Origin of the sequence: Nocardia sp. NPDC051787 (assembly GCF_040681325.1) — a bacterium.
Taxonomy (GTDB): domain Bacteria; phylum Actinomycetota; class Actinomycetes; order Mycobacteriales; family Mycobacteriaceae; genus Nocardia.
Window position 1 is genome coordinate 1 of sequence record NZ_JBFAYO010000013.1, and the last position, 57290, is coordinate 57290.

Here is a 57290-nt window from a genome sequence, read left to right on the forward strand (position 1 = left end):
CCCCGAACCACTCACCACCACACCAGCAACCACCAAAGCCGAGACCGTCACCGGAGCAGAAACACGCATACGGCCACACCCAATCCCTCGACGTCACGGGAGCGGTTGTCCGGGACATCCCCTGCCCGGGTCGCTCAGGACAACGTTGTCCAGGTTACCCACCAGTCAGGTTGTTGTCGGGTATTTCCGGTCAATCATCGCTTATCGGCGGTGAAACCGGTGTCGCAGCGGACTTTCGGCCGGAGGTTTTCTTGCGCGCCGTCTTTCCCGTTCCTTCCGCGCGAATCTCGCGTTCCGCGGATTCCACGGACTCGATCCGGTCCAGAATTCCTTTTATTTCTTCCAATTCGCGGCGCAGGTAATCACGTGTGGCCACCTCACCGACGGCGAGGCGCAACGCCGCGAGTTCCCGGGCCAGAAACTCGGTGTCCGCCTTGGTCTGAGCGGCCCGCATCCGGTCCTCCTCCAAGGCGACCCGGTCCCGGTTGTCCTGCCGGTTCTGCGCGAGCAGGATCAGCGGCGCGGCGTACGCGGCCTGGGTGGAGAAGGCCAGATTCAGCAAAATGAACGGATACGGGTCCCACCGCAGCGTGACCACGAAGACGTTCAACAGGATCCAGACCACCACCAGGATCGTCTGAACCGCGAGATAGCGCCCGGTCCCGAGGAACCGCGCCACCCGCTCGCTGCTGCGGGCCATCGCTTCGGCGTCCCACTCCAGCCGGAACCGGCTTTCCAGCGGTGTCTCCAGGCGCTGACGTGCCCTGCTGTGGCCGATCCGCACGCCGGTGTCGCTCTCGGTCATACTGCGTCCTCCTCGGCATGCGCGGGGCCCTCCGTGGTCACGCTGCGCTGCCGCCTCCGGGCCTGACCGTTCATGCCCGGCCCCTTTCGTCGTTCGTTTCCTGATCGCGCCAGTCCTCGGGCAGGAGGTGGTCGAGCACGTCGTCGACGCTGACCGCGCCGAGCAGGTGATTCTCCTCGTCCACCACCGGCCCGCAGACCAGGTTGTAGGTCGCGAAGTAGCGGGTCACCGCGGCCAGCGGGAGTTCAGGGCGCAGCGGCGAGAGGTCGGTGTCGAGAATGCCGCCGACCAGATGGGCGGGTGGCTCACGCAGCAATTGCTGAATGTGCACCGAACCGAGATACCGACCGGTCGGCGTCGCGGTGGGCGGACGGACCACGAACACCATGGAGGCCAGCGCCGGGGTCAGGTCGGGATTGCGCACCCGCGCCAGTGCCTCGGCCACCGTCGTGGACGGCGTCAGGATGACCGGCTTCGGTGTCATCAAACCGCCCGCGCTGTAGGGGGAGTGCTCGAGCAGCCTGCGGACCGGCTCGGACTCCTGTGGATCCATCAGAGCCAGCAACGATTCGGCCTCGCCCTCGGGCAGTTCGCCCAGCAGGTCGGCGGCGTCGTCGGGGTCCATCGCCTCCAGCAGGTCGGCGGCTCTGCGCGTCTCCAGGTGGCTGAGCAGCTCGACCTGCTCGTCGTCTGGCAGTTCCTGCACCACGTCGGCGAGGCGTTCGTCGTCCAGCGCGACGGCCACTTCGACGCGCCGCTTCTCCGGCAGCTCGCGCAGCATATGCGCGACGTCGGCCGCGCGCATGCCCTCGAACTGTTCCAGCAGCACGGTGACGTCCTGCCCGCGCCTGCCGATCTCGTAGGGGGTCAGGCCGGACACCATGGTCCAGTCGACCACGTGCACGGTGCGCCTCCGTCCCAGCCTGCGGTGCCCGCGCACCGCCACCCGGCTGACCAGCCAGTCCCTGCTGCGGGTCTGCTCGATGCCGAGATCCACCACGTGCACGTCGACGCCGGCCAGATCCGGCAGGTCCGGGTCCTCCACCCGCACCACCGAATCGACGATCTGCGCCAAGGCGAGCATCTCGCCGGGTCGCTGGGTGAAGCGCCGCAGGCTGACCGTCCCGGTGTTCAGCGTGACCACACCGGGCTCGATCGCGGTGACCCGCAGGATCGGCACGAAAATGCGCCGCCGGGTGGGCAGTTCGACGACAAGTCCGTGCACGCGTGGTTGCTGCCGGTCGTAGCGGATGGCCACGACCACGTCACGGATCCGGCCGATAGACTCGCCGTCCGGTCCCAGCACCACCAGGCCGGCCAGCCTGGCGACGTACACCCTGGTTGCTGCCATGCTGCCAGGCTAGAGGTTCGCGGGCGGGTGTCCGCCTCCGCGCCACGATCGACGGGAGTGATCATGAAGCCGCGCCGTTCGGTGCTCGCCTGCCCGGGCAGCAACACGAAGATGATCGAGAAAGCCAAGACGCTGCCGGTCGACGAGGTGTTCCTCGATCTGGAGGACGCGGTCGCGCCGGTGGCCAAGGCCGAGGCGCGGGCGAATATCGTGGCGGCGCTGAACGACTCCGGCTGGGGATCGCAGTTGCGCGTGGTCCGGGTGAACGACTGGACCACCGAATGGACCTATACCGACGTCATTTCCGTGGTCGAGGGCGCCGGCGCGGCGCTGGACGCGATTCTGCTGCCCAAGGTGACCGACGCGGGTCAGGTGCGTGCCCTGGACTTGCTGCTGACCCAGCTGGAGAAGACCTGCGGCCTGGACGTCGGCCGGATCGGCATCGAGCCGCAGATCGAGAACGCGCTGGGTTTGCGCAATATCGATGCGATCGCCACCGCGAGCCCACGGGTGCAGACCCTGGTGTTCGGTCCGGCCGATTTCATGGCCAGTATCAACATGCGCACGCTGGTGGTGGGCGAACAGCCGGAGGGCTACGACACCGGCGACGCTTACCACCACATCCTGATGACCATCCTGCTCGCCGCCCGCGCGCACGGACTCCAGGCGATCGACGGCCCGTACCTGCAGATCCGGGATGTCGAAGGCTTCCGGCGGGCGGCCGCGCGCACCGCGGCGCTCGGGTTCGACGGCAAATGGGTGCTGCACCCCGGCCAGATCGAAGCGGCGAACGAGATTTTCAGCCCGCGCCAGTCCGACTACGACCGCGCCGAGGAGATCCTGGACGCGTACGCCTTCCACACCTCCGCCGCCGGTGGCGCCCGCGGCGCGGTCATGCTCGGCGACGAGATGATCGACGAGGCGAGCGCCAAGATGGCCCAGGTGATCGCGGAGAAGGGCCGGGCCGCCGGAATGACGCGCGCCACGCGTTTCACCCCGACGCCGGATCGTTAGCGATAGCAGAATAGAGACATGACGAATCCCTTGGGGAACTCGAACCGCGCGCGGCAGGGCCTTCCGACGCCCCCGTCGGGCTGGCCGGTCGGCTCCTACCCGACCTACGCCGAGGCGCAGAAGGCGGTCGACTATCTGGCCGACAACCAGTTCCCGGTGCAGGACGTGACCATCGTCGGCGTCGACCTGATGCAGGTCGAGCGGGTCCTCTATCGGCTGACCTGGGGCAAGGTGATCGGCGGCGGCGTGGTGTCGGGCGCCTGGCTCGGCCTGTTCCTCGGTCTGCTGCTGAGCCTGTTCACCACCAGCGGCGCGTTCGGGCCGCTGCTGGTCGGCCTGGTCGGCGGCATCATTTTCGGCGTCATCTCGACCTCGATCCCGTACGCGGCGACCAGGGGCCAGCGCGATTTCGCGTCCACCATGCAGCTGGTGGCGGGCCGTTACGACGTGCTGTGCGACCCGAAGTCGGCCGAGCAGGCGCGCGACATGCTCGCGCGGCTGGCGATCTGACGCATGGAAGTACTGGAGACGGTCCGCACCGCGGTGCTGGGCCATTTCGGTGTGGATGCCGCTGGCGTCGACGCGGCGTCGGTGACCTTCCTCGGCTTGGAGCCGATCGAGATCCTGCGCATCGTCGACGGCGATCTGGTGCACTACGCGACCCTGGGCGGCTCCAGGCACCCGATGGGCGATCCCACCGCGCTGCACGCGGACCCGGTGCGCGGGCCGCGCGCTGAGCTGGTGCTGACGCTGCGGTCCGGCGTCGGCGCGAGCTCGGGACTGGCCAAGTCGCTCGGCGTGCTTGCCGCCGCGCCCGTCGTGGAAGGCGTTGTGCTGCAAGCGGATGCGCTGATGGACCTGGGTGAGCCGATGTGGCGCGACGCGCCGTTCACCGCGGTTCTGCTCGGCGACAGCGAGATTCCCGACGTCGTGCTGCCCGAGCCGGCCGAACCGGTGCGGTACTTCGTGGTGACGCCCGTGACAGCCACCGAGGCGGCGTGGGTGCGGGTCCGCGGCGCGCAGGCATTGCGGGAGGCTTGGCAGGAGGCGGGGATCGACGTGCGCGATCCGGGGCGCGGCGCGGCCAGCCTGTGAGCCACGGCGCCGCTACAACCACTTGTTGCGGCGGAAGGTGATGAGCAACCCCGTGCAGATGGTGACGATGACCAGCCACACCGCCGGATAACCCCAGACCTGCTTCAACTCCGGCATGTGCTCGAAGTTCATGCCGTAGATACCGGCGATCATCGTCGGCACGGCCGCGATCGCGACCCACGCCGAGATCTTGCGCATGTCGGTGTTCTGCTGCACGGTGACCTTGGCCAGCGCGGCGCTGATCAGCGCGCTGAGCGCCTCGTCGAAGTCGTTGATCCGCTCCGCGATGCCGGTGTGGCGCTCGCTGACGTCGCGCAGATAGCGGCGAACCTCCTTGGGCACCGGCAGGTCCGGATTGTGGCTGAGCGACTCCAGCGGCGCGGCGAGTGGATTCACCGCGCGCCGCAGTTCCACCACTTCGCGTTTGAGCTGGTAGATGGATTCGACGGTGACCTTGCTACGTGGGGTGAAGGTCAGCTCTTCCATCTCGTCGATATCGTTCTCGACCGACTGGGCCACCTCGATGTACGAGTCGACCACCCGGTCGGTGATCGCGTGCAGTACGGCGCCCGGCCCGAGTGACAGCTGCGCGGGGTCCGCCTCCAACGCCTTGCGTACCTCCGCGAGCCCGGAGTGCTCGCCGTGCCGCACCGCGACGACGAAGTCCGGGCCGGTGAACACCACGATCTCGCCGGTCTCCACGATCTCGCTGACGGTGTTCATTTCGTGCTCGACGTAACTGACGGTGCGCAGCACCAGCAGGAGCAGGTCGTCGTAGCGCTCTAGCTTGGGCCGCTGGTGCTTTTGCAGCGCGTTGTCCACGGCCAATTGGTGCAGCCCGAATGTCGCCGCGATATCCGCCATCTGCGTCCGGTCCGGATCGTGCAGGCCTACCCAGACGAATCCGGTCGCCTCGTCGCGCACTCGCGCGAGCGCCTGCTTGTGGGTGAACCGGCCGGGTAGGCGTTTGCCCTCCACGTAGACCGCGCAGTCGACGATCGCCCGTTCGGTCGGCACCGGGATGAACCGCGGTTGCGGTGCCCGGCCGGGTCCGCGAAACGACGAGAGCGGGGAAAACGAAGGCACGGTCACGATGCTACGTCGCTCATGGGTGCCCCGAAGGCCGCCTGCGCGTGCGGGACGATGTCCACGCACGGTAAGACTGAGGGCGTGCGTATCGACTTGCATACCCATTCGACCGCGTCCGACGGTACCGACACTCCGGCCGAACTGGTGCGCAACGCCGCCGCCGCGGGCCTGGACGTCGTCGCGATCACCGATCACGACACCACGGCGGGATGGGCGCAGGCCGTCGACGCGCTACCGAGGGGGATCACGCTGGTCCGCGGCATGGAGATGTCCTGCGTGGGTTTGGGTGAGGACGGCTGGCCGGTTCCGGTGCATTTGCTGGCGTATCTGTTCGACCCGTCCGATCGCTGCTTCGCCGACGAGCGCGAGCGCCTGCGCGCCGAGCGGGTGGAGCGGCTGCGCGCCATGGCCGAGCGGATGGCCGCCGACGGTCTGCCCATCGATCCGGACGCCGTGCTCGCCTCGGCCGGGCCGTCAGCGGGCCGCCCGCATCTGGCGCGAGCGCTGGTCGAAGCGGGTGTGGTGCCGAGCGTGGGCGATGCGTTCACCGAGTTGCTCGCCCCGCACGGGCGTTACTACGCCGAGAAGGCCGACACCCCGCTGCACCGCGCGGTCGAGATGATCGCGACCGCGGGCGGGGTCAGCGTCCTGGCCCACACCAGGGCGCGCAAGCGAGGCAGGCTGCTCGCGCTCGACGACATTCGCGAGCTCGCCGGACTCGGACTCGGCGGCCTGGAGATCGCGCATCCCGACCACTCCGCGGCCGATCGCGCCCTGCTGACCGACCTGGCCGCCGAGCTGGGTCTTCTCACGACCGGTTCATCCGACTACCACGGCGCGAACAAATCCATCCGGCTCGGTGAATTCACCACCGACCCAGCCCAATTCGAGAAACTGGCGAGCAAGGCCACCGGAGTACCGGTGATCGCCTCGTGATACTGGTGCGTGGGCTCAGCGGCCTCGTCGCCGCGGGAACATTCGCGGGAATGCTCGTCGTGGTCGGCACCGCCGTCATCGCGGATCGCCGCGGGTTTCCCGGGCCTGGCGGCGAGTCGGTCGCCTGGCATGTGGTGGCCGCCGCCGTGGTACTGGCGGGGCAGATCTACGCGGACCGGCACCGGGGGATGGCCGCCTTGACCGGATCGGCGGTGGTTTTCCTCGCTGCTGGACTTTTGCTGTGGACACAGTGGTGGAGCTGAGCCCTCTGCTTTGGTTGCGGGCCGGTGAATTGTGCCCGAACATTTCTCTTTGTGAGTGAACTCGAGACGGACGTACTGGTTATCGGCGGTGGTCTCGCCGGTACCTGGGCGGCCGTTTCGGCCGCCGCGGCGGGCGCGACCGTCGTGCTCGTCGACAAGGCGAGATGCGGATCGAGCGGGCCGACCGCCTACGGCGCGATCTCGGTCTGGCACATTCCGCCTGGACCCGCTCGGGACGAGGCGGTGCGGCGCGGGTACGCACACGGCGGCGGGCTCGGCGATCCGGAGTGGATGCATCGCGTGCTCGAAGAGACCCATCAGCGGGTCGAGCAGCTGGCCCGGTGGGGCCATCGGATCTCCGCCGCTGCCGCGGCGGGCGCGCCGCCGCGGCGGGTACATCTCGACGGCGCCGGTTATCTGCGGCGGATGCGTCGCGGCGTGCGCGAAGCCGGGGTACGCGTCCTCGATCACCATCCCGTGCTGCAGTTGTTGGTCGACCGCGACGGGGTGGTGGCGGGTGCCACGGGGCTCCAGCATCGCAACGGGTTCCGGCGCTGGACCGTGCGCGCGGGTGCCGTCGCGGTCGCCACCGGTGGCTGTGCGTTCCTGTCCGGCGGCGCGGGCACCGACGTGGACACCGGAGACGGACTGCTGTTCGCTGCGGAGGCGGGCGCCGAGCTGTCCGGGATGGAGTTCTCCAGCGCCTACGGGCTGACCCCGGCAGGGCACACCGAACCGGCCCCGCAGCCGAATCTCGCGCTGCACTTCGCCACTCTCTACGACGAGTTCGGTAATGAGCTGCCGGGGCACGGTTCGGCCGCACTCGCGGTCATCGCCGATGGTCGCCGGGTATTCGCCACACTCGATGGCATGCCGGAAGCCGCGCGCGCTCGGCTGACGCGCGAGGGTGTGGCCGACCGGGCGCGGTGGGTGCCGATGCGTGCGGTCCTGCAGGGCACGGTGCGCGGCACCGGGGGACTGCGCATCACCGGAGCGGACTGCGCCACGTCCGTCGCGGGCCTGTTCGCCGCGGGTGACGTCGCCAGCCGCGAGTCGATCACCGGTGCGGTGAGCGGGTTCGGCGGGCTGGGCGGCGCGTGGGCGATCGCCTCCGGCGTCTGGGCGGGCGCGGGCGCGGCGAAGTTCGCCCGTGCCGCCGACCGGCGCGCCCCGGCGCACAAGGTGCCGGGAGCTGGGCTCGGCGCCGTGGCGCGGATCGACCCGAGGGCGGTGGTCGGGCTCGTGCAGGAACACACCCTGCCGCTGCGGCGCAGCTACTGGCGCAGCGCGGGCAGCCTGCGGCCGCCGCGCTGCTCGCGGTGGCGCGGTGGACGAAATACAGCGCGCTGATGCGTACCGAGAGCCGGGGCATGCACCGCCGCACCGATCACCCTGGTGTCACCGATCATTGGCGGGTGCGGCTGATGTCGGGCGGGGTGCGTAGCGTGTGGGTGCGTCCGGATGCGCCGACGACGCCGCCGGAGGAACCGGCGCGCGATATCGTCGCCTAGAGGCAGACGAGCGGAGTTCGCTCCGGGTCCGCGTCCGGTCGAGAGGGCGGCGGCAGCCGCATAATGGGCGCGGCCGGGCGTAGTTCGTCCGCGGTCCACGCCGGGCCGAGTGAAGGCCGGGGCAGCCGTCGAGGTCTCACATACTGGGGGCGCCGATCAGTGCGACAACTCACCGCGTCCTGGCCCTGAGGTGCGAGTTTCCGCTTACCTCAGGGTAATTCCCGCGACTTACCGTGAAATGATGACGCGCGACACAGGCCAGGGGGAACCGGTTTGGCAACTCGCCTACCGGACTGGCAGAATGTGTCGGATTCCTTACCTACGCCACCGCCGGGTAGGGGAGTTACGGAGATCTCCGCCTCGCGACGTACCGTCGCGGCCCGAGAGATCACACCGCATGTTCTGTCCGGACCCACCCGTCCGGTTCTTGCTTCGCGGATCAGTGCCGCGCCATGCCATCGAGATATCGGCAAGCCGTGTTCGCTCGCTCGTAGCCGCTCGAAACATCCCGGTCAGCGCACTCGATGAGCGTAGTGAAACGTCTTATACCCATTACCCGGTGGTAACCGTCCCCCGGTTTAGCCCGACCCGAGCAGGAGTGAAATCGTGTCACCTGTGACTGACGCACCGAATGCCACCGCAAGCCTTTCCGAAATCACCAACGACGAAATTTTCGCGGGACATCTCGGCGGCAAGCTCTCGGTCGAACTCAGCGCGCCGTTGGAGACCCAGCGCGATCTCTCCATTGCCTACACGCCCGGCGTCGCCCAGGTCAGCCGGGCGATCGCGGAGGACGCGACGCTGGCCAAGCGCTACACCTGGACCGATCGGCTCGTGGTCGTGGTCAGCGACGGCACCGCCGTGCTCGGACTCGGTGACATCGGCCCGCGCGCCTCGCTGCCGGTGATGGAGGGCAAGGCCGCGCTGTTCAAGAAGTTCGCCGGGCTGGACTCGATCCCGATCGTGCTGGACACCAAAGACGTCGACGAGATCGTCGAGACGCTGATCCGCCTGCGCCCGAGCTTCGGCGCGGTGAATCTGGAGGACATCTCCGCGCCCCGCTGCTTCGAGATCGAGAAGCGGGTCATCGAGGCGCTGGACTGCCCGGTGATGCACGACGACCAGCACGGCACCGCCATCGTGGTGCTCGCCGCCCTCAACGGCGCGGCCAAGGTGCAGGGCCGCGGCATCGAGGGCCTGAAGGTCGTAGTGTCCGGCGCGGGCGCCGCCGGTGTCGCGTGCACGAACATCCTGCTCGCCGCTGGTGTCGCGGACGTCACCGTGCTCGACTCCAAGGGCATCGTGAGTCGTGACCGCGGCGACCTCAACGAGGTGAAGGCCGAGCTGGCCACCCGCACCAACCCGCGCGGCCTCACCGGCGGCGCGGCCGAGGCGCTGGCGGGCGCCGACGTGTTCCTTGGCCTGTCCGCCGGTTTGATCGCCGAGGAGCTCATCGCGTCGATGGCGCCGGAGTCGATCGTGTTCGCCATGTCCAACCCGGACCCGGAGATCCACCCCGAGGTGGCGCGCAAGTACGCCTCGATCGTGGCCACCGGCCGCAGCGACTTCCCGAACCAGATCAACAACGTGCTGGCCTTCCCCGGCGTCTTCAAGGGCGCGCTGGACGCGGGCGCGCGCCGGATCACCGAGGGCATGAAGATCGCCGCGGCCGACGCGATCCTCAGTGTCGTCCTCGACGAGCTGGGCCCGGAGAAGATCGTTCCCAGCCCGCTGGACCCGCGGGTCGCCCCGGCCGTCGCCGAGGCGGTCGCGGCCGCGGCTCGCGCCGAGGGTGTCGCGTAGGGCGAGTCTTCCGCACAGAGACCGAGGGCGCCCCGTTCGTATCGAACGGGGCGCCCTTGTCGTCGGAGCGTCACGGACGGAATGCCCCGGAGCGAGCTCAGTCCGCGGTCCGCAAATCCGTGGCGGGAGCGATTGCCAGCCGCGGTGATCGGCGCAAACGGCCGGTCCCCGGCGTGCCGGCCCATACCGTGAAGGCGAGCAGACCGTCCAGCAGCATCGCGAGGACGGCGACCAGCAGCGCGCCCACCAGCACCCGGTCGTAGCGGTAGAGACTGATGCCGTCGAAGATGTAGCGGCCGAGTCCGCCGAGGTTGACGTAGGCGGCGATGGTCGCGGTGGCCACCACCTGGAGCGTGGCGCCGCGCAGCCCGGTGAGCATGATGGGTAGCGCATTGGGCACTTCCACCCGGAACAGGATCTGCCGCTCGGTCATACCCATGGCCCGCGAGGCGTCCACGACATCGGCCGGGACGTTGGCGATTCCGGCGTACGCGCCGGCCAGCAGCGGCGGGATGCCGACCGTGACCAGCGCCAGCAGCGGCGGGATCAGACCGAGTCCGAGCAGCAGCACCACGAACGTCAGCAGGCCCAGTGTCGGTAGCGCGCGCATCGCGTTGGCGAAGCCGACCACGACAGCCGCCCCGCGCCGGGTGTGGCCGATGACCAGGCCGAGCGGCACCGCGATCGCCGCCGAGACGGCGATGGTCAGGACGCTGTACCACAGGTGCTGGACGATGCGGGTTTCGATGCCCGATGGTCCACCCCAGTTGGCGCCGTTGCTGAAGTAGTGCCAGGCGTCGATGAAAAGGTTCATGCGGCACCGCCTTTCGCTTTCCCGAGCCTGGCGTCCGCACGCGCCCACGGTGTCGACCAACGGCCGAGGGCGTACACCACGCGGTCGGCGACCAGTGCGAGAGCCAGCGTCACGATGACGCCGGCGATGATCTCGTCCGGATAGTCACGCTGATAGCCCTGGGTGAACAGCTTGCCGAGCCCGCCGACGCCGATCAGCGCGCCGACCGACACCATCGCGATATTGGTCACCACCACCACGCGCAGGCTGGACACGAAGACCGGGACAGCCAGCGGCATATCGACGGTGAGCGTGCGGCGCAGCGGGCTGTAACCGACCGCGTCGGCCGCGTCGAGCACGGTGGCCGGCACCGAATCCAGGGCCGCGGGAACCGCGATCACCAGCAGCGCCGTGGAATACACGGTGAGCGCGATGATCACGTTCAGCGGATCGATGGCCGAAATCCCCACCAGCGGAGGAATGATCACGAGCAACGCCAGCGACGGAATGGTGTAGGCCAGGCTCGCGGCGGTCACCGTTACCCGCCGCAGCCACGACACCCGCCGCACCAGCGCGCCGATCGGGACCGCGATCACCAACGCCAGCAGCAGCGGCACCAGCGCGAGGTAGAGATGGGTCGCGGTGAACCCCATGATCTCCGCGAAGTTCTCGACGAGATATTTCATGTCGATTCGCCACTCACCGTGCGTGCTCTTCGAAGAAGTGCCGGTTGCGTTCGGCGTCCTCGTGCGCACGCTGGCCCGCCAGCTGCTCGAGCACCTCGGTGGCCAGCACGCCGCCGCGCACGGCACCGGAATCGTCCACGGCGACACCCAATCCGGACGGCGAGGAGATCGCGGCGTCCAGTGCCTGGCGCAGGTCACCGGACGGGGTGAACAGCGAACCGCCCGCCGACATGCTGTCGGTCAGCGCGCGCCCGGCGCGCACGCCCTCGACGCCGGTCACGTCCACCCAGCCGAGCGGCTTACCCGCCGCGTCGACCACCAGCACCCATTCGCCCGCGTCCAGCCGCAACGCGGTCACCTCGTCCGCGACTGCCGTCCGGATCTCGTGCAGCGAAACGTCACTCGCGGTGCGGAAGGACAGTCCGCGATAGCCGCGGTCGCGGCCGACGAAATCGGCGACGAAATCGGTGGCTGGCTGGGCGAGCAGATGTTGCGGCGGGTCGTATTGCTGGAGCACACCGCCACGGCCGAACACCGCCACGCGATCGCCGAGTGTGATCGCTTCGTCGATGTCGTGCGTGACGAAGACGATGGTCTTGCGCAATTCGGCCTGTAGTCGTTGCATTTCGACCTGCAATTCGGCGCGCACCACCGGGTCGACGGCGCTGAACGGCTCGTCCATCAGCAGAATCGGCGGGTCCGCGGCCAGCGCGCGGGCCACGCCGACGCGCTGCTGCTGCCCGCCGGACAGCTGCGCCGGGTAGCGATGGGCCAGCGACCGGTCCAGGCCGACCCGGTCCAGCACCTCGAGCGCGGCGGCGCGGGCGGCGCGGCGCGAGTCGCCGCGCAGCACCGGGACGGTCGCCACGTTGTCGACGACCGTCCGGTGCGGCAGCAGGCCGCCGCTCTGGATGACGTACCCGATGCCGAGACGCAGACGAACCGGGTCGAGGGTCGAAATATCCTGTCCGGCAACGCTGATCGTGCCGGAACTGGGAACGATCATGCGGTTGATCATCCGCATCGAGGTCGTCTTCCCGCAGCCGGAGGGACCGACGAACACGGTGAACGAACCGGATTCGATGCGCAGGTCGAGGTCGGCGACCGCGTGCGTGCCGTCCGGATAGGTCTTGCTGACACCGGAGAACTCGATATCGGACAACAGTTTCCCCTCCCTAGCCGACCGGCTTGTTCAGCCCCTGGGCGGCGACCCAGGCCGCGGCCGCGGCCTTCGGCTCGGTCTTGCCGGCACCGGAGACGGCCTCGTTCAGCGCGATCAGCTCCGCGGTGGTGAGCTTGGCCGACACCGCGTTCAGCGCGGCCAGCGCCTTGTCCGACTTCTTCGCCGCGTTGAACAGCGGGACGACGTTCTGCGCGGGAAAATTGTGCTTCGGGTCTTCCAGCACCACGAGATTGTTCTGCGCGATGGCGGGCGAGGTGGTGAAGATATTGGCCGCGGTCACCTGGCCCTCGACCAGCGCGCGCACCGTGGCCGGGCCGCCGCCGTCGGCGATCGGCACGAAGTTGTTCGCGGCGATGTCGAGGTTGTAGTTCTTCTTCAGGCCGGGCAGGCCGCCGGGACGCTCCTGGAATTCGGCGGGCGCGCCGAACTTCACCTCGGCCGAGTGAGCGGCCAGATCGCCGATGGTGCGCAGGTTCCAGCGTTCGGCGGTGGCGCGGGTGACCACGACGGCGTCGGAATCCTCGCCGGGCGCGGGCGTGCCGATGGCCAGGCCGTTGCCGAGCGCCGCGCCGAGCGCGTTGTCGATATCGGCGGCGCTGGTGGCGGTGGCGTTCTTGTCCAGGTACTGCAGCAGATTGCCGGTGTACTCGGGAATCACCGAAATGGCGCACTGGCGTACCGCCGGGATGTAGGCTTCGCGACTGCCGATGTTGAGCTTGGTATCGACGGCGAATCCATTGACGCGCAACACCTCCGCGTACACGTTGGCGACGGTTTCGGACTCCGGGAAGTTGGCCGACCCCACGATCAGCCCGTCCCCCGAACAGCTGCCGCTTGCGGCGAGCGGATCGGAATTGCCACACGCCGACAGCACCATCGCGGCGGCGAGGGCCGCGGCGGCGGCGAGGACGCAAGCGGCACGCAGCGCGACGCGCAGCGCGGTGCGCTGATGCCCGGCGGCATCGGGGGTGCGGGTGGTTTTCACGGGAGTCCTTCCGGCATGACGGCGGTGCGCGGTCTCGGTGCCGAGCGGCCGCCGGTACATTCTGGATGTCCATACTGCCCGCTTCCAGGTTTTCCCGTAGCCTGCGTCGAATCGTCGGAGAGTTGGTGTCGCCGGATGGTGTTGGCCGCGTCGCAGCGGGTGCTGGCTCGATTCCTGGTCCTCGCGTCCGTCGCGTTGGTCGTGTCCTGCGGGAACGACGAGCGCGGGCCGTCGATCACCGTTGGGGCGGGCGATTCGGCGGAGTCGGTGGTTCTCGCGGAAATTTATGCGGGCGCACTGGCGCGTACCGGTGCGCGTACCGCGGTCGCGTCTGGTCTGGGCGGTCGCGCGGACTACCTCGCCGCGCTCGACGCCGATCGGGTCCAAGTGGTCGGCGAGCACACCGGCGCGCTGCTGGCCCATCTCGACGAAAACACCACCGCTCGCCCGCCGAAAAAAGTGGCGGAGGCGTTGAGCGCCGCGCTACCCGAGGGATTGGTGGTCTCCGACATCGCCGACGGCACCGACCTGCGGCCGCGGGTCGTGGTCACCGCGGAGGCGGCGGGGCGCGACGAACTGAAGTCCGTCGGTGATCTCGCACCCCGTTGCGGGCGGCTGACCGTCGGAGTGGCGTCGGCGCCGGGCTTGCTGCCGCGTCCGGCCGCGCTCGATCGGGTCACCGGGTGCGACTTCGCGTCCACCGTGGCCTTCCCCGATCCGGGCGCGCTGCGAAAGGCGTTGCTGGACGGGCAGATCGATGCCGGTATGCTGACCGGTCCACCGGAGCTCGCGCCGGGCGCGACCGATGGGCTGACCGTGCTGTCCGACGGCGACTACGCCGTGCGCGCCGAGAACGTGTTGCCGCTGTTTCGTAAGGGCCTGCTCGACCAGCGGCAGATCAAGAAGCTGAACTACGTCGCGGGTGAGCTGACGACCGACGAGCTGGCCGCCATGATCCGGCGGGTCCGGGATGAGGGCGTCGCGCCGGTAGACCTGGCCCGCGGTTGGTTGGACGCGCACGCGTTGTAGGGGACATCTCGTCCTGATGTCGCCTGCGCGGAACGCCGACACCGACTCCGTGTGACTACCTGAAGATAGATGTCGGAAATCGTACGAAAAATGTCGCGTCCGACACTGCCCCGGCAGCGGCGATCGACCTAGTGTTCTTGTAGGGGCCGGGTCGGCCGGCCTGACGAATACGACTAGAGCAGTCCCGCATCCAGCAATGGCGCTGGAGAGGCCGCCAACGACGTCGGCCGGGTCGAGGGGTGCTGAATCGAGAGGCCATCGAGAACGTGTTCTCGGTGGCCTCTCGTCGCGCGTAGCGCTGGTGCGTATCGTGCGGGCAATGTGTGGCCGATCACTCGTCTCTTGTCGACCAGCTGTTCCGCGCCGTATATTCCGCGTGGAATATTTAGTGTGGAGCATGTCGGTTCCCGGGGCTAGCGTGCGAGACCCGGACTCGGCTGCGGTCGGAACGAACGCCCAGGAGGTAAACGAAGCATGGGGCAGGCGCATCCACCGGTGACACCGCTGGCGATCGCCGTGCTCGCGCTGCTCGAGGAGCGGCCGATGCATCCGTACGAGATGTATCAGACGCTGATCTCCCGGCGGGAAGACAAGCTGGTCAAAGTGCGGCCGGGCTCGCTGTATCACACTGTGTCCCGGCTGGCCGACCAGGAATTGGTCCGTGCCGAGGGTGTCGACCGGGCGGGCAACCGGCCCGAGCGCACCACCTACCGGATCACCGCGCGCGGCAGGGACGCGCTGCGCAACCGGATCGCCGAGATCGTGCGGCGACCCATCCCGGAGTATCCGGTCTTCCCCTTGGCCCTGGGAGAGCTGCACAACCTGCCCAAGCCGGACGTGCTCGCGCTGCTGCGCGAACGGATCCGTGAGCTGGAAACCGCACTGGCCGACACCGACATGCTGATCGCGTGGGCCGAAGAGCGCGAGGTCCCGCGCCGCTACTGGATCGCCCTGCCGTTCGGGCGGGCCACCCTCGCCGCCGAAGCGGCCTGGGTCAAGGAGTTCGTCGCCCAATTGGACAGCGGCGCAATCGAATGGGACGACTTCGATCCCTCGACCGGCGCACGCTCCGAACCCTGTGCGTCGGCCGCCGATGCCGCACGGCCACCGCTGCCGGGTGCTGCCGTGGCGAACTCCGCCCCAAGTCTTTCGGATAATCCGAGTTAGGAACGAAATACGTGCCCACCGAACGCAATCCGTGGCTGGCGCTGCTCGCGCTGGTCGTCGGCTTCTTCATGATCCTGCTGGACATGACGATCGTCGCGGTCGCCAATCCCGCGATCATGACCGACCTGCACGCCGACATCGCCCAGGTGATCTGGGTGACCAGCGCCTACCTGCTCACCTACGCGGTGCCGCTGCTGGTCACCGGCAGGCTGGGTGATCGCTTCGGCCCCAAGAACATCTATCTGATCGGCCTGGCGGTGTTCACCGCCGCGTCGCTGTGGTGCGGACTGTCCGGGAGCGTCGGGATGCTGATCGCGGCCCGCGCCGCGCAGGGCGTCGGCGCCGCACTGATGACGCCGCAGACCATGGCCGTGATCACCAGGACGTTCCCGCCGGACCGGCGCGGCGCGGCCATGGGGCTGTGGGGCGGCGTCGCGGGGCTGGCCACGCTGGTCGGCCCGATCCTCGGCGGCGTGCTGGTGGACGGTCTCGGCTGGGAGTGGATCTTCATCGTGAACGTGCCGGTCGGTGTGGTCGCCTTCGCGCTGGCGGTGTGGCTGGTGCCCGCGCTGCCGACGCACGAGCACAAGTTCGACATCACCGGCGTGCTGCTCAGCGGCGTCGGCATGTTCCTGCTGGTTTTCGGCATCCAGGAGGGCAACAGCTACGACTGGTCGCCGCGGATCTGGCTGATGATCGGCGCGGGCCTGCTGGTGCTCGCGGCGTTCGTGGTCAACCAGGCGCGCAACACCGGTGAGCCACTGCTGCCGCTGAGCCTGTTCCGCGACCGCAACTTCGCGCTGTCGAATATCGCCATCGCTGCGATGGGCGCGGCGGTGACCTCGCTGATGGTGCCCGGCTACTTCTACCTGCAAGCCGTGCAGGAATTGTCGCCGACCAAGTCCGCGCTGGTCTTCGCACCCATGGCGATCGTGACCGGCATCGCGGCTCCGCTGATCGGCAAATTCGCCGACAAACTGCACCCGCGAACGGTACCCACGGTCGGCTTCAGCCTGTTCGCGGTGTCGGTGTTCTGGTTCGCGGCGCTGACGGAGCCCGGCTCGTCGCTGTTCTGGTACATGGTCGCCGCGGGTCTGGGTGGTTTCGCCAACGCCTGCATCTGGGCGCCGCTGGCATCGACCGCCACGCACAACTTGCCGGTGCAGCAGGCCGGTGCGGGCGCGGGCGTCTACAACACCACCCGCCAGGTGGGTTCGGTGCTCGGCAGTGCGGCGATCAGCGCTCTCATCGCGGACAGGCTGACGGCGAACAGCCTGGGCGGCGGTCCGGTCGCCGAGGGCGGCGCGGGCCAAGGCCCTATCCCGGAGTTCGTGAAGGACGCCTTCAGCACCGCGCTGAGCCAGTCCACCTTGCTCCCCGCGGGCATCCTGCTGATCGGCGTCATCGCGTCGGTGCTGTTCATCCGCCACGCCCAGTCCGCTTCCGCCGCCGCACCGGCCCCGGCGGAACCGGCCAAGGCCGATCTCAGCTGAACCCTCGGTGATGCCCGTCCCGGAGAGTGCTTCCGGGCGGGCGCCAGCGTGCCAGCACGCCGAGTCGAGTCCAGTCGACACAGCGTTCATTGCCTGCCGCTATGCAACCATTCGAAATTCAGCCCACGCTGACCGTGACCGAGGGGTGGCCGGTGGCTCCGTCGGGGATCACGTCGCGGCGCTCGGCGGTCTGGGCTTCGCCGGTGCCGTCGGTGGCGCGGGCGCGGATGGTGTGCGGGCCCGCGGTGGCGTCCCAGTCGAAGACCCACTGGCGCCAGGTGTCGATGGATTGTTCGTCGGATAGGCGGGCCTGTTGCCATGGGCCATCGTCTATCTGGACTTCCACGGCGCGGATGCCGCGATGTTGTGCCCACGCGACGCCTGCGATGGGGATTGGGCCCGGCGCGAGGCGCTTGCGGCCGCGTGGGGTGTCGATGCGGGTGCCGGTCTTGATCGGGCCGAGCGCCGACCAGCCGCGGCGGGTCCAGTAGGCGCTGGCGCGGTCGAAGCGGGTGACTTCGAGTTCGGTCACCCATTTGGTGGCCGAGACGTAGCCGTAGAGGCCCGGTACGACCAGCCGGGCCGGGTAACCGTGTCGCACCGGAAGGGGTTCGCCGTTCATGCCGACCGCGAGCAAGGCGTCGCGTCCGTCGGTGAGTACCGCGAGCGGAGTTCCCGCGGTCCAACCATCGGTGCTGTACGACAGCACCATGTCGGCGTCCGGATGCGGGCCCGCCTCGGCGAGTAGCTGGTCCAGGCGATAGCCGAGCCAGCGTGCGTTGCCGATCAGGTCGCCGCCGACCGGATTCGACACGCAGGCCAGGGTGATCAGGCGTTCCTCCACCGGCCGATGCGCCAAATCCGCCCAGCCCAGCCGGATTTCGCGGTCGACCATGCCGTGGATGCGCAGCGACCAGTCGTCCTTGGACACCTGCGGCACGATCAGCGCGGTGTCGATCCGGTAGAAGTCGTCGTTCGGGGTCAAGTACGGCGTCAGTCCGGGTATCCGCAAGTCCGCACCGGGCGCAACGGGCGCGGCGGCCGCGGTCGGCTCCGGCAGCTGCACCGCCGCTCGCTCACCCGATACGTCCCGCCGCCGCAGGCCGAGCAGCCGTCCACCGACACCCGTGACCACAGCCAGACCACCTGCCACCAACAGCCCTTGCAAGACCTGCCGCCGCTCCGCGCTGGAGCCGCTGCGCTCCGTGGCGGCGGATTCGCCGGCGCGCTGACTACCGGGAGTACTGTTCGCCGCCGGTGCGGTCTGCGATGGGGATGTCGTGGCAGAAGGTGCCGCATCGGCCTGCGCGTCGGAGGATTCGGCGGCTCGGTCGATGCGGTGAGTCAGCACGCGCAGCGCGTAAATGCCAGCGGCGACACCGATGACCGTCGGCAATGCACTGCCGACTCCCGTCCGCACCACGACTATGGCCGCAGCTATTAGTCCGAATGCGGCGAACAACCACGATCCGGCAGCGCGCGTGCCGCGCTCGACCGCTCCCGCCAGCCCGGCCACGACCACGGCGACGACGCCCATGATCAGATACAGCACGGCCTTGTCATTCGTGCCGAACGTGGTGATGGCCCACTCGCGCAGATCGTCGGGCGTGTGGTCGACCACCGCCGAGCCGAGCGCATTGAGCGGCGCGCTGTCCGGGCCGAAGAACGCCGCGAGCAGTTCGGCGATTCCCAGCGCTAGTCCCGCCGAGACCATCCCGGCCACCATCCGCAGTCGCGCCTCGGCCATGGCATCGAGACTACTGCCGGTGTGCTCGCGGCATGGTGACCATTCGTTGACGTGCGGACCGATCGGGGCTACCCGGCGAATTCATCGGCGAGGCTGTTCCAGAACATCAGTTCGTAGCTCTGAAAAAGCTGCGCGTACATTCGGGCTTCGTCCGGGTCGAGCCGCTCGGAATCGAGACCCGCCTGTACCGCGGCGAGCGCTTTCTCCTCGATCTCGGGATTGTCGGCGGTATAGAAGTCGAAGAACGCGCACGCGGCGTCGTCGAAGCCATAGTGCGTGCGCATCCCGGTGGCGACCGCCCCGCAATACCGGCCGAAGGCGGCGAGATTCGTCGATAACGCGGCGATGACCGCGGCCGGCGCGCCGTTGAGCGCCAACCACGCCATGAAGGCCGGATACGCCTGGCAGCCCGGCCGCGGTTGCTGGGCGCCGGTGTCCGGACCGGCCGCCGCCACCAGATCGTCCAGCAAGTGGTGCGCCTGTTCCTCGCCCGGCGCGAGCGCGCTGAACAAGGCGCGGGCGTGTGGCTCGTCGGCCCGCGCGGCCAGCGTATGGACGCTGCGCCAGTCGCTGTCGGTGATGCGTAGTTCCTCGGCGGCGATGGCCGCGAACACCGCCCGGGGCGCCGTGCCTGCCGCGATGCGCGGGACAAGGCGGTTGTCGTCGTCGTGTGGCGCCAGCTCTGCTCGGATCCGGTCGAGCAGTGCACGCGCGGGCTGTGTCCGTTCCGATCTCGTCATCGCAAACCTCCGGTGTCCTCGACGATGTCGGCTCCGATTGGGTCGACGAGCCTGTCTCCGTGCCCCGGAACACGAAAGGCGCTCTCCGCGACGGATCTTCGCGGACAGCGCCTTCCGGAACCAGCTCAGTGGTAGATACTCGCCACGTCGTCGGCGTGCTGCTTCATCACGACCGCGCGCTTGAGCGACATCTTCGGCGTGAGTTCGCCGGTCTCCTGCGTCCAGTCGATGGTGAGCAGACGGATCTTCTTGATCTGCTCGGCATGCGAGACCTTCTTGTTGGTCTCGGCCACCGCGGCGTCCACCTCGGCGATCAGCTCCGGGTTCTCGATCAGCTTCTCGATCGGAGTGTCGGCGGGCAGGGCGTGGCGTTCCTTCCAGCCGGGCAGCGTCTCCGGGTCCAGCGTGATCAGCGCGCCGATGAACGGCTGGCCGTCGCCGACCACCATCACCTGACTGATCAGCGGATGCGCCCGCAGCGAGTCCTCCAGCAGCGCGGGGGAGACGTTCTTGCCACCGGCGGTGACGATGATCTCCTTCTTGCGGCCGGTGATGGTGATGAAGCCGTCCGCGTCGATGGCGCCGAGGTCACCGGTCTTGAACCAGCCGTCCTCGAAGGCGTCCTCGGTGGCTTCGGCGTTGCCCCAGTAGCCGTCGAACACGACCGAGCCGCGCAACAGCAGCTCGCCGTCCTCGGCGATCTTGGCGGCGTGGCCCTCGATCGGCCGTCCGACCGAGCCGACCCGGATGTGCTCCGGGGTGTTCACGGAGATGGCGGCGGTGGTCTCGGTGAGGCCGTAGCCCTCGTAGATGGTCACGCCCACGCCGCGGAAGAAGTGGCCCAGCCGCGCGCCGAGCGGGCCGCCGCCGGACACGGCCGCCTCGCACTGGCCGCCGAGCGCCGCCCGCAGTTTGGCGTAGACCAGCTTGTCGAACAGCGCGTGCTTCAGCTCGAGCACGACGCCAGGTCCGCCGTTGTCGAGCGCCTCGCTCCACGCGATCGCGGTGGCCGCGGCGGCGTCGAAGATCTTGCCCTTGCCGCCGTCGTGCGCCTTCTGCTTGGCGCTGTTGAACACCTTCTCGAATACGCGGGGCACCGAGAGGATGAAGTGCGGCCGGTAGCTGCCGAATTGATCGACCAGGGTGGACCAGTCGGCGGTGTGCGCGACGATCACCTTCGCGTCGAACGCGGCCAGCGCGACGGCGCGGGCGAAGACGTGCGCCAGCGGCAGGAACATGAGGGTCTTCTTGCCCTCGGTGACGTACTTGTGCAGCGCGATCCGGTCGGACCTGGACTCCGCGTAGAGGTTCGCGTGGGTGAGCATGACGCCCTTCGGGCGGCCCGTGGTGCCCGAGGTGTAGATCAGGGTGGCCGGCGACTGCGCGCCGACCTGAGCGCGACGGTCGTGCACGGCCTGGTCGTCCAGGTCGGCGCCGCGGGTGATCAGCTCGTCCAGCGCGCCCTTGTCGATCTGCAGCATCTCGCGCAGATCCGGCAGCGATCCGGACTCGATCTCGTCGATCACGTTGCGGTGCTTGTCGCTGTCCACGATCAGCAGCTTGGTGGCCGAGTCCTGCAGGATCCACTTGGCCTGCTCGGCGGCGGAGCTGTCGTAGATCGCGACGGTGCAGCCGCCCGCGGCCCAGATCGCGAAATCGAGGACGGCCCACTCGTACCGTGTGGGGGCCATGATGGCGACTCGATCGCCGAAGTCGAGGCCCGAGGCGATCAGGCCTTTCGCCACGCCGGTAACGGTCGTCGCGAACTCCGCGGCCGTGACGTCCCGCCAGCCGCCACTGCCGTTCGGCACGTTGAACAGCACCGCGTTCGGCGTCTGCTCGGCATGGCGGAAGACGTTGTCGGAATTGTTCGCGTCATCCGGGATGGTGTAAGAAGCCGGGACTTCGAACTCTCGCATCAGTGCCCTTCCACGTGGGTTTACTCGCCAGTAATCTACGACACCTGCGCCAGGGCCGTGAGGTCGACCACCGAAACGGGTTCCGCACATTACCGCCCGGTACGGAACCCCTCCGTTGCTCATCCTAGTTCGCGCAGGTCCGCGGGTTGGAGCGCTTCGCGCAGGAATCCGGCGAGCTCACCCAACGCGGCCGCCGCGGGCGCCGCCAGCGCGGCCTGCAGCTGTGCGACGTGCCACAAGCCCTTGCTCTCGCTGAACTGCACGTGCACGCCCGCCGCTCGCAGCGCGGCGACCAGATCCAGGCACTGCGTGTGCAGCAGCTCGCTGACGTCGACCTGCACATAGGTTGGCGGCAGACCGCGCAGCTCGCCGGTCAGGGGCGCGTAAACCGGGTCGGCCGGGTCCCCGTCGCCCAGATAGGCCGCCGCGCAGGTGCGCGACCATGGCTTGCTGATCACCAAGTCGCGTTCGCGATCCGGGATCTGGTTGGGATCCGACCACGGTGCGATCAGGCCGAGCGCGGCCGGAGTGCAGCCGTGCCGCGCGATCAGGCGTTGCGCGAGCGCCAGCGAGAGGCCGCCGCCCGCGGAATCACCGGAGATGGCGATCTGCCCCGCGTGGTAGCCCGCGCTCGCCATCAGCTCCAGGAACGCGGCCTCGGCGTCGTCCAGGGCCGCGGGGAACGGATGCTCCGGCGCCAGTCGGTAGTCCAGAACGTAGACCGCGCAGCCGGTGCCGCGCGCCAGCCGGGCCGCCAGTGAGCGGTGCGTCGCCATCGAGCCGACCGCGTACCCGCCGCCGTGCAAGTAGAGGATGGCGCCAGGGCCGGAAGTGTCCGCGAAGCTGATCCGCTCGGCGGGCCTGCCACCCAGGCGCAGCCGTTGCACGATGCTGCCCTCGGGCAGCAGCTGCGCCCGCGAACCGATGTCGAGCAGCCTGCGCTGCACCGGAAACGGCAACCGCTTGTTGAGCGTGACCCGGAAGATGGGATTCAGCACCGCCCGCGCGACGGGCAGCGGAAGGTTGATGTCCCGCATGGTCGTTCCTCGAAATCCGGGGTCAGGGCAGGAAGCGGCGTTCGACGTTGGCCGCGATGCGCTGGTAACCCGACGCGGTCACCCGCACGAACAGGTCCAGCAGCTTGGCCTCCCAGCCGATCAGCACGCGGCCGTGCCCCCTGCGCACGCCCTCGGTGATGGTCTGCGCCGCCATGTCGGCGGTGTGGATGGCCAGCTTCTTGTCGAACATCGACGCGGCCGACTTGGGGTCGATGCCCTCGGCGTAGGTGGCGTTGCGCGCGACCGCGGTCTTGATGCCACCGGGATGAACACAGGTGACCTTGACCGGATGCCGCGCGACCAGCATCTCCTGCCGCAGCGACTCGGTAAAGCCGCGCACCGCGAACTTCGCCGCGTTGTAAGCACTCTGGCCGGGGATCGCGATCAGCCCGAACAGGCTGGACACGTTGACGATGTGACCGTCGCCGGACTCGATGATCATCGGCAGGAACGCCTTCGTGCCGTTGACCACGCCCCAGAAATCGACGTCCATGACGCGCTCGAAGTCCTTGAACTCCGAGCGGATCACCTCGCCGTGATGGGCGATGCCCGCGTTGTTGTAGACCTGGTGCACCGTGCCGAAGTGTGCCTTGACCGCGTCGGCGTAGAGCAGCACCGCCTCGCGTTCGACCACGTTCAGCCGGTCGGACTTGACCTCGGCGCCCAGCTGCGCACAGCGGCGCGTGGTCTCGGCCAAGCCGTCGACGTCGATATCGGACAGCGCCAGTTTGGCGCCGCGCCTGGCCAGATTCTCCGCCAGCGCGCGGCCGATCCCGGAGCCCGCCCCGGTGATCACACACACTTTGTTCTTGAAGTAAGCGTCCTTGCTCACCGTGCCACTGCTTTCAGATCGGATCGGGAAATGGAGATGTCGTACGCCGACACGTCGAATGTCCTGGTCTGCCGACGGAATTCGAAGGTGAAGTCCGGCCACAGCGTGGTGTTGTTGCCGTGCTTGTCCAGATACCAGCTCGAGCACCCGCCGGTCAGCCAGACGCTGCTTGCCAGCTTCGCCTGCAGGCCGGCGTTGTAGGCATCCTGCACGTCGCGGCGCACTTCCACGGTACGCAGGTCCAGCCGATCGACGGTGGCCAGCGCGTCGGCGATGTAGTTGATCTGCGATTCGATCATGTACACCATCGACGTGTGCCCGAGGCCGACGTTCGGGCCGAGCAGGAAGAACATATTGGGGAAGTTGGCGACGGAGGCGCCCTTGTAGCCCTGCTGGCCGATCTCGTCGAACACTTCCGACAGGGTGCGGCCGTCGCGGCCGGCGATCGTGTCGTAGGTCGGCGAGTCGGTGACGTGGAAGCCGGTCGCCACGATCAGCGCGTCGATCTCGCGCTCGGTGCCGTCCTTGGTGACGATCGAGTTGCGGCGTACCTCGGCGATGCCGTCGGTGACCACGTCGACGTTGGGACGCGACAGCGCCGGGTAGTAGTCGTTGGAGATCAGCATGCGCTTGCAGCCGATCCGGAAGTTCGGCGTGACTTTGGCGCGCAGCTTCGGATCGCGAATCTCGTAGCGCAACTTGGCTTTCGCGATCATCTCGAACAGCTGCATCAGGGCAGGCGCCTTGGCCAGGCCGACCACCTGGGTCTCGCGGGCGGCGTAGATGGCCGCGCGGGACAGCCGCTGGAAGCCCGGCAGGTGCTTGAAGGCGAGCCGCTCGGCCATGGTGTAGGGGCGGTCGAAGCGCGGCAGCAGCCACGGCGCGGTGCGCTGGTAGACGTCCAGGTGGGCGACCTTCGGGGCGATCGCGGGCACGATCTGGATGGCCGACGCGCCGGTGCCGATGATGGCGACCCGCTTGCCGGTGAGGTCGACGTCGTGGTTCCAGCGGGCGGAGTGGAAGATCTCGCCCTCGAACTGGCTGATGCCTTTGATGTCGGGCAGCGCGGGTTCGCACAGTGCGCCGACCGCCGAGACCACGGTGTTCGCGGTGAACCTGCCCTGGGTCGACTCGATCTCCCAGAGCGCGGTGTCGTCGTTCCAGTGGGCGCCGGTGACGTCGCAATCGAAGATGTGCTTGTCGCGCACGTCGAAGCGCTGGGACACGTCCTGGATGTACTGCTGGATCTCGCGCTGGCGGGAGTACGACCGAGACCAGTTCGGATTCAGCGCGAACGAGTACGAGTACAGGTGCGAAGGCACGTCGCAGGCCGCGCCAGGGTAGGTGTTGTCGCGCCAGGTACCGCCGACATCGCTGCCGCGCTCCAGCACGAGGAAGTCGTTGCGACCCTCCTTCACGAGGCGGATGGCCAGACCCAGACCCGAGAACCCGCTGCCGATAATGATCGTCCTGGCGTGGCGCGTGGGTCGGCCGGCGACAGCATTGTCTGTGACCTTGCGACTCATATAATGAAGACTACGGTGCTATTGAGCACGAGTCAACAGTATATTGAGCAGCGTTCAGTAGGATGATCCGGTGACCATCAGCCGAGACGAGACCGCCAAGCGCACCCGGCTCAGCCCGGACGAGCGCCGTGAGCAGCTGATCACCCTGGGCGCGAAGATGCTCGCCGAGCGCGCCATCGAAGACATCTCCGTCAGCGAGATCGCGGCGCAGGCCGGCATCTCCCGCGGCCTGCTGTTCCACTACTTCCCGACCAAGCAGGATTTCCTGCTGGCGATCGCGCGCCACGCCAACGCCGAACTGCTCGTGCGCGTCGCCCCGGACCGGGCGCTGGGCGTTTCCGGGATGCTGCGCGACTCGATGGAGCGCTACATCGACTACGTCAGCGAGAACCGCACCTCATACCTGGCGTTGCTGCGTGGCCCCACCAGCGTCAGCCCCGACCTGGCGGCCCTGGTCGACCTGACCCGCGACGCCATCATCGGCATCATCCTCGCCGAAGTCCCGGTCCCGATCTCCGACGCCGACCATCCGCGCCTCATGCTCGCCATGCGCGGGTGGATCGCGTTCGTGGAGGAAACCACCCTCACCTGGTTGCGGACGGAACCCATCTCCCGCGAACAACACATCGACCTACTGGTCGAATCCCTTATCGCCATAGCGTATTCCGTGGACCCGGCTTTGTCCGCTGCCCTGCGCAGCTGAGGCGCGCAGGCACGTATCGCGGCTCACCCTGTACACCACGTCGCCTGTTGCCGAGGTCTACCCGAGTCGGAGAGGAGCCGCTCGGCTCAGGTTGTCCGGTTGACCGGGGATCGTGATCGTCACCGAGCCTTGTCGGCATGCCCCCCGCGGCATGCCGTTCTGCCGCCAATAGCATGCTCTTACAGTGCCTTTCGAATTTCCGCGGGATGACGTGGCGAATACCGTTGAGCAGTCGATTGTGTGGGACGCTTGTGGAGGTGTCCGCTGATGCTGGTCATCAACGAACGAACGACGGCACCGCGATCCGAGCAGCGCGTGCTCGACTGGATGCGGAGCTGGACCGGACAGTACGTCATAGTCGGACTGGCGATCTCGGGATGCTACCTACCCGTCCGCAATCGCACGGACGAGGCGCAGGGAGCCGATCTGGTCGTGATCACGCCCCGGGCCGCGATCGTGATCGAGGTCAAGGGGACCGTGCCGGAAGCCATGACCGGCGTCCTCTCGGTGCAGGCCAACGGTCGCTGGCGGCTGTCCGGGTTCGATGGCGACCCGATCGACGACCGCGACCACGATGGCAGCCCGTTCGACCACGTGACGAACAACGTCTTCAATCTGAAGGAACTGGTGCGCAAGCATCATCCTGACGCCTACGTCGACGGCCTGATCGTCGTGGTGCCGCCTAGGGAATCGACGGTCACGTTGAACATCGAGTCTCGGCGCAAGGGTTGCGGGGTGGTGCTCGGGAACACGCCCGTCGAGCTGCGTGCCTGGTTCCACCGCACGGCGAGCCGAAAGCTCATCTGGACCGCCGAGCGCGTGCACACGCTGCTCGGCGATTTGAACCTGGCCGATCAGGTCAGCATTGAAGACCTTGTGGCGGACGGTTTTCCGCTCGAGCGGACGGTGGGTGGCGAGTCGGGCGCGGTGGTACTCGAAGAACCGAGCGAAGGGCTGCCCTCCGCGGACAACTCGGACGCGGTAGGTGTGCCGACTGACGTGGACGTACCGTCGTCGTCCACGCTCGAGCAGCCGAAGGTGGTGCCGACAGCAATCGACGGCGCGCCTTCCGCCGAAGACTCGGACGCGGTCGGTGTCGCTGATGATGCGGATGCGCCGTCGTCGGAGTCCACACTCGAGCGGTTGGGCATAGTGCCAATAGCACCGGAACTCAACGCATCCGGCTCGATGCAACTGCCCGAGAGCGGTGAGCTGGAAAACGAGGCGGCGGTCGCGTCGGACCGGCCGACACCGCCGCTCGCCGCAGCACACATGCGGGCACGGTCCGACGTCTCGGAATCTGTGGCCTCAGGCGCGACAGCCGATGCCAGCCTGGAAGACCGTCACCATGGACACAGTTCGCCGTCGATCGAGGAGCGGCAGTCGCCCGATATCGCGGACGAACAGGAAGATTATGAGGCGAAACCGATATCGAGGCCGCATCATTTCGACGGTCTGCTCGCCCAAAAGTACGCACAGACGCAACGTGCCGAGCCGGATTCCTATGCGCCAGAACCCGTTGCATCGGAACCTATAGCACCGGAACCCCCGCCGTCGGACGCGACGCCCGATGCCGCAGCGCAATCAACAGCCCCGTTGTCGTCACCATTCACGGACCGGTGGTCGTCGTGGATCGAGTCCGACGCCCAGCCATTGCGCCCGCGCTCCACACCGTCACCTCTGCCGGACCAGCCGCAATGGTTGTCCGACGAGGAGACCGAAGCGCGTCCACCGCGGCGGCCCACCGCACCGCGCCTCGTCGAACGCCGACCACGCATCGCCGATCTCCGGCAAATGATCACCGTGCCTCCACGCACGCGCCCGACCGCCCAACCGCGTCCGATCCGCCATCGTCCCCAGCAGATCGCGGCCGTGGCCTTGATCGCCCTCGTCATCGGCACCATCTGGGTGCTGGCCGCCGCCTGCTCCACCCCGAGTGGCGACGCAGTACCGCAGAGCCCACTGACCGCGTCGACCACCGAGCCCCCACCAACCACCGGGGTGGTTTCCCCACCCCCGACCGTCACCGAAACTCCGGCTCGATTCGACCTGCTGCCGCTGTGCCTCCCGTTCCGCTCCGAATGCTGACACCGTCGGCTGCCGGAGACCGCGGAGCGGTGCTGCTTCATGCCTGGCTTTCGATTTATTCGAAAGGAGGGCATACTGGGGTCTCCGAGGAGGTGCGATGACCGAGACGTTGAACGAGCGCACGCTGCTGCCGGAGCATCCTGATCAACTCGCTGAGGTGCGCCGGTTCCTGTCCTCTACGCCTGCGTCTTCCGGGGCGGCGGTCCTTCGTTCGGCTGAGGGTGAGGTAGTGACTTTGCCTGCTGAAGTGTTCGAGGGCCTTCGTCTCGTGGCGCTGGCACTCGCTGAGGGTAAGGCGGTCACGGTAGCGCCGTTGCACACCACGTTGACGACGCAGGAAGCTGCCGAATTGCTCGGCATGAGCAGGCCGACGTTGGTGAAGCTGCTGGATGCGGGGGAAATTCCGTTCACCCGACCGGGACGGCATCGTCGTGTTCGTCTGACCGACGTGTTGGCGTTCCGGGAGTACCGCCGTGCCGAACGTGCCGCTGGGTTGTCCGAGCTCACGAGGATTTCCGAAGAATTGGGTCTTTACGACGATGTTTCCTCGGAACCGCTCAGGCGACATGACTGATGCAGCGGGTATTCCTCGACACTTGCGTCTTGTATCCGGCCCACCTGCGTGACACCGTGCTGCGTCTGGCAGAGGCGAATCTGATCCAGCCGTTGTGGTCGGCAGAGATCTTGGCCGAGCTGCACCGCAATCTCTGTGCCAGGCGCGAGGGTGACGATTCGGCGGAAGAGTAACGCGGATGGGCTGCTGACGTTCAATCTCAAAGACTTCAAGGTCAGGCCCATCGGCGACGGTTTTCCGGAGTTGTCGCACCCTGATGCATTTCTGCTGGACATGCTGGATCTGGCACCCGGGCAAGTAACCAGGCTGCTGTACAAGCAAGTAGCCGAGCACAAGCGCCCTCCGAAACACATCCAGGGTCTACTCGACGTGCTCGACCGGTCTGGGGTACCCGGCTTCGCCGCCGAGGTACGCCGGCGTCTCGACTGATGGAGCGTCTGGATATCGGCTGGTCAGCGGCATTTGGCCGGCCGTTACGGGTTCGGCTCGGCCGTTCGCAGCAATTGCAGGAGTCCGGTGACCGCGGCGAACTTCTCTTCCGACAATGGATCGGTCGCGAAGTGCATCAAGTCGTTGCGCACATGCCGGACTCTCTCCAGTAGATCGATGACCTGAGCCCTGTCGAGTCGCCAGCCGAGCTTGCGCCAGCGGTCGGCGTCCCGCAGGAGGTAGACGTAGTTGCCGAAGGTGAGATCGGACGCGTCCTTGATCCGGGATTTCTGATGGTTGGCTACCGAGTCCGTCAGATCCTCGAGATCGAAATGTTCGTCGGCGGCGCGGCGCAAACGGTTCTCGGCTTCTTCGATGAGTACGAACGGCCTCGCGAGCGTGCCGAACTGACGGGTGAGATCCGAGGCGGTGAGGATGCCGGTGACTCGGACGCGGTCCTGATCGCGGACGAAGATGAATCCCCTGTCGTAGATCACGTCGATTTGATCGAGCAGAAGGGCGTCATGGTCGACCACGAGGGCCGGTACCGTAGCGTGCGCCAGAGTCGGATCGTCGCTGGCGATGTGCGCTTGCCCGATCGACTCCCAGGTGACCGCACCGTGATAGGTTCCGTCCTCGTCGATAACGGCGAGCTGAGAGAATTGATGTTGCAGCATCAGGGTTTTGGCGTACGTCAGGTCGACCGATGACGGCACGGACACCAGCCGCGCGGGTAGGCTGCCAAGTCGGCGAGACATCGGCTCGGGCTCGGTCACGTTCTCGATATCCTCGACCGCACCAGCTACCTCGGCGATTCCAGGCTCGGTTCCGAGCGGCACAAGCGCAACGATGTCGCTCAACGCGCCTTCGGTGAACGCGGGGCGGGTGGTCAGGCCGTTGCTCGCGAGATCCGCCTTGATCATGGAGATGACCGCGGCGGTGCGCCGCTCGACGCCCCAATGTTCGAGCAGGCTTCGAATCGTCAATTCACGTGGATTCGACGGGTCCCTGGACACGGCGTCGTCCAGCAGCTCGGTCGAGCTGGTGGCTTCCTCGTCGCCGTCGAAGCCGGGATCGGTACCGTAGAGCGCCAAATGCTCAATGCGTGCGGCGGCGTTGTGTCGGGTGAGGCCGCAAACTGTCAGTAGAGAGCCGAGACTGGCCTTCAGATCAGGCCGGACCGCATCCCACGATATGTCGGTGCGGAGCCAGTCGACTTTTCGTACTTGCCGAAAATCCTTCGGCTCGTCGTCTCGATACTCATACGGCCCGCTGACCCCGCCGACTGCCAGGTATCCCGGCCGCGTTTTGAGCGGCATGACCACTAGGTCGCCATACTGAATCTCGGTCTCGAACTTCCACAACTGCCCGGTCCAGTTGCCGATCACTGCGCGGCCGGCATCCGGGTATGCTTGTTGAAGAGCGAATTTGAGCTCATGCCACGTTCGGTACTGGCTGAGGTCGCCTACCTCGGCCCACCCCAGGATAGCGAGACCTTCCTGTAGTGCCCGGCTCTCGCGTTCTCCACTTCGTCCCGCGCGGATCAACCAAGCCTGTCGTTCCCTCACGCGCTGCGCGTCATCGGACATGAGCTCGCCTCTCCCTCCCAATGCAGCTCATCGAACCCGTCTGTCATACCGCAGATGTTGGCTCTGCGCTTTGCATTCGGCTGGGTCGATGGGCAAGATGTGATCGCGGCCGCGAGTACCGTGGGGCGGGGTGCGGTGGTACCCGCTGGCGGGTCGCGCTACAACCGAGATGCAGCAATGAACGTCCACGCCGGGGTTACGGCGCATCTGGCGGTCGCCGTCCGGGCGTGGACCCGAGTGCACCATCTACCGTAGGGTGTCGTGACATGAGTACTCCAGGGGGGATGCCTAGCTCTAGCCAGAGCCTCTCAGTTGCTCCCGATCAGGTTCGTGACGTCGGCAACTACGTGTACGGAATCGCGGATATGCTCAAGGGCGCTTTGGATTCCGTCGCTCGGGAGGTCGACGCGCTCACGACGAGCGGATGGACAGGCGATGCATCGGCTGGGTTCGCTGCGGGGTGGAGCGAAGTGCGCGACGGCGGATCGCAGATCATGACTGCACTGGCTGGCCTGGCCGAGAAGCTCGGGGTTACCGCCGACACGTACGAGCGCCGGGACCAGACGAACGCCGATGGTTTGTCGGGTTCCAGTTTGGATCTGCCGTGACTAGCCCTTTTGCAGTCGATTTGGGCCAGCTCGAGCAGATCATCACCCGCCTGACGGGTTTGGCTGGGTTCATCGCAGATCATCTCGACGAGATCGATGACCGCGTCGCGACGTTGCAGGGTTCAGGCTGGGAAGGTGTTGCTTCCCGGGGATATTCGGATGCACACCAGCAGTGGGTTACTGGGGCACGGGAGTTCGCCGAGGGCATTCGTGACATGAGTGATGCGGCGAAAGCCGCCCACGGCCACTACATTGCCGCTGTCGACACGAACCTGAAAATGATGCGGAGCTGAGGCCGTGGCCCCGCCTCAGCAGATCCGGGTAGATCCACAGGTCTACTACGACGCGGCCCGAAAGTGTCACGAACTCGCCCATGATGCCGAGACGACGGCGCAATCCTTGCGTGGCAAGCTTGCGGGGCTCGGAGGCATGGCCGGTCACTACGACGGGGTCGCCCAGTGGGCTGCTGACTACGACAAACATACAGGTGAGTTGGTCCGGGCGGCAGACACGTTCGCCGCGGCGATGTTCAAGTTCGGTGACGTCCTGAACGCCAGCGGATACAACCACGCACTCGCCAACTGGCGGGCGAATAAGGCTGCGGACAAAGGGCCGGCGCCAACGGCACCTGTGCCGGTGTCGCGGCCGGTGCAGACTGTGTTGCCCGTGATTCGGTCCGCCGGTAGCAACGGACCAGGTCTCGAGACGAACGTTCCCCGGCTGCTCGAGCAAGTTGGTATGAAACTTCCGGACGGGCACGCTGACAAACTTTCCACTGCCGCCACCGCCTGGAACACCTACGCCAACGATGCACACGTCACCGGCGCGGCTGGGCGAGTCAAGGCGATCTCGGCGTTGTTCGACCACCTGCAGTCGGACGAAATAACCGAAATGCAAGGGCACCTCCACACACTGCACACCGGCGCGATGCAACTCGCCGAGAACTCCACGGCAATCGCTCAACCAGTCGGTGCCCACCAGGTTGCGCTCGGTCAGGCTCGCAGTGACGTTGATACCAAACCGGGTGATCTCAAACGCGAACTCGCACTCACTGTCACCGTCACTGCGGTCGTCATCGGTATCACAATGGTCGCGACAGCAGGCCTCGCGTCTGCGGGTCCGGCTGAAGCCGAAGGAGCGGCCGGTGCCGCTGCATTCGCTGCTGCGGTCACCCGCGCTGCCCTCGCCATCCGCAACGCGATAACGGCGAGCCGCCTGTTCACCATTCTCGGTGTAACCGCGGCCTACGCGGCGTTCCAGGCGGTTCCACACGATCTAACAGTCATAACGGCGAAACTCGCCGCTATCATGCAGATGCGGGTTTTCGTCGATAATGACGAGCAAACGAAATCGGAGGATTCAGGCGGTACACCCGGCGCCGGTGCGCCGAGCCGCGCCGCAGAGGTTGAATCTCTCGTCAATTCCCGTACGCAACCTGGCAAGACTGAACCACACCGGCAGGTGGAAACTGGTGAAGAAATTCGTCAACTTTACGAAGAATTGACGCGAAAAGGTGAACCGATGGATGTCGGTACCTACCCTGGACAAGGTAGTCGGCTTCCTGACGGTACTGAGATACGGATCAGAGACGGAAGTAAGTCAGGTGGTGTTACGATCGACATCAAGTATCCCGGAAATCCTGAACCAGTGAAAGTGCATATACCGAAGCGATGAACGAGAAACTTGAGCACTTCCTTCTGTACGAGTTGTCCGATGATTGGGCTGCAATCGCCACCTTCGATGGAATGGTAGCGAAGATTACCCCGGAAAACTATTCGCGGGCGAACGTCCTGGACATTATCCGGGAGCTTGCAATCAAGGGGTATATCCGGTTCGGGGCATTCCCCGGCGGTGGGCGATCGTGGGAGTCATGGGATGTTCCGATCGACGAAGCGCTGCAACGTGTTGCTCACGGATACAACAACGTCAGCGGATATCTGGATATCCCCGAAAGCGAGATCGGATCCAACGAGGTGTTCCGGGCCGATCTCGTGGAGAGGGGTGAGCAGCGGCTAGTGGAACTTGGCAATCCCTACGACAAATACGGCGATCCCTGGGCCGATACACCTCGACGTGTCCGGCATTGAACATGAATCCGCCACAGTCTATGCGATGAGCTCGCCGCGGATTGGCATCGATTTTCGGCCGTATCGGTATATCGGCACAGGTGTCTATCAACATGACGCGCGAGCGAAGATCCGGGTCTTGTCTGCACCGAGATCGTGAACTACCAACCATCGCCCGGAATTCCCATCGGACTCCTTGAAATATTCATTTCTGGCGTCGTCCTGGAGTGCATCTGCTACACCGCTGTCCCGCATATTCTGCCAGTAGAATTCCTTCCAGTAGCTAGGCACTGCTCCCGCCTCGAATTGACCGAGATGGGACAGCGTCTTGAAGGAGTCCAGCTCGCCGCGCGGGAGGTCGACGACAGCCTCTGCCACTCGATCTCCGCCGAACAGCTCTTCACTGCGGTGCGCAACCACGCGCGCGTTATCCGGGAAATGTATATTTCCGCACTTGCTCATATCGTCCAACGGGTCGGAGTCGGACGTGCCACAGCCAGTGAGAACGAGAAGGGCCGCCAGCATCGATATCCCGCTAATTTGCATGCGACTACGGGCTCGGATCGCCGTCATCAAATCGCTCCAGACCACGTGTATCCCCCGAGGAATTGAGTGTCGCCACGGGCTTTGAAACTGCGCGCCCAGCCAGCTTCCTCCAATTGCCTCATATCGTGATTGAGACCCTTCTTGACAGATAGTTCGATGTCTCCTGACCATTCCGCCGACTTGTCGAAATCGTATAGGTCATAGATGTATATACGGTACCGTATCTCCGCAAAAAGCGGCTGGCCCTCGGCGGATTGCACCTTGACGTCGCTTCCGACCGCAACCGAGAAATCTCCGAGCGCCAATGTTACATCAGAGTCATCCGTTACCCGGACCGGCTCCCAAGATGATGTGATCTCTTGCCACACTCCGACCCGATCTGCGTTTCGCTTGGCTTCCCTCTTAATGAAATCCAGCTGCTCCTGGGCCTTTCCGGCGACCGCCCGCGTCTTGACAACTTTCTCGACGTATCGTGTATTGATTATATACTCGTAGTCGGGGCCGTTGTTGCCCAGGTATGCTCCGAAGATATCTGCCGCAAATTCGTACCCCTTGCTGTCGAAATAAGCAAGTACGGCTGGCGCCGTAGTTGCACTGATCAGCCCTGCTTCCGATCTGTTCAGAACGCTCGTATCCGATCCGAATTTTGGATGGCTCGACGGAATCGGCGGATCAGGTGGCGGATGCAATGCTGCTCTCCCACCACACATTGTTGCCGAATCCATATCGTGTGACACCCAAATCGACAACCACCTTGGCTGGAACCTCGAATTCACTCGTATTGAACGACGGGACTGCTCGCCCGGGCGTGTAATCCAATGCCTGGGACATTCGTTCGATAATTGTCGTGATCGCATTCCGTCTGGACTCCGCTGATTTCTTCAGCGTATCGACCGCTGATACTATCTCGGACTCCATAGAGGCCTGCATGGGTTTATTTATCAGTTGCGCCCACACTCCCAGCGGGAGCGTAAAACCGAGGAATTGCATCGACTGCGCAAGTCCTCCGCTGAGCCCCATAGCCTGGTTGTATACGAGTCGCTCGAGACAGGCCGCGCCGTTCTCAACGATCTTCGACACCGCCTCCAGATCGGAGCTGCGCCCGGCCACCGATTGTCCGAGGCTGCCCGCGATTGCGCCGAAGGCCTGGGCAGCGTCCCCGGACCACTTGCCTTGCAGCCATCTCGTTCCGCTGGACAGATTTTCTGAGGCCACATAGTCGTTTATTCCGAGCAAGCCGATCCGCTTGCCGATGGCTTGCAGCGCTTCCCAGTCCGCCACCAGCGGGGAAAGGTAGTCCGCTGCGGGCTTGATGCCGATCGTTTGGCTCAACGGTTCATCGTATGGCGAGATCAACTCGATACCGGCGGTAACCACCTGGCGGACAGCGTACTGATTTTCCTGAACCTCAGGCAGGTTGGGCTGCTGCAACCCTGTGAAGCGGCTGACGCCTTGGAAATCGTCTGATCGACCGGATACGCCCTGGTCTCCGAAAGTGTTCGCCGATGCCGCTGAAAGCGCGTTCGCGGACGTATCGTCGCTCGCTCGGTACCTGGTTTCCGCGGTGGCAAGATTGGTACCCAGGGTACCGAGAGCCGTTAGATCACGTTGCTGCGCTACGGATATGGCACTGTGAAACTTCGCCAACGACGATGCGAGAGTAGCCATGAGTCCGGCCGACCCGGTGGGAAGCGACATGGCTGATAGCAGGCGTGAGGCGTTCGAGGAAAAATTTGTCCCGAGGTCCTGCAAATCCAGCTTGAAGCCCGCGAGGCTGGACAAGTCGGCCGTGAAGTTATCCATGCCGCCTCCGGGGCACCCAGGCAGGGCGGGCATTGGTTCGAGCTATCGATCGGTCCCCGCCAGGAAGGTGCCGGACGCTGCAACGCACGATTAGCATTGTCCCCCCACTTATTTCATGTCAAGTGTACGCACCGCGCGCCGGGCCGAAGGGAGCAAGGCTCGATCCCCATGGCCCACAGTGGTGTTCGTGATCAGTTTAGCTCCTCGACTCACCGGTCGGTGTTCAGTTACCGCCGCCATGGGCGGGGCGGACCTGAACTGATCGGCGGTGGGGAGCCGCTGGTCTCCAGCTCTGCCACGGACACGCCGCGACCCTGGGATCGGCGATCTCGATCTGGACGAGGTCACGCGGTTGGCCGCTCGGCTGATAGCTGAACTCGGCGGCTGAACCATCGGCCTCGCCGTCCGGCTTACGTTTTGGTGCCGTCGGATTCGGTTGCGAGGCAGAAGCTACGGGATTGCATGGTGTGGCGCTGGACAACGATCAACACTGGCTGGCACGCGTTCACCCCAGTGCGTGTCATCTGTTCCATCGAATCCCCGGAGACGGCATGACCGAGTCAATCGTCCAGTTGTTCACCGACAGAACCATTTATACCAAAGAGCGCTGACGCCCTTTTCCGTGCGGGTGATCGCTCGATCAGCAGCCGACCATGTCGGGCACGACCGCGCCGACGCATCCGCACGGTCTCGCAGTGTCGGTGATCAGGGAAAATTGGAGTACATCGTGGCAGATCTCTTGCCGTTCGTGATCGCGGGAATCGTATCCGGCTCGGTCTATGGGCTGGCCGCGGTGGGTTTGGTGCTCACCTACAAGACGTCGGGAGTTTTCAACTTCGCCCACGGTGCCATGGCTACGGTGTCGGCGTACGCGTTCTACTCATTGCACGTCGTCAATGGCGTCGCCTGGCAGCTCGCCGCCGCGGTGTGTGTTCTCGGCGTCGGTCCGGCCTTGGGGTTGGCGCTGGAGTTGCTGGCCCGTGTCGTCGACCGGGCGACAGTGGAATTGCGGATCGCTGCGACGGTCGGCATTCTGCTGGTTGTCGAGGCGGGGGTGACGCTGTTCTACGGGCGGACGACGACGCGCATCGTGCCGGTCTTCCTGCCGCAGGGCGGATTCGCCGCCTTCGGTGTGCAGGTGCAGTGGTCGGATGTCACCACGTTCTGCGTCGCGGTGCTCGCGACCGCCGCGTTGTCGGCCGCGCTGCGGTTCACCCGACGTGGTATCGCAATGCGAGCGGTCGTCGGGAATGCGCCGTTGCTGGACCTGGCCGGAACCAGCCCGGTGAGCACCCGACGATGGGCCTGGTGTGTCGGCACGGGTTTGGCGTCGCTGTCCGGGGTGCTGTTCGCGCCGTTGATTCCGCTCGATCCCATGCAGCTGACGTTGCTGGTCGTCCAGGCATTCGGAGCGGCGGCTATCGGCCGATTCACCAGTCTGCCGTGGAGTTTCGGCGGTGGATTGCTCATCGGTGTGCTCGCCGCGCTGGCCACTCGCTACTTCACCACGGGGCTGGCCGCGGGGGTTCCCGCCGCATTGCCGTTCTTGGCGTTGTTCCTCGTGTTGCTGGTCATGCCGCGTCGCTACCTGTCGGACCGCGACCGGGCGGTCCGGCGGATCCGATCCGGCTGGACTGCTCCGCCGGCGTTGCAATCCGCTGGCGCGGCAGCCGTGTTGGTGGTGCTCGCGCTGGTTCCGTCGTTCGCAGGGATCCACCTGACGGATTGGACTGCGGTCCTTGCGATGACGCTCGTCTTCCTGTCGCTCGGCCTGCTGGTCCGTACGTCTGGGCAAGTCTCGCTGTGCCACGTGGCGTTCACCGCGATCGGCGCCTGCGCGTTCTCGCACTTCGCCGTCGATTGGGGGATGCCGTGGCCGCTCGCGCTCATCGGGTGCGGACTCGTGGTCGTGCCGATCGGGGCGGTGTTGTCGATTCCAGCCATTCGCCTCAGCGGCCTGTATCTGGCGTTGGCGACCTTCGGATTCGGCGTGGTGCTACAAGTGATGTTCTACTCCCAGCCCTATATGTTCGGCACGAGTGGTCTCGGCCTGAAAATGCCGCGCCCCGGCGTATTCGGGCTCGACACCGACCCGGCGTTCTACCGGCTCGTGCTGGTGCTGGCCACGGTGGGCACCCTGCTGGTAGTGGCGCTGGACAAGAGCAGGCTCGGACGATTGCTCCGGGGTCTGGCGGAATCGCCGACCGCGTTGCGAACCAACGGTGTCACGATCGAAGTCACGCGCGTTCTCGTCTTCTGCGTTTCGGCATTCCTCGCGGCGTTGGGTGGCGCACTCGCCGGAATGGCCCGCACCACCGCCTCCGCGATCGATTACCAGCCGCTGCTGTCGGTCACCTACTTCGCTGTCATCGTCATCGTGGTGGGCCGGGAGCCGTGGTATTCGCTGCTGGCCGCGGCGGCGCTGGTCCTGGTGCCGTCCTATGTCGCGGTCGCCGGGATGTCGCAGTGGCTTCAGGTCGTCTTCGGCGTCCTGGTAGTGCTTCGTGCCGCCACCGCGAGCCGCCTGGAGGTTCCCGGACCGATCCGGTCCTGGCTGGACAGCGCGTTTCGCCGCGACCGGTCATCGGCGGTCGTCGCGGCGGAAACGTCCACCGCGCAGCCCGCGACGGAGCTGGCGGTTCGCGATCTTTCGGTTCGCTTCGGCGGTGTGGTGGCCGTCGATGGCTTCTCGTTCGAGGCGCGCACCGGGCGGATCGTCGGACTCATCGGCCCTAACGGGGCGGGCAAGACCACCACGTTCGATGCCTGCACCGGGCTTGTCCAGGCCGATGGCGAGGTGCGACTGCAGAACCGGGTGATCAGCCGAGCGTCAACCGCACACCGGGCGCGGCTCGGCATCGGGCGAACGTTTCAGCGGACAGAGCTGTTCGATTCCCTTACTGTCGCCGAGAACGTCGCGATAGGAGCCGAAGGCCCACTTGCCGGGGCGAATCCACTGGCCCAATTGGTCGCGGCTCCCGAGCACTACCGCAAGACGCGCACCGCGGCGGCTTCCGCCATGGCGTTGTGCGGTATCGAATCGATCGCGCATTCTCGTGTCGGCGCACTGTCCACTGGGCAGCGAAGACTGGTCGAACTCGCCCGATGTCTTGCCGGGCCGTATCGGATCCTGTTGCTCGACGAGCCGAGCGCGGGCCTCGATCGTTCGGAGACCGCACGCTTCGGGCAGATTCTGCGCCATGCCGTCGCCGCACGCGGCGTCGGAATCATCCTGGTCGAGCATGACATGTCGCTGGTGCTCGAAATTTCCGACGAGATCTTCGTACTCGACTTCGGTCACCTGATATTCCGGGGCTCCCCGGCGCAGGTCCGGGCTTCCGAGGTGGTGCAGCACGCCTACCTCGGCGAGCCGGACACCGACGAACGCCGGCTGGAGGAACCCGTAGCATGACCCGCTCCGATTTCGTATTCGAATTGCGCTCGATCACGGCAGGTTACGGCTCCACGATCGTGCTTCACAACGTCGACTTGGCGGTTCCACCTCGGTCGGTCGTGACGTTGCTCGGGCCGAACGGCGCCGGAAAGTCGACGCTGCTGCGGGTGGCCTCGGGGCTACTCCGGGCTCGATCGGGGACTGTGTCGATCGGCGGGGCCGACCTGACCCGCGCCCGCCCTGCACGCCGTTCCCGCGCGGGCCTGTGCTTGATCCCCGAGGACCGAGGGGTGTTCGCGGACTTGACGGTCCGGGAGAACCTTCGCTTGCTGGCACCTCCGTGGCACCGAGGTGGCGCCGACGAGGCTCTCGATGTCTTCCCGGCGCTGCGAGGGAAGCTCGACCAGCGGGCAGGCTCGTTGTCCGGCGGGCAACAGCAGATGCTGGCGCTGGCGCGCGCGTGGCTGGCCGATCCGGCGGTTGTCCTGCTCGACGAGGTTTCCATGGGCCTGGCGCCGCTGGTTGTGGATCAGATCTTCACGGCGCTGCGCGAATTGCGTACCACCGGCGCGGCGATCGTGTTGGTCGAGCAGTACGTCGACCACGCCCTGACGATGGCCGACCACGTGGTGTTGCTCAGCCGCGGAACGGTCGCGTTCGCCGGACCCACCGCGGATATCGACCGAGATGCCGTGCTGCGGAGCTATCTCGGGATGGACGGGGACCGCACAGACTTGCCGGCATCGCCGGCGGGACACCCACCACCCGGAGCTGTTGCCGGGCCATGGGCGTAGCGAATATTCGGTATCCACAGAGGAGTGGAGCAATGAAGAAGAGAAGGTTTCTGTGGTGCGTGGCGCCGGTGCTGGCGGCAGCGCTCGCGCTCACGTCGTGTTCCGCCGATTCGACGAACGACGGGTCCACATCCATCGGCCCGGTAAAGGTGTCCGACGGCGGGCTCACGAGCGATCCGATTCTCATCGGATCGATCTGCAGCTGCACCGGCCCGGCCGCCGGATCGGTGGGACGCGCCGGCGACGTGCTGCAGTCGTGGGCGTCGTGGGTCAACGATCGTGGTGGAATCAATGGGCACCCGGTCAAGGTCATCTCCTATGACGACGAGCAGAATCCGACCACGGCGCTGGCCGTCGCGAAGAAGCTGGTGGAACAGGACAAGGTGGTCGCCATCGTCGGCCAAACCAGCCTGGTGAGTTCGAGCTGGCAAAGCTACGTCACCAGTAAGGGCATTCCGGTCATCGGCGGACAGCCGGTCGACGCCCCGTTCATCACCGATCCGAACTTCTTCGCCTCTGGCACCACGCTGCCGGTGCTGATGCTGGGGGAGGTCGCCCAGGCCAAGAAGGCGGGCGCGAAGACCCTCGGCGTCTTCTATTGCGCTGAGATCCCGGTCTGCGAGCAGTTGCCGCAGATGCTCGATCCGATGGCGAAACAGGCCGGTCTGGGGTTCGCGGCGGAGAAAGTCGCGATCGCCGCGCCGAACTACATCGCTCCCTGCCTGGCATTCAAGGACAAGGGTGTCGACGCCCTCTTCTCCGCTGTCTCGGTCGAGGCGATCTCGCGTATCGCGGCATCGTGCGCGCAACAAGGTTACAAACCGGTGCAGGCTCCTCTTGGCACGGCCCTCCAGAAGGGGTGGGCGAAGGACCCGAACTTCGAGGGCAGCATCTTCGCGGGCTCCAATGCGCTGTACACCGACGAATCGATCGCGGCTGTCAAGGACTTCAATGACGCCCTCGAGAAATACATTCCCGGGCTTCGGGACAGTGCGGACTTCAGCTCACCGCTGCTGTGGCCGTGGGCAGGCGGGCAGCTGTTCCTGGCTGCGGCTAAAGCCGCCAACCTCTCTCCGTCTTCGACGAGCGCGGATGTGGTCAAGGGGCTGCGGACACTGCGCGACGAGACTCTCGACGGTCTCGCTCCGCCGCTGACCTTCCCGGAAGGCAGACCGGCGTTCCCGTTGTGCTATTTCACCGGAAACACCAAAGGCGGTGCATTCCACTCCGATAACGGTGGTAAGCCGACGTGCATCGACGAGCCTACTGCCGCTGCGTTGATGAAAGCGCTCGCGCCGTCCTGATCGTCGGAACTGGCCAGGCCCCGGCTTTCAGGCCGGGGCCTGGACGACATTTCTGGATGCCCATACCGGAGTTGTAGAGCGGCTCGGATGGCGTGGGGCGCGGTGATGACGGGTTGGATTCGCGGGAACCGCTTCCTTGGAAAACGCGAAACCGGGCCGAATCGCTCTGTGAGAGAGAGTGATTCGGCCCGGTTTTCAGATCAGGAACTACGCCGTCGGCTCGAACGCTTCGGCGATGATCTCCGCCTGTTCCACCGCGTGGACCTTGCTGGACCCCGAGGAGGGGGCCGACATGGCGCGGCGGGAGATGCGGCGGAGTTTGCCGAGGCGGTCGGGGAGGACTTCCGGGAGGTTGAGGCCGAAGAAGGGCCAGGCGCCCTGGTTGGCCGGTTCCTCCTGGACCCAGACGAGGTCGGTGGCGTTCTGGTAGCCGGCGAGGGCCTCGTTCAGGCGGAACGTGGGCAGCGGGTAGAGCTGCTCGATCCGGACGATCGCCACGTCTTCGCGCTTCTGCTTGGCCTTTTCGGCGGCCAGCTCGTAGTAGAGCTTGCCGCTGGTCAGCAGGATGCGCTTGACCTTGCCGCGGTCACCGATGCCCTGCTCGTAGGCGGGTTCGTCGAAGACCGAGCGGAACTTGCTCTCGGTGAAGTCCTTCAGGTCCGAGACCACGGCCTTGTTGCGCAGCATCGACTTCGGGGTGAAGACGATCAGCGGGCGGCGGATGCCGTCCAGTGCGTGGCGGCGCAGCAGGTGGAAGTAGTTCGCCGGGGTGGACGGCACCGCGACGGTCATCGAGCCCTCCGCGCACAGCTGCAGGAAGCGCTCGATGCGGCCGGAGGTGTGGTCCGGGCCTTGGCCCTCGTGGCCGTGCGGCAGCAGCAGCACGACGTCGGACAGCTGGCCCCACTTGGCTTCACCGGAGGAGATGAACTCGTCGATGATGGACTGCGCGCCGTTGACGAAGTCACCGAACTGCGCCTCCCACAACACCAGGGCGTTGGGGTTGCCCAGGGAGTAGCCGTATTCGAAACCGACGGCGGCGAATTCGCTCAGCGCGGAGTCGTGCACCGCGAACCAACCCGGGTTCTCGCTGCCGATGTTGTGCAGCGGGGTGTACTCCTCGGCGGTCTTGCGGTCGATGATCACCGCGTGCCGCTGGGTGAACGTGCCGCGGCGGGAATCCTGACCGGTCAGGCGCACCGCGCGACCCTCGTCGATCAGCGTGCCGAACGCGAGCAGCTCGGCGAAGGCCCAGTCGACCTTGCCCTCGTAGGCCATCTCGCGGCGCTTCTCCAGCACCGGCTTGACGCGCGGGTGCACGTTGAAGCCGTCGGGCACGCCGAGGAACGCGTCGCCGATCCGCTGCAGGACGGTCTTGTCCACGGCCGTGATAACGGTCGCGGGCACCGGCTGGTCGCCCTCGACCGACTCGCTCGGCTCCGGCGAGTATTTCTCCAGCTCGCGGACCTCGTTGAACACCCGCTCCAGCTGGCCCTGGTAGTCGCGCAGCGCGTCTTCGGCCTCTTTCAGCGAGATATCGCCACGACCGATCAGGCTCTCGGTGTACGCCTTGCGGACCGAGCGCTTGGTGTCGATGACGTCGTACATGTACGGCTGGGTCATCGACGGGTCGTCGCCCTCGTTGTGGCCGCGACGGCGGTAGCAGATCATGTCGATCACGACGTCCTTGCGGAACTTCTGCTTGAAGTCGACCGCCAGACGGGCCACCCAGTCGCACGCCTCCGGGTCGTCGCCGTTGACGTGGAAGATCGGCGCGCCGATGAACTTCGCGATGTCGGTGGAGTACTCGGTGGAGCGGCTGTTCTCCGGCGCGGTGGTGAAGCCGATCTGGTTGTTCACCACGATGTGGATCGTGCCGCCGACCCGGTAGCCGCGCAGACCCGACAGGTTCAGCGTCTCGGCGACCACGCCCTGACCCGCGAACGCGGCGTCACCGTGCAGCATAAGCGGCACGACCGAGTAGCCCTCCGGGCCGTCGCCCTTGTCCAGCAGGTCCTGCTTGGCGCGCACCAGGCCCTCCAGGACCGGGTCTACCGCCTCCAGGTGCGAGGGGTTGGCGGTGAGCGAGACCTCGATCTCGTTGTCGCCGAACATCTGCAGATAGGTGCCGTGCGCGCCGAGGTGGTACTTGACGTCGCCGGAGCCGTGCGCACCGGCCGGGTTCATGTTGCCCTCGAACTCGGTGAAGATCTTCGAGTACGGCTTGCCGACGATGTTGGCCAGCACGTTGAGGCGACCGCGGTGCGGCATGCCGATGACGACCTCGTCGAGGCTGTGCTCGGCGCACTGGTCGATCACCGCGTCCATCATCGGGATGACGGCCTCGGCGCCTTCCAGCGAGAAGCGCTTCTGCCCGACGTACTTGGTCTGCAGGAAGGTCTCGAAGGCCTCCGCGGCGTTCAGCCGGTTCAGGATGTACTTCTGCTGCGCGACAGTCGGTTTCGCGTGCTTCTGCTCGACCCGGTCCTGGATCCACTGCAGCTGCTCGGGATCGAGGATGTGGGTGTACTCGACGCCGACGTGGCGGCAGTAGGCGTCGCGCAGGATGGACAGCACGTCGCGCAGCTTCATCCGCTCCTGGCCGTGGAAGCCCGCCACGTTGAACGTGCGGTCCAGATCCCACAAGGTCAGGCCGTGCTGGGTGACATCCAGGTCCGGGTGGCTGCGGAACTTGTCCTTGACCAGCCGCAGCGGATCGGTGTCGGCCATCAGGTGGCCGCGGTTGCGGTAGGCCGCGATCATCTCCAGCACACGGGCGCTCTTGTCGACGCCGCGCTCGCGGACGTCCTTGCGCCAGCGGACCGGCTCGTAGGGCACGCCGAGGCCGTGGAAGATCTCGTCGAAGAAATCGTCGGAGATCAGCAGCTGGTGGATGGTGCGCAGGAAGTCACCGGACTCCGCGCCCTGGATGATGCGGTGGTCGTAGGTGGAGGTGAGCGTCATCAGCTTGCCGACGCCCAGCTCGGCGATGCGCTCGTCGCTCATGCCCTGGAACTCGGCGGGGTACTCCATCGCGCCCGCGCCGATGATCGCGCCCTGACCGTTCATCAAGCGCGGCACCGAGTGCACCGTGCCGATGGTGCCCGGATTGGTCAGCGAGATGGTGACGCCGGAGAAGTCCTCGGCGGTCAGCTTGCCGTCGCGAGCGCGGCGGACGATGTCCTCGTAGGCGGTGTGGAACTGCCCGAACGTCATCGCCTCGCAGCCCTTGATGGCCGCGACGACGAGTGCGCGGTTGCCGTCCTTACCGGGCAGATCGATGGCGAGCCCGAGGTTGGTGTGCGCGGGGGTGACCGCGTTCGGCTTACCGTCGATCTCGGTGTAGTGCCGGTTCATGTTCGGGAACGCCTTGACCGCCTGCACGATGGCGTAGCCGAGCAGGTGGGTGAAGGAGATCTTGCCGCCCCGGGTGCGGGCGAGGTGGTTGTTGATGACCAGTCGGTTGTCGATCATCAGCTTCGCCGGGATCGCGCGCACGCTGGTCGCGGTGGGGATGCTCAGCGAGGCGGCCATGTTCTTCGCCACGGCCGCAGCGGCGCCGCGAAGCACCTTGGCCTCGTCGGTGGCGGTGTCGGCCTGTTTCGGGCCGGAGGTCGGCGCGGCGTTCGACGTGGGCGCCGGGGTGGTCTGCGGAGTGCGGGCGGTCACCGTCGCGGGCTTCGGAGCGGCCGGAGCCGGCGCTTTCGGCGCCGCGGGCGCAGGGGCTGGTGCAGGCTTGGCGGCAGCGGGCTGGGGGGCCGGGGTGACCGGAGCCGGAGCGGCGGCCTGCGCGGGCGCGGGGGCGGTCTGGCTGTTGCCGGAATCACCACCCGCCTCAGGCGTGTAGTCGGCCAGGAACTCATGCCAGCTCTCGTCGACGGAAGATGGATCCTGTTTGAACTTCTGATACATCTCGTCGACCAGCCATTGGTTCTGACCGAACTGGGAAGTTGAGCTGCTCACAGCAGGTGTTCGCCTCATTTCGTTCTTCGCGCTGCGACGTTTGTGACGTGCCCGGCACGGGGATCAGCGGATGCGCGCCGATGCGCCCTATCTGAGGATAGGCCCAGCAGCAAATCGGTGGATTCACTGACCACCCGACACCCCCGACCTCATAGGTGACGACTCGTCAGTACTCGAGAATATTCCCCCGGACTCGCGCGCCGCTGCCCACAGCCGGGCATACGGTCCGCCTGCGGCGAGCAGCTCCGCGTGGGGACCGAATTCCACGATCCGGCCGTGGTCGACCACGGCGATCCGGTCGGCGCGCGCGGCCGTGCCGAGCCGGTGCGCGACGATCACGGTGGTCCGGTCGCGGCTCAGTGATCGGCTCGCTGCCAGCACCGATGCCTCGGCGTCCGGGTCCAGCGTGGCGGTGGCTTCGTCGAGCAGCAGCAAGTCCGGGGCGACCAGTTCGGCGCGGGCGAGCGCGATCAGCTGACGCTGGCCCGCCGACAGGCCGCGGCCCCGTTCGCCGACCGGCTGGCGCATACCGAGCGGGAGGGCGGCGATCATGCCGGTCGCGCCCACCGCGGCGGCGGCCGCGGCGACCTCCTCGGCGGTCGCGAATGGTTTCCCGAATGCAATGTTGCTCGCCACGTCGCCGCTGAACAGGTGAGCTTCCTGCGGGACGATGCCGAGCCGCAAGCGGTAGTCGGCGAGGCGGTAGTCGCGGATGTCGGCGTCGTCCACCCGGATGGCACCGGGGTCCGAGCCGCGGTTGCCGTTCTGGGAGTCGGCGGCACTGTGCCGAATCGCGGACTCCGCCGGGTTCGACACTGGGCTATTCGGCTCCTTCGGATGTCCGCCGGAATGGTTCGACTCGCCCCTGGGCAGGTCATAGAGACGCGCCAGCAACTTGACGACGGTCGACTTGCCCGCGCCGGTCGGCCCGACCAGCGCCAGGGTGGAGCCCGCCGGGATGTGCAGGGAAACGCCGTCCAGGGCCGGAACCCGGCTGCCCGCGTACCGGAACCGGACGTTGTCGAAGGCGACATCGCCGCGCAGCCCCTCCGCGATCGGCACCGGATCGGCCGGATCGGCGGTGATCGAGGACGGTGTGCGCAGCAAGTTCCCGATCCGTAGCAGACCGACCCTGGCCTGCTGGTAGCTGTCGAAGACCTGGGACAGCTGCAGGATCGGACCGAACAGCAGTTGGAGATACAGCACGAACGCGACCAGCGTCCCCGCGCTGGTCGCATCGGCGGCGACCTCGCGCGCACCGAAGAACACCACCGCGGCCAGCGCCACATCGGCCCATCCGACGACGAACGCGAAGTACAGCGCGATCGCCCGCTGAGCCCGCAAACGGCTATCGCGATACCGCTGCGAATACTCCGCGAAGCGACGGGCCGCACGCGGCTCGTGCCGGTTCGCCTGCACCGCGCGCAACCCCGTCACGTTTTCCTGGAAATCGGCGTTGACCGCCGACACGTGCTCCCGCGAGACGGTGTACGCGACGGACGACACCCGCCGGAACAGCACCGTCGCGAGCGCCAGAGCGGGCACCGTCGCCAGCACGACCAGAGCCAGTGAGACATCGATCACCAGCAACGCGACCGCGATGCCGACCAGCGTCAGCAGGCCGACGAGGGTGGTGGCGACCCCCGTCTGCAGGAACGTCGACAGCGCGTCGACGTCGGTGGTCATCCGGGTCATGATCCGCCCGGACAGCTCGCGCTCGTAGTAGTCGAGCCCGAGCCGCTGCAGATGCGCGAAGCTGCGGACCCGCAAGCCGAACAGCACCCGTTCCCCGGTCCGCGCGGTCAGTGCGGTGGTCGCCGCGCCGACCACCCAGCCCGCGGCGGCGAGTACCGCGCCGAACATCGTCGCGCGGACCAGTGCCGCGGCATTGTCGCCCAGTACGCCCCCGTCGATCGCGTAGCGCACCAGTGGCGGGAACGCGATGCCGATCACCGCGTCGGCCGTCAGCAGCGCCATCACCGTCAGCACGAGCCGGCGCACCGGGCGCAGCATGCGGCGCAGCCCGAAGCGCGGATCGGGCTCGCGGAAACGCTCTACGTCCAGGCCGGGCTGCTCGGTGGCGGGTGGCAGGCGCTCGATGGTGCGGCGTAGTTCGGGGGTCTCGCTCACGTCGGCCGCCGCGCCCGCGAAGCGGCCGCTGGTGGAACGACCCGGTGGCTGACCGTGCCCGGCCCCGGACGGGGTGATGTCCGGCCCCGGGGCAACGTATCCGGCGGGCGCTGGCAGCCGGATCACACGATCGGCGTGGGCGAGCGTCGATTCGCGATGCGCCAGGATCAGCGTGGTCCGCCCGCCGCGGTCGGGCAGCGCGTCGAAGATCGCCGCTTCGGTGACCGCGTCCACCGCCGAGGTGGCATCGTCGAGCACCAGGATGCGCGGGCGCGCCAGCAATGCTCTGGCCAGCGCGATCCGCTGCCGCTGGCCTCCGGAGAGGGTCAGGCCGCGCTCGCCGACCACGGTGTCGTATCCGTCCGGCAACTCGGCGATGAACTCGTCGGCCGCGGCCTGCACGGCCGCCTGCCGGATCTCCTCGTCGGTGGCCTCCGGCCGCCCGAGCGCGATATTCGCGGCGATTGTGTCGGAGAACAGGAAGGGATCGTCGAAGACGACGCCGATGGCCGCGCGCAGGTCGGCGGCGCGCACGTCGGCGATGTCGACACCGACGGTTTCCGCCGTGAGGGTCGCGGTGCGCGCGCCATTCCGTGTGACGGTGAACTCATCCGCCGGGTCGGTGCGCAGTGGGGCGGGCGCGGCTTCGGTGAACAGCCGGATGTGGCCGGAGTCCGGTGCGTAGAACCGGGGGAGCAGCAGGGCGAGAGTGGACTTGCCCGACCCCGCGGGGCCGATGACGGCCACCGTCTCACCGGGCCGTATGCGCAGGTCCATTTCGCGCAGAACGGGCTGATCGGGATCGAAACCGAAAGTGAGCGCGTCGATCTCGATGCCGAGCGGGCCGTCCGGCAGCTCGACCGGGCGATCCGGGTCGGCGATGACCGGCGCGGTGTCGATCACCTGGAACACCCGCTCGGCCGCCGCCCTGGTCAGCTGGGCCATGACGATCACCGAGGAGAGGATGCGCGCGGTGCCGGTCATGACGGCGACGTACGCGGCGAACGCGACGAAGGTGCCGATCCCGATGCTGCCGTGCAGGGCGAGCAGTCCACCGAGCGCGATGACCGCGACCATGCCGAATTGTGGAATCGCCGCGACGGTCGGCGCGAAGCGGGCGTCGATCTTCGCGGCACGCATCCGCTCCGCGAAGAGTGTGCGGCCGTGGCGTTCCAGCAGGTCGACCATCCGGGCTTCCTGACCGAAGCCCTTCACCACCCGCACCCCGGTGACCGTCTCCTCGACGTGCTGGGCGAGGTCGGCGGCGCGCTGCTGCGCGGACCAGGTCGCCGCGTGCAGCCGCGGGCGCATTCGATAGACGACCAGGCCGATCGCGGGCACCACCAGCAGCGCGACGGCGGCCAGGGGCGGCGAGAGCCAGATCATGACCACGGCGGCGAGCACGAACTCCAGCAGCGCCATGCCCGACAGCGGCACCATCGCCATCAGGCCCTGAACCAGCTGGAGATCGGTGATCGACCGGGACACCACCTGACCGGTGCGCAGGGTGTCCTGGCCGATGCCGTCCAGCCGTTGCAGTGAACCGAGCAGATTCACCCGCAGCGCGTGCTGCACGTCCAGTGACAGCCGTCCGGCCAGCAACCTCCGCCCGAATCCGGCCGCGGATCGGCTGACGGCCAGCACCAGGAACAGGCCCGCGACGGCGCCGATCGCCGCCGTGTCACCGACACCGGCCGCGTCGATGGCCCTTTTGGTCAGCAGCGGCCCGGCCGTCTCGATGACCGCGCCGCCGAGCACCGCCGCCGCGATCCCGGCGAGCACCGCGCGGTGCGGCCGGCACTCGGCCCACAGCCTGCGTATCCATCCTGGTCTGCCGCCCCCGTCCACCACGCCCGCTCGCCCCCTTCGTCGTACCGCGTTCTTCATCGACGGTACCGACGCCCACCGACAGGCCGTTGTTCCCGGCGTGGGTCACAGGTCGCGGGTGCGCAGGCTCCACCAGCTCGCGGCGCCGAGGCCGATGGTCCACAGCAGCAGGACCACGACGGCGGCCGGGGTGGGGGCGAGGAAATCGCTGTCCGGGAAGGAACCGACGGCGATCGTGCCGACGGTCGCGGATACGGGCAGCACGGTCACGACGCCCGGGATGCCGAGACCGCGGCTGACGAGCCACAGCAGGGGCTCGGCGAGCCCGATCCAGCCGAGCAACAGCGCCACCGACTTGGCGGAGGAGCGCGCCAGGATGCCCGCGCTCGCGCCGATCAGCGACCAGCAGACCGCGGCGAGCAGCCCGCCGCCGAGCACGGCGAACAGTTCGCCGGTTACTGCGATCTTGTCGCGACCCGCGCCGAAGAGGCCGCCGAGCGAGACCAGTTCCACGGCCACCCCCGCCGCCACCGCGCAACACCCGATGACCAGGAACTTCGCGGCGGCCAGCCGATCGCGGTCGGCGGTGAACAGCACGTTCACCGGCATCGTGTGGTACCGGTACTCGGTGCCGGTGCCCACCGCGCCGAAGACGGCGGCCGCCAGCGCGACCACGCCGAGACCGAGGTAGAGCCCGATCGTCGCCGCGCCGGTGGCGGGCTCGCCACGCGGGTCCGGCGGTCCGGCCAGGCCCGCCGATGCGATGCTCGCGATCAGCGCGATCGCGAGTACGGCGCCCGCGAGCATCTGGCCGCGCGGCATCGTGACGACCTTGCGGATCTCGGAGTTGACGGTCGGCACCAGGTCCGCGGGCAGGATAGCGATCATCGTGGGATTCCGTAGGGCAGCGGAGACGGTTGCTGGGTGCGCGGCGCGGTGAGGCCGGGATAGTGCGGCGCCGGCGCCGCGGTGGGTTTGGTCAGCGACGCGAGCACCCGGTCGGGGTGAATGGGGTCGGAGACGATGCTGTCGATCCGCACTTTCGCCGCGGTGGCGGCCGCTCTGATCTGCGCTTCGGTGGCCTCCGCGACGGCGAGGCGGCCATCCGGGCGGATCACCGCGTCGGTAAATCCTTGTGCCGCAAGCATGGTCGCCAGCGCGATGGGCGGGGAGGCGGCGACGACCAGCCGGTCCGGATGTCCGCGCCGCAGCCGAGCCGGGCTACCCTGGTACACCACCGTGCCCTCGTTCAGCACGACCAGGTGGTCCGCTCCGGGCAGCACGGCGGCGAGGCTCTCGCTGGACAGCAGGGCGCTGCCGCCCCGGCGGGTGTGCCTGCGCAGGAATTCCTGCAACCAGCCGCGTTCTGCGGCGTCGAGCCCGTCCATCGGATCGTCGAGCACCAGCAGCGAGGGGTCGCCGAGCAGCGCGGTGGCCAGCGCGAGCCTGGTCTGCTGCCCGATCGACAGGTTGCCGATCTTGGTCGCGGCGTACTCGTCCAGCCCTACGAGCTCGAGTACCTCGCCCACCCGCGCGTCCACGAGGCCCGCCGCGGCCGCGTAGATCAGCAGGTGCTCCCGCGCTGTCCGAGCCGGATGCAGCCCGCGTGGCGCGAGCACGGCGCCGACCACCCGCGCGGAACTCCCGGCGTCGGGCCGGGCCGAGCCGGGTCCGCCCACGGACGTGGTGCCGGAAGTGGGGGCGCCGAGGCCGAGCAGCACCCGCAGGATGGTGGTCTTGCCTGCCCCTCGCGGACCCACCAGCGCCGCTGTGGCGCCGGAGGGCACGGTGAAGCTGACGTCCGTCACTGCGGTCGCGAGGTCGTACCGCTTGGTCAATCCCCGGACCGCGAACGCGACCGGACGGCTCCCGCTCATCGTGGGGTGGCCGGAGGTTGCGGCTTGGCCGGGTCGATCGCGGTGAGCGGATCGGCGTCGATGATCAGGTGCCGGTCGGCGGGCCACGTGCCGGGCGGCGGTCCGAATGCCTTGCGCGCGTTGGTGATCGTGGCCTTGCCGAGCGCGCGGTTGCCCGCGCCGCCGATCACGGCGCCGACGCCTGCTGGCAGCACCTTGCCCGCCATCAGCGCGGCGCGCTTGGTGATGAACCGGACGATGAACCGCTTCAGCAGCGAATCATTCATGCTCGACAGCCCGGGAATCCGGTTGGCGAACACCGTGCCCCAGTTCTTCGCGGAGCTGCCGACGGTCTTCTGCACGATCTCCATGCCGCTCTCGCCCAGCACCACGGCCAGCACCAATGCCCTGCGCTGCTCCTGATCCTGCGGCGAAATGCCGTGCACCGCGGCCACCGCGAGAGTGAATACCGCCGACGCCTCCATGAAGAAGGTTGTTTCCGCGCTCACCGCGGCGACCGCGGCGATGGTGCCGACGCCGGGGAGCGCGGCGGTCGCGCCAACCGCGCTGCCGCTACCGGTCACCGCGAGCAGGTACTGCTTCTCCAAGCGCTCGATGATCTGCGCGGGGTTTTCGTCGGGATGGGAGCGCCTGATCCGGTCCACGTACTTGGCGACCGCGGGCGCTTGCAGGCGTGACCCGGTATCGAGCAGCTCGACCACCGTTTTCTCGAACGCACCTTTGAGCATCGGCGGCATCCTCCTCTTCCGGTCTGCTGGGTTGAACTGTATGGCACCGGTTGCCGTCAGCTCGTCATGACAACGAAGTACCCAGGCGGATCGGTTCCACCAGTCGGCTGCCTATGCCTCTGGGCTACCGGCGGACATGGCCGGGCAACGTCAGGCGGGCGCCTGAACCGCCGGTACGCGTTCGGCCAATGGTGGAGGGGGCGGCGGGGTTCCGTCGCCGAACGGTGTGCCGCCGAGGGCTTCTCTGCCGTGCGGCGTCGACCAGTTGGCCAGGTCGGGACCCTTCGGCACGATTCCGGTGGGGTTGATGTCCCGGTGCACCACGTAGTAGTGCGTCTTGATCTGCCCGAAGTCGATGGTGTCGCCGAAGCCGGGGGTCTGATACAGATCGCGCGCGTACGCCCACAGCACCGGCATCTCGGTGAGTTTGGACCGGTTGCACTTGAAGTGCCCGTGGTACACGGCGTCGAAGCGGACCAGCGTTGTAAATAGCCGTATGTCCGCTTCGGTTATCATGTCGCCGACCAGATACCGTTGCGCCGCAAGGCGTTCCGAGAGCCAGTCCAGGCGGTTGAAGAGCCGGTCATGGGCGGCGTCGTAGGCGTCCTGCGCGCCGGCAAACCCGCACCGGTAGACGCCGTTGTTGACGTCGCGGAACACGACGAGGTTCACCTCGTCGATCTCCGCGCGCAGCGGTTCGGGGTACAGCAGCGGCGCGCCGGGCCGGTGGTAGTCGGTCCACTCGGTGGAGAAGTCCACCGTGATCCGTGCGTAGTCGTTGGTGACGACCTGCCCGGTCGGCACGTCGACGATGGCGGGCACGGTGATGCCCCGCGGGTAGTCCGGGAATCGGGCCAGGTAGGCGTCGCGCAACCGGGGGATGCCGAGCACCGGGTCGACGCCGCCCGGGTCCAAGTCGAAGGTCCAGCTGAGTTTGTCGTGCGTGGGACCGCACAGACCGAGCGAGAGCACCTGCTCGAGCCCGAGCAGACGCCGCACGATCAGTGTCCGGTTCGCCCACGGGCAGGCCCGTGCCGCGACGAGCCGGTAGCGCCCCGGCTCGACCGGATAGCCGTCCCGGCCGTCGGCCGTGATCCGGGTGGTGATGTAGTTCGTGTCCCTCTTGAACTCGCCGGGCTCGACGTAGGAACCGCGCTCGCTAGCCGACTTGGTCACCTTGACAGTTTCGCAGATCGAACCCCTGGTGGGCGCTGTCGGACGTAGTCCGTCCTCAGCTCGCGGACGGCCGGAGCGAAGGCCAGGGGGTACGCAGAATGGGCGCTGCCGGACGTAGTCCGTCCTCAGACCGCGCACGGCCGGAGCGAAGGTGGAGGTACGCCTAGGCTGGCCGGATGAGTGAAACGAAGGCCACCCGCCTGGAACGCGACCGCACAGACGCCGGCGCCGAGGTGGCGACCCTCACCCTCGCCCATCCGCCGCTGAACCTGTTCGATCGGGCGATGCTGGGCGCGCTGATCGCCGATATCGCCGAGTTGTCCGCGCGACCGCCGCGCGCGGTGCTGCTGCGCGCCGAGGGCAAGGTGGTGTCCGGCGGCGTGGACGTGCACGTGTTCGACGGCCTGACCGTCGAGCAGGGCGCCGAGTTGTGGCAAACGCTGTTCGCGCAGATCATCCACCCGCTGGAGGCGCTGCCGTGCCCGGTGGTGTTCGTCGCGCACGGGCTGACCCTGACCGCGGCCTTCGAGATCGCGCTCGCCTGCGACATCCTGCTCGCGGCACCGAAGGCGAAGTTCGGGTTGGTGGAGACCGTGGTCGGGCTTACCCCGTCGATGGGCGGCCCGCAGCGTCTCGCCGAGCGCGCCGGGTCGGGACGGGCTCGCGAGTTCGTGATGACCGGCGACCTCTACGACGCGGCGACGATGGCCGAGTGGGGTGTGGTGAACGCGGTGCACGACGACGTCGACGCGGCGGCCCGGCAGCTGACCCACCGCCTGGCCGACGGCCCGACGAAGGCGCACGCGGCGACCAAGCGGATCATTGAGGCGTGGCGTTCCGGCGGTGTGGCACATGCGGATTCGGTGACACCGGAGGTATCCGGCGCCCTGTTCGGCACCGACGATCTCCAAGGCGCCGTGCGCAGTTTTCTCGAGGTGGGTCCGGGCAAGGCCGGCTACGCCGGCCGGTGACAGGTCGGACACGTTCGTCGCCTATCCCAGCGAGATTGTGACCCGAGTCATATAGTCGCAGTGCCTGCTCACTCGAGGCACGCGGAGGACGAATGTCGCAGTTTCTCGTCGAATACCCCCTGACCGGCCCGCATGTCTGGGACAACCCGCTAGCCCGAGGCGCCGACGGGGTGCTGCGCTACGGAAACCTCACCCCGGCGCTGACCGAGCTACTGGATCTGCAGGTCCACGCGTTTTCCACCCGCGAGGCAGTGGTAGAGATCGGCGGCCCGCGCCTGAGCTATCGGGAGCTGTGGCACTCCGCCTCCCGGATCGCCGGCGGCTTGCAGGAGCACGGGATCGGCTACGGCGATCGGGTCGCCATCCACATGCCCTCGGGCGCGCGCTGGGTGCAGGCCTTCCTCGGCGCTCTGCTCAGCGGCGCGGTGCCGGTGCTGGTGCACGACGGCTTGCCCGAGGCGGTGGCCGAGCGCGTGATCATCGACAGCCGTGCCGATTTCGTGCTCGGCCGTCCAGGAGGCGAGACCGAACTGCCCGACGGCGCCGCGTTCATCGATGACGGCGCGGCGCTGAGTGATCTGGCGCTGCTGTGCTACACGAGCGGCACCTGCACGCCCAAGGGCGTGGAGCTGACCAACGAGAACCTGCTCTCCGCGGTGCGCTCCATGGTCGCCGCGCTGGATCTGCCGACCGATGGCCTGCGCAATCTGGTGCTGCTGCCGTTGGCGCACGCCAGCGGCTGTGTCGATCAGCTTCTGCCGACCTTCGCGGTCGGCGGCACGGTCGTGCTCGCCAGGGACAGTCGCGGCATGGCCGAGGCCATCGCGGCCGAGCGCATCGACATGGTCTCCGCGACGCCGCGGATCTTCGCGGGCCTGGTGCCCGAGCTGGCCGAGCTGCGCGCCGAGGGGCTGTGCACCGAGGGCGTCGCGCGGATCAGCAAAGCCGGTCACCGTGCCGAACGCGTCGTGGTGCCGGCCACCCCGGTCGACCTCACGACCGAACTGCGCAGTGTGTTCCCGGCCGCGCGGCAGTGGTCGGTCTGGGGTGCGACCGAGACCAGCGGCATCGGCCTCGCGGTGGACGACGCCGAGCAGGCGGCGGACCCGTCGGCCGCGGACGCCGTGCTCGGATTCCCTTTCGGCGGTACCGAATTGGCGCTGTGGGGGCCGAAGGCGACAGCGGGGCACGGGGAACTGCTGTGCCGCGGGCCGAACGTCACGCCACGCTACTGGGACGACCCGACCACCACCGCGGCGCGGTTCACCGGAACCTGGTTCCACACCGGCGATCAGGTGACGATCGACGCCGACGGCTTGGTGCGCCGGGAAGCGGTGCCCGCCGAGTGATTGCGGCTCACTCCAGCATGCGCGTGCGCATGCGCGCGAGCAGATCGGGCGTCAGGCCGGCGGCCGCGAGATAGCCGCGCAGATCGCCGTGCAGTTCCCGCATCGAGACCGTGGCGATGTCCAGGTATTCCTCGCGCACGCCGAGCAGGTCTACCGAAAGCTCCTCGCCGCCCAGCAGTTTCGTCGTCATCAAGGAGCGCAGCGCGGGGACGGCCCCGTTGCTCTCCAGGTAGTCGGCCCGCACATCGGCTTCGGTGACGCCGACCGCGCGCAGCAGTGTGGCGACGGCCCAGCCGGTGCGGTCCTTGCCCGCAGCACAGTGCACAAGCACGGCGCCGGTGCCGCGCACGATGGATTCGGCGAGCGCTGCGATGGCGGCGTGCGCCTCGGGCAGCGCGGGGAACATCCGGTAGACCTCGAGCATGTGTGTGTAGGCGGTCCGCGCGGTGGCCTCGTGCGGCGGTGCCTCGCCCATTCTGGAGTCGAACGGGGTGACAACCAGCCGGACGTCCGCGGGCAGCCGGTCGGCGCCGATGTGCTCGATCTCGCGGTGTCCGCGCAGGTCGTGCACGTCAGTGACGCGCAGTTCGCGCAGCGCGGCATGGCCGGCCTCGTCGAGTCCGCTCAGTTGGGCCGAGCGCAGCAGTACCCCGGGGCGGACCTTCGAGCCGTCGTCGGTGCGCAGGCCGCCGGTATCCCGGAAGTTGAAGGTGCCGGAGAGAAAGTACTGGTCGGCAGGGGGCGAGTCGGCAGGGGGCGAGAGAGTCACCGATCCAGGTTATCGGCCCCACGGAACGAAAGGATGTCGGTCGCGGATCGAACCCCACACGATAGGCTGACCGATTTGTGCGGGTTGGACTGTGAGATGCGTCACGAGATTTTGGGCACCGGAGGTCCGAACCGTACTCTTGTCTACGGTGTGCGGGCCGGTGGGAGAGATTGAGATCCACCGTCGTAGCGGGAATTCCGGGCGACACGGCGTGATCGCATAGCCGTCGCGGTTGGGTAACAAAACATTCTTTCAGTCTGAAAATACCCAATGAACCCGTTTCTAAACCAGGAAAAACCTCTAACATTGATGAACGTTGGACCGGGCAGCGTGGGGTTTTCCAGAAGTTGCCCGCCATGTTCAGCGAGTCGTGCCGACCGAGGTGCGCGAGTTCTTTCGCCGAGGGAGTCGTCGTTGAGCGCAGGTGGAGAAGTAATAACGAAGGACCGGCTACGGCCTGCCATACGCGCGGCGGTCGAAGAGGCAGCGGCCACGCTCGATTACACCGGGGTTCGCGCGCTGCGGGTGCTGCTGCATGCCGGGGTCAGCGCGTACTGGCCGTTGATCACAGAGGCGCCGACCAAGCACATCGAAGCATATGAGGCGGCAGTCCAGCTGCTGCGCGCCCGCTGGGACATGGGGACCGATCGAGTTGCCGACCCGACCGCGTCGGCTGCCTACCAGGGGATGGAAACCGAGGTAGCCGCGTTCCTCGAGCTCTGCGCCGAGCGGTCGGGCACGCAATGGCTCGAACCGGTGGAGTCGATCTCGGCCTATGTCGTCTCGCTCGTCCGGGGCGCCATTCTGCGCTGGCTGGCCGACTGCAACGACGAGGCCATGCTGGTGGTGCTGGACGACCTGGTCGGCGCCATGGCCGCGAAAGGTATTGATCGCTAGCGCGCCGGAAATACTGGACGATCGACCAGTTTGATGGTTGAGTTGTCCTGGTGACCGAGACGTCGCCGATCGCGGGCCTGCACGCGGCCACCGCCGAGCTGGACCCGCCCCTGGCCGCCCTCGACGTGGCCGTCCTGCGCGCCAACGCCGCCGACTTGGTGCGTCGCGCGGGTGGTGTTCGGGTGCGTGTAGCCAGCAAATCCGTGCGCTGTCGCGTCGTTCTCGCCGAAGTCCTCGGCGCCGATCTCACCGCCGCGGGCGGTTTCGCGGGCATCATGTCCTATTCCCTGCGTGAGGCCATCTGGCTGGTGCGTCAGGGGGCGCGCGACGTCCTGCTCGGCTATCCGACGGTGGACCGCGCCGCGCTGGCGGAGCTGGCCGCCGACGACATCCTGCTGCGATCGATCACGCTCATGATCGATGACACCGCCCAACTCGACCTGACCCGTGCCGCCCTCGGCACCGACCGGGTACGCCCCAGGGTCTGCCTGGATGTGGACGCCTCCCTGCGCATCGGCCCGCTGCACCTCGGTGTCCGCCGGTCCCCGGTGCGCAAGCCACAGGAGGCGGCCACCTTGGCAAGCGACGCGCTGCGCCGTGGTTTCGACGTGGTGGGCGTGATGACCTACGAGGCGCAGATCGCCGGGCTGCCCGACGCGAATGCCGCGGTGCGCCTGGTG

The 57290-nt window shown here is 67.2% G+C and carries 49 protein-coding genes and 1 pseudogene (1 of these 50 running past the window's edge); 26 read left to right on the forward strand and 24 right to left on the reverse strand.

The features are described 5' to 3' along the window. Positions 1-190 precede the first annotated feature (190 nt). Positions 191-805 (reverse strand): DUF1003 domain-containing protein, encoded by a 615-nt coding sequence (locus tag AB0M45_RS15760; RefSeq protein WP_364328544.1) that lies wholly within the window; start codon positions 803-805, stop codon positions 191-193. 70 nt (positions 806-875) lie between these two features. Further along, positions 876-2156, reverse strand: coding sequence for a CBS domain-containing protein (locus AB0M45_RS15765; RefSeq protein WP_364328547.1), 1281 nt, complete (start codon positions 2154-2156; stop codon positions 876-878). 63 nt (positions 2157-2219) lie between these two features. Here AB0M45_RS15765 and AB0M45_RS15770 point away from each other — a divergent pair, with 63 nt between their 5' ends. From AB0M45_RS15770 to AB0M45_RS15780, 3 genes are read left to right on the forward strand one after another with little or no spacing between them, the layout of a single operon-like run. After that, on the forward strand, positions 2220-3170 hold the full coding sequence (locus AB0M45_RS15770; protein WP_364328550.1) for a CoA ester lyase: 951 nt from the start codon (positions 2220-2222) through the stop codon (positions 3168-3170). 18 nt (positions 3171-3188) lie between these two features. Continuing rightward, entirely contained in the window at positions 3189-3680 is a 492-nt protein-coding gene (locus AB0M45_RS15775; protein WP_364328553.1) for a general stress protein, read from the forward strand. Between the two features lie 3 nt (positions 3681-3683). Next, on the forward strand, positions 3684-4265 hold the full coding sequence (locus tag AB0M45_RS15780; RefSeq protein WP_364328556.1) for a suppressor of fused domain protein: 582 nt from the start codon (positions 3684-3686) through the stop codon (positions 4263-4265). Positions 4266-4277: 12 nt separating this feature from the next. Here AB0M45_RS15780 and AB0M45_RS15785 read toward each other — a convergent pair whose 3' ends face one another. Next, positions 4278-5360 carry a magnesium and cobalt transport protein CorA gene (locus tag AB0M45_RS15785; RefSeq protein WP_364329012.1) on the reverse strand — a complete coding sequence of 361 codons (1083 nt, stop codon included), beginning with the start codon at positions 5358-5360 and terminating at the stop codon, positions 4278-4280. Between the two features lie 75 nt (positions 5361-5435). Between AB0M45_RS15785 and AB0M45_RS15790 the strand changes: the two genes are divergently transcribed. The 4 genes and pseudogenes from AB0M45_RS15790 to AB0M45_RS15805 all read left to right on the forward strand — a co-directional run bounded on the left by AB0M45_RS15790 (position 5436) and on the right by AB0M45_RS15805 (position 9867). Further along, a complete protein-coding gene (locus AB0M45_RS15790; protein ID WP_364328559.1) occupies positions 5436-6290 on the forward strand; it encodes a PHP domain-containing protein in 855 nt (284 codons plus the stop codon). Continuing rightward, positions 6287-6553 carry a hypothetical protein gene (locus tag AB0M45_RS15795; protein WP_364328562.1) on the forward strand — a complete coding sequence of 89 codons (267 nt, stop codon included), beginning with the start codon at positions 6287-6289 and terminating at the stop codon, positions 6551-6553. Before AB0M45_RS15790 ends, AB0M45_RS15795 begins: the two co-directional genes overlap by 4 nt. A 51-nt stretch (positions 6554-6604) precedes the next feature. Beyond that, positions 6605-8128, forward strand: a pseudogene (locus AB0M45_RS15800) (FAD-dependent oxidoreductase). A gap of 551 nt (positions 8129-8679) precedes the next feature. Continuing rightward, entirely contained in the window at positions 8680-9867 is a 1188-nt protein-coding gene (locus AB0M45_RS15805; protein ID WP_364329015.1) for an NADP-dependent malic enzyme, read from the forward strand. A gap of 97 nt (positions 9868-9964) precedes the next feature. Here the strand turns inward: AB0M45_RS15805 and AB0M45_RS15810 are convergent, their stop codons facing one another. Genes AB0M45_RS15810 through AB0M45_RS15825 form a run of 4 tightly spaced genes read right to left on the reverse strand, consistent with a single transcriptional unit; the run spans position 9965 to position 13406 of the window. Continuing rightward, complete coding sequence (locus AB0M45_RS15810) at positions 9965-10681, reverse strand: ABC transporter permease (protein ID WP_364328565.1); 717 nt, start codon at positions 10679-10681, stop codon at positions 9965-9967. Further along, positions 10678-11346 (reverse strand): ABC transporter permease, encoded by a 669-nt coding sequence (locus tag AB0M45_RS15815; RefSeq protein ID WP_364328568.1) that lies wholly within the window; start codon positions 11344-11346, stop codon positions 10678-10680. The genes AB0M45_RS15810 and AB0M45_RS15815 overlap by 4 nt, the downstream gene beginning before the upstream one ends. A 13-nt stretch (positions 11347-11359) precedes the next feature. After that, entirely contained in the window at positions 11360-12508 is a 1149-nt protein-coding gene (locus AB0M45_RS15820; RefSeq protein WP_364328571.1) for an ABC transporter ATP-binding protein, read from the reverse strand. Positions 12509-12521: 13 nt separating this feature from the next. Continuing rightward, a complete protein-coding gene (locus AB0M45_RS15825) occupies positions 12522-13406 on the reverse strand; it encodes an ABC transporter substrate-binding protein (protein WP_364329018.1) in 885 nt (294 codons plus the stop codon). Positions 13407-13649: 243 nt separating this feature from the next. Between AB0M45_RS15825 and AB0M45_RS15830 the strand changes: the two genes are divergently transcribed. The 3 genes from AB0M45_RS15830 (at position 13650) to AB0M45_RS15840 (ending at position 17203) form a co-directional block, all read left to right on the forward strand. Further along, the gene (locus AB0M45_RS15830; RefSeq protein ID WP_364328574.1) at positions 13650-14543 is read left to right on the forward strand and encodes an ABC transporter substrate-binding protein; all 894 of its coding nucleotides are present in this window, start codon (positions 13650-13652) and stop codon (positions 14541-14543) included. Between the two features lie 474 nt (positions 14544-15017). After that, entirely contained in the window at positions 15018-15710 is a 693-nt protein-coding gene (locus AB0M45_RS15835; RefSeq protein ID WP_364328577.1) for a PadR family transcriptional regulator, read from the forward strand. An 11-nt stretch (positions 15711-15721) separates the two neighbouring features. Continuing rightward, positions 15722-17203, forward strand: coding sequence for a DHA2 family efflux MFS transporter permease subunit (locus AB0M45_RS15840; RefSeq protein WP_364328580.1), 1482 nt, complete (start codon positions 15722-15724; stop codon positions 17201-17203). 118 nt (positions 17204-17321) lie between these two features. Here the strand turns inward: AB0M45_RS15840 and AB0M45_RS15845 are convergent, their stop codons facing one another. From AB0M45_RS15845 to AB0M45_RS15870, 6 genes are all read right to left on the reverse strand, one after another. After that, on the reverse strand, positions 17322-18950 hold the full coding sequence (locus AB0M45_RS15845; protein WP_364328583.1) for a molybdopterin-dependent oxidoreductase: 1629 nt from the start codon (positions 18948-18950) through the stop codon (positions 17322-17324). Positions 18951-19018: 68 nt separating this feature from the next. Continuing rightward, complete coding sequence (locus tag AB0M45_RS15850) at positions 19019-19690, reverse strand: hypothetical protein (RefSeq protein ID WP_364328586.1); 672 nt, start codon at positions 19688-19690, stop codon at positions 19019-19021. Between the two features lie 125 nt (positions 19691-19815). Continuing rightward, positions 19816-21609, reverse strand: coding sequence for a long-chain fatty acid--CoA ligase (locus AB0M45_RS15855; protein ID WP_364328589.1), 1794 nt, complete (start codon positions 21607-21609; stop codon positions 19816-19818). Between the two features lie 119 nt (positions 21610-21728). Then, on the reverse strand, positions 21729-22646 hold the full coding sequence (locus tag AB0M45_RS15860) for an alpha/beta hydrolase (protein WP_364328592.1): 918 nt from the start codon (positions 22644-22646) through the stop codon (positions 21729-21731). Between the two features lie 22 nt (positions 22647-22668). After that, positions 22669-23499 (reverse strand): SDR family oxidoreductase, encoded by an 831-nt coding sequence (locus tag AB0M45_RS15865; protein WP_364328595.1) that lies wholly within the window; start codon positions 23497-23499, stop codon positions 22669-22671. Then, entirely contained in the window at positions 23496-25025 is a 1530-nt protein-coding gene (locus AB0M45_RS15870) for an NAD(P)/FAD-dependent oxidoreductase (protein WP_364328598.1), read from the reverse strand. Before AB0M45_RS15870 ends, AB0M45_RS15865 begins: the two co-directional genes overlap by 4 nt. A gap of 70 nt (positions 25026-25095) precedes the next feature. Here AB0M45_RS15870 and AB0M45_RS15875 point away from each other — a divergent pair, with 70 nt between their 5' ends. From AB0M45_RS15875 to AB0M45_RS15895, 5 genes are all read left to right on the forward strand, one after another. Then, positions 25096-25728: a TetR/AcrR family transcriptional regulator gene (locus tag AB0M45_RS15875; RefSeq protein ID WP_364328601.1), complete on the forward strand. Its 633-nt coding sequence runs from the start codon at positions 25096-25098 to the stop codon at positions 25726-25728. 267 nt (positions 25729-25995) lie between these two features. Next, entirely contained in the window at positions 25996-27816 is a 1821-nt protein-coding gene (locus AB0M45_RS15880) for an NERD domain-containing protein (protein ID WP_364328604.1), read from the forward strand. A gap of 97 nt (positions 27817-27913) precedes the next feature. Continuing rightward, positions 27914-28390 carry an excisionase family DNA-binding protein gene (locus AB0M45_RS15885; RefSeq protein ID WP_364328607.1) on the forward strand — a complete coding sequence of 159 codons (477 nt, stop codon included), beginning with the start codon at positions 27914-27916 and terminating at the stop codon, positions 28388-28390. Next, positions 28390-28563 carry a PIN domain-containing protein gene (locus tag AB0M45_RS15890; RefSeq protein WP_364328610.1) on the forward strand — a complete coding sequence of 58 codons (174 nt, stop codon included), beginning with the start codon at positions 28390-28392 and terminating at the stop codon, positions 28561-28563. Before AB0M45_RS15885 ends, AB0M45_RS15890 begins: the two co-directional genes overlap by 1 nt. Continuing rightward, entirely contained in the window at positions 28541-28819 is a 279-nt protein-coding gene (locus tag AB0M45_RS15895) for a hypothetical protein (protein ID WP_364328613.1), read from the forward strand. Before AB0M45_RS15890 ends, AB0M45_RS15895 begins: the two co-directional genes overlap by 23 nt. Before the next feature lie 44 nt (positions 28820-28863). Here the strand turns inward: AB0M45_RS15895 and AB0M45_RS15900 are convergent, their stop codons facing one another. Then, complete coding sequence (locus tag AB0M45_RS15900; protein ID WP_364328616.1) at positions 28864-30408, reverse strand: CBS domain-containing protein; 1545 nt, start codon at positions 30406-30408, stop codon at positions 28864-28866. Positions 30409-30674: 266 nt separating this feature from the next. Between AB0M45_RS15900 and AB0M45_RS15905 the strand changes: the two genes are divergently transcribed. From AB0M45_RS15905 to AB0M45_RS15920, 4 genes are read left to right on the forward strand one after another with little or no spacing between them, the layout of a single operon-like run. Further along, positions 30675-31016: a WXG100 family type VII secretion target gene (locus AB0M45_RS15905; RefSeq protein ID WP_364328619.1), complete on the forward strand. Its 342-nt coding sequence runs from the start codon at positions 30675-30677 to the stop codon at positions 31014-31016. After that, positions 31013-31309 carry a WXG100 family type VII secretion target gene (locus AB0M45_RS15910; protein WP_364328622.1) on the forward strand — a complete coding sequence of 99 codons (297 nt, stop codon included), beginning with the start codon at positions 31013-31015 and terminating at the stop codon, positions 31307-31309. Before AB0M45_RS15905 ends, AB0M45_RS15910 begins: the two co-directional genes overlap by 4 nt. Before the next feature lie 4 nt (positions 31310-31313). After that, positions 31314-32690 carry a hypothetical protein gene (locus AB0M45_RS15915; protein WP_364328625.1) on the forward strand — a complete coding sequence of 459 codons (1377 nt, stop codon included), beginning with the start codon at positions 31314-31316 and terminating at the stop codon, positions 32688-32690. Then, positions 32687-33103: a hypothetical protein gene (locus AB0M45_RS15920; RefSeq protein ID WP_364328627.1), complete on the forward strand. Its 417-nt coding sequence runs from the start codon at positions 32687-32689 to the stop codon at positions 33101-33103. The genes AB0M45_RS15915 and AB0M45_RS15920 overlap by 4 nt, the downstream gene beginning before the upstream one ends. Positions 33104-33190: 87 nt before the next feature. On the opposite strand, the gene AB0M45_RS15925 is transcribed toward AB0M45_RS15920, so the two are convergent. Genes AB0M45_RS15925 through AB0M45_RS15935 form a run of 3 tightly spaced genes read right to left on the reverse strand, consistent with a single transcriptional unit; the run spans position 33191 to position 35431 of the window. Next, positions 33191-33655, reverse strand: coding sequence for a hypothetical protein (locus tag AB0M45_RS15925; RefSeq protein WP_364328630.1), 465 nt, complete (start codon positions 33653-33655; stop codon positions 33191-33193). Continuing rightward, the gene (locus AB0M45_RS15930) at positions 33655-34317 is read right to left on the reverse strand and encodes a hypothetical protein (RefSeq protein ID WP_364328633.1); all 663 of its coding nucleotides are present in this window, start codon (positions 34315-34317) and stop codon (positions 33655-33657) included. Before AB0M45_RS15930 ends, AB0M45_RS15925 begins: the two co-directional genes overlap by 1 nt. Further along, entirely contained in the window at positions 34301-35431 is a 1131-nt protein-coding gene (locus AB0M45_RS15935; RefSeq protein WP_364328636.1) for a hypothetical protein, read from the reverse strand. Before AB0M45_RS15935 ends, AB0M45_RS15930 begins: the two co-directional genes overlap by 17 nt. Before the next feature lie 727 nt (positions 35432-36158). Here AB0M45_RS15935 and AB0M45_RS15940 point away from each other — a divergent pair. From AB0M45_RS15940 to AB0M45_RS15950, 3 genes are read left to right on the forward strand one after another with little or no spacing between them, the layout of a single operon-like run. After that, entirely contained in the window at positions 36159-38843 is a 2685-nt protein-coding gene (locus AB0M45_RS15940) for a branched-chain amino acid ABC transporter permease/ATP-binding protein (RefSeq protein WP_364328639.1), read from the forward strand. Beyond that, complete coding sequence (locus AB0M45_RS15945) at positions 38840-39619, forward strand: ABC transporter ATP-binding protein (protein ID WP_364328642.1); 780 nt, start codon at positions 38840-38842, stop codon at positions 39617-39619. The genes AB0M45_RS15940 and AB0M45_RS15945 overlap by 4 nt, the downstream gene beginning before the upstream one ends. A gap of 32 nt (positions 39620-39651) precedes the next feature. Beyond that, complete coding sequence (locus tag AB0M45_RS15950) at positions 39652-40923, forward strand: ABC transporter substrate-binding protein (protein ID WP_364328645.1); 1272 nt, start codon at positions 39652-39654, stop codon at positions 40921-40923. A 207-nt stretch (positions 40924-41130) separates the two neighbouring features. Here the strand turns inward: AB0M45_RS15950 and AB0M45_RS15955 are convergent, their stop codons facing one another. From AB0M45_RS15955 to AB0M45_RS15980, 6 genes are all read right to left on the reverse strand, one after another. Next, positions 41131-44904 carry a multifunctional oxoglutarate decarboxylase/oxoglutarate dehydrogenase thiamine pyrophosphate-binding subunit/dihydrolipoyllysine-residue succinyltransferase subunit gene (locus AB0M45_RS15955; protein ID WP_364328648.1) on the reverse strand — a complete coding sequence of 1258 codons (3774 nt, stop codon included), beginning with the start codon at positions 44902-44904 and terminating at the stop codon, positions 41131-41133. Positions 44905-45009: 105 nt separating this feature from the next. Beyond that, positions 45010-48903 carry an ABC transporter ATP-binding protein gene (locus AB0M45_RS15960; RefSeq protein WP_364328651.1) on the reverse strand — a complete coding sequence of 1298 codons (3894 nt, stop codon included), beginning with the start codon at positions 48901-48903 and terminating at the stop codon, positions 45010-45012. A gap of 45 nt (positions 48904-48948) precedes the next feature. After that, complete coding sequence (locus AB0M45_RS15965) at positions 48949-49731, reverse strand: ABC transporter permease (protein WP_364328653.1); 783 nt, start codon at positions 49729-49731, stop codon at positions 48949-48951. Continuing rightward, the gene (locus tag AB0M45_RS15970) at positions 49728-50720 is read right to left on the reverse strand and encodes an ATP-binding cassette domain-containing protein (RefSeq protein ID WP_364328655.1); all 993 of its coding nucleotides are present in this window, start codon (positions 50718-50720) and stop codon (positions 49728-49730) included. The genes AB0M45_RS15965 and AB0M45_RS15970 overlap by 4 nt, the downstream gene beginning before the upstream one ends. After that, positions 50717-51448 (reverse strand): hypothetical protein, encoded by a 732-nt coding sequence (locus tag AB0M45_RS15975; protein WP_364328658.1) that lies wholly within the window; start codon positions 51446-51448, stop codon positions 50717-50719. Before AB0M45_RS15975 ends, AB0M45_RS15970 begins: the two co-directional genes overlap by 4 nt. A gap of 150 nt (positions 51449-51598) precedes the next feature. Continuing rightward, entirely contained in the window at positions 51599-52624 is a 1026-nt protein-coding gene (locus AB0M45_RS15980; protein WP_364328661.1) for a glutathione S-transferase C-terminal domain-containing protein, read from the reverse strand. Between the two features lie 176 nt (positions 52625-52800). On the opposite strand from AB0M45_RS15980, the gene AB0M45_RS15985 reads away from it, so the two are divergent. Together AB0M45_RS15985 and AB0M45_RS15990 are read left to right on the forward strand one after the other, a co-directional pair. Further along, positions 52801-53595, forward strand: coding sequence for an enoyl-CoA hydratase/isomerase family protein (locus AB0M45_RS15985; protein WP_364328664.1), 795 nt, complete (start codon positions 52801-52803; stop codon positions 53593-53595). Between the two features lie 92 nt (positions 53596-53687). Then, complete coding sequence (locus AB0M45_RS15990; protein WP_364328667.1) at positions 53688-54944, forward strand: AMP-binding protein; 1257 nt, start codon at positions 53688-53690, stop codon at positions 54942-54944. A 7-nt stretch (positions 54945-54951) separates the two neighbouring features. On the opposite strand, the gene AB0M45_RS15995 is transcribed toward AB0M45_RS15990, so the two are convergent. Beyond that, complete coding sequence (locus AB0M45_RS15995) at positions 54952-55713, reverse strand: tyrosine-protein phosphatase (RefSeq protein WP_364328671.1); 762 nt, start codon at positions 55711-55713, stop codon at positions 54952-54954. A 414-nt stretch (positions 55714-56127) separates the two neighbouring features. Between AB0M45_RS15995 and AB0M45_RS16000 the strand changes: the two genes are divergently transcribed. Both AB0M45_RS16000 and AB0M45_RS16005 read left to right on the forward strand, forming a co-directional pair. Continuing rightward, the gene (locus AB0M45_RS16000) at positions 56128-56610 is read left to right on the forward strand and encodes a TetR family transcriptional regulator (RefSeq protein WP_364328674.1); all 483 of its coding nucleotides are present in this window, start codon (positions 56128-56130) and stop codon (positions 56608-56610) included. A gap of 50 nt (positions 56611-56660) precedes the next feature. After that, on the forward strand, positions 56661-57290 hold the 5' portion of the coding sequence (locus AB0M45_RS16005) for an alanine racemase (RefSeq protein WP_364328677.1). It continues 549 nt past the right edge of the window; 630 of the gene's 1179 nt are visible here — the first part of the coding sequence; the start codon lies at positions 56661-56663; its stop codon lies off the right edge, out of view.

What these genes read in the sequence shown, in the direction of transcription:
- AB0M45_RS15955 (WP_364328648.1), bottom strand. Translation starts at nt 44,904, where the DNA reads ATGAGGCGAACACCTGCTGTGAGCAGCTCAACTTCCCAGTTCGGTCAG.
- AB0M45_RS15775 (WP_364328553.1), top strand. Translation starts at nt 3,189, where the DNA reads ATGACGAATCCCTTGGGGAACTCGAACCGCGCGCGGCAGGGCCTTCCG.
- AB0M45_RS15990 (WP_364328667.1), top strand. Translation starts at nt 53,688, where the DNA reads ATGTCGCAGTTTCTCGTCGAATACCCCCTGACCGGCCCGCATGTCTGG.
- AB0M45_RS15810 (WP_364328565.1), bottom strand. Translation starts at nt 10,681, where the DNA reads ATGAACCTTTTCATCGACGCCTGGCACTACTTCAGCAACGGCGCCAAC.
- AB0M45_RS15830 (WP_364328574.1), top strand. Translation starts at nt 13,650, where the DNA reads ATGGTGTTGGCCGCGTCGCAGCGGGTGCTGGCTCGATTCCTGGTCCTC.
- AB0M45_RS15815 (WP_364328568.1), bottom strand. Translation starts at nt 11,346, where the DNA reads ATGAAATATCTCGTCGAGAACTTCGCGGAGATCATGGGGTTCACCGCG.
- AB0M45_RS15760 (WP_364328544.1), bottom strand. Translation starts at nt 805, where the DNA reads ATGACCGAGAGCGACACCGGCGTGCGGATCGGCCACAGCAGGGCACGT.
- AB0M45_RS15925 (WP_364328630.1), bottom strand. Translation starts at nt 33,655, where the DNA reads ATGACGGCGATCCGAGCCCGTAGTCGCATGCAAATTAGCGGGATATCG.
- AB0M45_RS15965 (WP_364328653.1), bottom strand. Translation starts at nt 49,731, where the DNA reads ATGATCGCTATCCTGCCCGCGGACCTGGTGCCGACCGTCAACTCCGAG.
- AB0M45_RS15780 (WP_364328556.1), top strand. Translation starts at nt 3,684, where the DNA reads ATGGAAGTACTGGAGACGGTCCGCACCGCGGTGCTGGGCCATTTCGGT.
- AB0M45_RS15975 (WP_364328658.1), bottom strand. Translation starts at nt 51,448, where the DNA reads ATGCTCAAAGGTGCGTTCGAGAAAACGGTGGTCGAGCTGCTCGATACC.
- AB0M45_RS15890 (WP_364328610.1), top strand. Translation starts at nt 28,390, where the DNA reads ATGCAGCGGGTATTCCTCGACACTTGCGTCTTGTATCCGGCCCACCTG.
- AB0M45_RS15960 (WP_364328651.1), bottom strand. Translation starts at nt 48,903, where the DNA reads ATGAAGAACGCGGTACGACGAAGGGGGCGAGCGGGCGTGGTGGACGGG.
- AB0M45_RS15970 (WP_364328655.1), bottom strand. Translation starts at nt 50,720, where the DNA reads ATGAGCGGGAGCCGTCCGGTCGCGTTCGCGGTCCGGGGATTGACCAAG.
- AB0M45_RS15945 (WP_364328642.1), top strand. Translation starts at nt 38,840, where the DNA reads ATGACCCGCTCCGATTTCGTATTCGAATTGCGCTCGATCACGGCAGGT.
- AB0M45_RS15885 (WP_364328607.1), top strand. Translation starts at nt 27,914, where the DNA reads ATGACCGAGACGTTGAACGAGCGCACGCTGCTGCCGGAGCATCCTGAT.
- AB0M45_RS15985 (WP_364328664.1), top strand. Translation starts at nt 52,801, where the DNA reads ATGAGTGAAACGAAGGCCACCCGCCTGGAACGCGACCGCACAGACGCC.
- AB0M45_RS15770 (WP_364328550.1), top strand. Translation starts at nt 2,220, where the DNA reads ATGAAGCCGCGCCGTTCGGTGCTCGCCTGCCCGGGCAGCAACACGAAG.
- AB0M45_RS15835 (WP_364328577.1), top strand. Translation starts at nt 15,018, where the DNA reads ATGGGGCAGGCGCATCCACCGGTGACACCGCTGGCGATCGCCGTGCTC.
- AB0M45_RS15920 (WP_364328627.1), top strand. Translation starts at nt 32,687, where the DNA reads ATGAACGAGAAACTTGAGCACTTCCTTCTGTACGAGTTGTCCGATGAT.
- AB0M45_RS15855 (WP_364328589.1), bottom strand. Translation starts at nt 21,609, where the DNA reads ATGCGAGAGTTCGAAGTCCCGGCTTCTTACACCATCCCGGATGACGCG.
- AB0M45_RS15850 (WP_364328586.1), bottom strand. Translation starts at nt 19,690, where the DNA reads ATGACGAGATCGGAACGGACACAGCCCGCGCGTGCACTGCTCGACCGG.
- AB0M45_RS15935 (WP_364328636.1), bottom strand. Translation starts at nt 35,431, where the DNA reads ATGGATAACTTCACGGCCGACTTGTCCAGCCTCGCGGGCTTCAAGCTG.
- AB0M45_RS15765 (WP_364328547.1), bottom strand. Translation starts at nt 2,156, where the DNA reads ATGGCAGCAACCAGGGTGTACGTCGCCAGGCTGGCCGGCCTGGTGGTG.
- AB0M45_RS15905 (WP_364328619.1), top strand. Translation starts at nt 30,675, where the DNA reads ATGAGTACTCCAGGGGGGATGCCTAGCTCTAGCCAGAGCCTCTCAGTT.
- AB0M45_RS15860 (WP_364328592.1), bottom strand. Translation starts at nt 22,646, where the DNA reads ATGCGGGACATCAACCTTCCGCTGCCCGTCGCGCGGGCGGTGCTGAAT.
- AB0M45_RS15900 (WP_364328616.1), bottom strand. Translation starts at nt 30,408, where the DNA reads ATGTCCGATGACGCGCAGCGCGTGAGGGAACGACAGGCTTGGTTGATC.
- AB0M45_RS15950 (WP_364328645.1), top strand. Translation starts at nt 39,652, where the DNA reads ATGAAGAAGAGAAGGTTTCTGTGGTGCGTGGCGCCGGTGCTGGCGGCA.
- AB0M45_RS15845 (WP_364328583.1), bottom strand. Translation starts at nt 18,950, where the DNA reads ATGGCCGAGGCGCGACTGCGGATGGTGGCCGGGATGGTCTCGGCGGGA.
- AB0M45_RS15825 (WP_364329018.1), bottom strand. Translation starts at nt 13,406, where the DNA reads ATGGTGCTGTCGGCGTGTGGCAATTCCGATCCGCTCGCCGCAAGCGGC.
- AB0M45_RS15870 (WP_364328598.1), bottom strand. Translation starts at nt 25,025, where the DNA reads ATGAGTCGCAAGGTCACAGACAATGCTGTCGCCGGCCGACCCACGCGC.
- AB0M45_RS15880 (WP_364328604.1), top strand. Translation starts at nt 25,996, where the DNA reads ATGCTGGTCATCAACGAACGAACGACGGCACCGCGATCCGAGCAGCGC.